Source organism: Paenibacillus sp. FSL R7-0312 (genome assembly GCF_038004445.1).
In the GTDB taxonomy this organism is placed as follows: domain Bacteria; phylum Bacillota; class Bacilli; order Paenibacillales; family Paenibacillaceae; genus Paenibacillus_AQ.
The window spans coordinates 7,204,223-7,261,893 of sequence record NZ_JBBORE010000001.1; the positions used below are offsets into that span (position 1 = coordinate 7,204,223).

General features: G+C 52.4%; 45 protein-coding genes. 13 read left to right on the forward strand and 32 right to left on the reverse strand.

Translation table 11 applies throughout. The features are described 5' to 3' along the window. Positions 1 to 95: 95 nt before the first annotated feature. From MKX70_RS31130 to iolG, 9 genes are all read right to left on the reverse strand, one after another. Positions 96 to 1,706, reverse strand: coding sequence for an extracellular solute-binding protein (locus MKX70_RS31130; RefSeq protein WP_042233801.1), 1,611 nt, complete (start codon positions 1,704 to 1,706; stop codon positions 96 to 98). A gap of 388 nt (positions 1,707 to 2,094) precedes the next feature. Then, a complete protein-coding gene (locus tag MKX70_RS31135; protein WP_340789409.1) occupies positions 2,095 to 4,347 on the reverse strand; it encodes a helix-turn-helix domain-containing protein in 2,253 nt (750 codons plus the stop codon). A 686-nt stretch (positions 4,348 to 5,033) separates the two neighbouring features. Then, positions 5,034 to 5,930, reverse strand: coding sequence for a myo-inosose-2 dehydratase (iolE, locus tag MKX70_RS31140; protein WP_340790240.1), 897 nt, complete (start codon positions 5,928 to 5,930; stop codon positions 5,034 to 5,036). A 156-nt stretch (positions 5,931 to 6,086) separates the two neighbouring features. Then, entirely contained in the window at positions 6,087 to 8,114 is a 2,028-nt protein-coding gene (gene iolD / locus MKX70_RS31145; RefSeq protein WP_445323692.1) for a 3D-(3,5/4)-trihydroxycyclohexane-1,2-dione acylhydrolase (decyclizing), read from the reverse strand. Positions 8,115 to 8,121: 7 nt separating this feature from the next. Then, the gene (locus MKX70_RS31150) at positions 8,122 to 9,582 is read right to left on the reverse strand and encodes a CoA-acylating methylmalonate-semialdehyde dehydrogenase (RefSeq protein ID WP_042241843.1); all 1,461 of its coding nucleotides are present in this window, start codon (positions 9,580 to 9,582) and stop codon (positions 8,122 to 8,124) included. 111 nt (positions 9,583 to 9,693) lie between these two features. Beyond that, on the reverse strand, positions 9,694 to 10,704 hold the full coding sequence (gene iolC, locus MKX70_RS31155; RefSeq protein WP_042233796.1) for a 5-dehydro-2-deoxygluconokinase: 1,011 nt from the start codon (positions 10,702 to 10,704) through the stop codon (positions 9,694 to 9,696). A gap of 934 nt (positions 10,705 to 11,638) precedes the next feature. Then, positions 11,639 to 12,649, reverse strand: coding sequence for a LacI family DNA-binding transcriptional regulator (locus tag MKX70_RS31160; RefSeq protein WP_042233795.1), 1,011 nt, complete (start codon positions 12,647 to 12,649; stop codon positions 11,639 to 11,641). 607 nt (positions 12,650 to 13,256) lie between these two features. Continuing rightward, positions 13,257 to 14,087 (reverse strand): 5-deoxy-glucuronate isomerase, encoded by an 831-nt coding sequence (gene iolB / locus MKX70_RS31165; RefSeq protein ID WP_042233792.1) that lies wholly within the window; start codon positions 14,085 to 14,087, stop codon positions 13,257 to 13,259. A 38-nt stretch (positions 14,088 to 14,125) separates the two neighbouring features. Further along, complete coding sequence (gene iolG, locus MKX70_RS31170; protein ID WP_042233790.1) at positions 14,126 to 15,169, reverse strand: inositol 2-dehydrogenase; 1,044 nt, start codon at positions 15,167 to 15,169, stop codon at positions 14,126 to 14,128. Positions 15,170 to 15,382: 213 nt separating this feature from the next. Between iolG and MKX70_RS31175 the strand changes: the two genes are divergently transcribed. From MKX70_RS31175 to MKX70_RS31190, 4 genes are all read left to right on the forward strand, one after another. After that, positions 15,383 to 15,817, forward strand: coding sequence for a GNAT family N-acetyltransferase (locus MKX70_RS31175; protein WP_340841494.1), 435 nt, complete (start codon positions 15,383 to 15,385; stop codon positions 15,815 to 15,817). Positions 15,818 to 15,877: 60 nt separating this feature from the next. Then, complete coding sequence (locus MKX70_RS31180; protein WP_340841495.1) at positions 15,878 to 16,687, forward strand: alpha/beta hydrolase family protein; 810 nt, start codon at positions 15,878 to 15,880, stop codon at positions 16,685 to 16,687. Between the two features lie 200 nt (positions 16,688 to 16,887). Continuing rightward, a complete protein-coding gene (locus tag MKX70_RS31185) occupies positions 16,888 to 17,343 on the forward strand; it encodes a DinB family protein (protein WP_042233782.1) in 456 nt (151 codons plus the stop codon). Positions 17,344 to 17,401: 58 nt separating this feature from the next. Further along, a complete protein-coding gene (locus tag MKX70_RS31190; protein WP_042233780.1) occupies positions 17,402 to 18,349 on the forward strand; it encodes a phosphotransferase enzyme family protein in 948 nt (315 codons plus the stop codon). A 336-nt stretch (positions 18,350 to 18,685) separates the two neighbouring features. Here the strand turns inward: MKX70_RS31190 and MKX70_RS31195 are convergent, their stop codons facing one another. Together MKX70_RS31195 and MKX70_RS31200 are read right to left on the reverse strand one after the other, a co-directional pair. Further along, on the reverse strand, positions 18,686 to 19,825 hold the full coding sequence (locus MKX70_RS31195; RefSeq protein ID WP_042233777.1) for a glycoside hydrolase family 88/105 protein: 1,140 nt from the start codon (positions 19,823 to 19,825) through the stop codon (positions 18,686 to 18,688). Between the two features lie 17 nt (positions 19,826 to 19,842). Next, positions 19,843 to 22,974 (reverse strand): alpha-mannosidase, encoded by a 3,132-nt coding sequence (locus MKX70_RS31200; RefSeq protein ID WP_340841496.1) that lies wholly within the window; start codon positions 22,972 to 22,974, stop codon positions 19,843 to 19,845. A gap of 192 nt (positions 22,975 to 23,166) precedes the next feature. Between MKX70_RS31200 and MKX70_RS31205 the strand changes: the two genes are divergently transcribed. Then, a complete protein-coding gene (locus tag MKX70_RS31205) occupies positions 23,167 to 24,078 on the forward strand; it encodes a helix-turn-helix transcriptional regulator (protein ID WP_042233773.1) in 912 nt (303 codons plus the stop codon). 336 nt (positions 24,079 to 24,414) lie between these two features. Here MKX70_RS31205 and MKX70_RS31210 read toward each other — a convergent pair whose 3' ends face one another. After that, on the reverse strand, positions 24,415 to 27,237 hold the full coding sequence (locus MKX70_RS31210) for a glycoside hydrolase family 3 C-terminal domain-containing protein (protein ID WP_340841497.1): 2,823 nt from the start codon (positions 27,235 to 27,237) through the stop codon (positions 24,415 to 24,417). Between the two features lie 180 nt (positions 27,238 to 27,417). Continuing rightward, positions 27,418 to 28,329: a helix-turn-helix domain-containing protein gene (locus tag MKX70_RS31215; protein WP_052416096.1), complete on the reverse strand. Its 912-nt coding sequence runs from the start codon at positions 28,327 to 28,329 to the stop codon at positions 27,418 to 27,420. Positions 28,330 to 28,465: 136 nt separating this feature from the next. Here MKX70_RS31215 and MKX70_RS31220 point away from each other — a divergent pair, with 136 nt between their 5' ends. Both MKX70_RS31220 and MKX70_RS31225 read left to right on the forward strand, forming a co-directional pair. Continuing rightward, entirely contained in the window at positions 28,466 to 29,683 is a 1,218-nt protein-coding gene (locus tag MKX70_RS31220; RefSeq protein ID WP_340789425.1) for a sugar efflux transporter, read from the forward strand. A 14-nt stretch (positions 29,684 to 29,697) separates the two neighbouring features. Continuing rightward, a complete protein-coding gene (locus MKX70_RS31225; RefSeq protein WP_042233766.1) occupies positions 29,698 to 30,120 on the forward strand; it encodes a response regulator in 423 nt (140 codons plus the stop codon). A gap of 75 nt (positions 30,121 to 30,195) precedes the next feature. Here the strand turns inward: MKX70_RS31225 and MKX70_RS31230 are convergent, their stop codons facing one another. The 11 genes from MKX70_RS31230 to MKX70_RS31280 all read right to left on the reverse strand — a co-directional run bounded on the left by MKX70_RS31230 (position 30,196) and on the right by MKX70_RS31280 (position 42,915). Next, entirely contained in the window at positions 30,196 to 30,894 is a 699-nt protein-coding gene (locus MKX70_RS31230; protein WP_042233764.1) for an SDR family oxidoreductase, read from the reverse strand. 30 nt (positions 30,895 to 30,924) lie between these two features. Then, the gene (locus MKX70_RS31235; protein ID WP_042140871.1) at positions 30,925 to 31,380 is read right to left on the reverse strand and encodes a VOC family protein; all 456 of its coding nucleotides are present in this window, start codon (positions 31,378 to 31,380) and stop codon (positions 30,925 to 30,927) included. Positions 31,381 to 31,914: 534 nt separating this feature from the next. Next, positions 31,915 to 34,152 (reverse strand): helix-turn-helix domain-containing protein, encoded by a 2,238-nt coding sequence (locus MKX70_RS31240; RefSeq protein WP_340841498.1) that lies wholly within the window; start codon positions 34,150 to 34,152, stop codon positions 31,915 to 31,917. 63 nt (positions 34,153 to 34,215) lie between these two features. Beyond that, on the reverse strand, positions 34,216 to 35,394 hold the full coding sequence (locus MKX70_RS31245) for an MFS transporter (protein ID WP_340841499.1): 1,179 nt from the start codon (positions 35,392 to 35,394) through the stop codon (positions 34,216 to 34,218). Continuing rightward, positions 35,387 to 35,605 (reverse strand): ROK family protein, encoded by a 219-nt coding sequence (locus tag MKX70_RS31250; RefSeq protein WP_042233757.1) that lies wholly within the window; start codon positions 35,603 to 35,605, stop codon positions 35,387 to 35,389. The genes MKX70_RS31245 and MKX70_RS31250 overlap by 8 nt, the downstream gene beginning before the upstream one ends. 108 nt (positions 35,606 to 35,713) lie before the next feature. Continuing rightward, entirely contained in the window at positions 35,714 to 37,417 is a 1,704-nt protein-coding gene (locus MKX70_RS31255; protein ID WP_340841501.1) for a hypothetical protein, read from the reverse strand. Between the two features lie 25 nt (positions 37,418 to 37,442). Then, on the reverse strand, positions 37,443 to 38,315 hold the full coding sequence (locus MKX70_RS31260; RefSeq protein WP_340841502.1) for a carbohydrate ABC transporter permease: 873 nt from the start codon (positions 38,313 to 38,315) through the stop codon (positions 37,443 to 37,445). A gap of 36 nt (positions 38,316 to 38,351) precedes the next feature. Continuing rightward, entirely contained in the window at positions 38,352 to 39,203 is an 852-nt protein-coding gene (locus tag MKX70_RS31265; RefSeq protein WP_156123458.1) for an ABC transporter permease, read from the reverse strand. Positions 39,204 to 39,354: 151 nt separating this feature from the next. Then, entirely contained in the window at positions 39,355 to 40,962 is a 1,608-nt protein-coding gene (locus MKX70_RS31270) for an extracellular solute-binding protein (protein ID WP_042233751.1), read from the reverse strand. A gap of 447 nt (positions 40,963 to 41,409) precedes the next feature. Then, complete coding sequence (locus MKX70_RS31275) at positions 41,410 to 42,237, reverse strand: metallophosphoesterase (RefSeq protein ID WP_340841503.1); 828 nt, start codon at positions 42,235 to 42,237, stop codon at positions 41,410 to 41,412. 96 nt (positions 42,238 to 42,333) lie between these two features. Beyond that, a complete protein-coding gene (locus MKX70_RS31280; RefSeq protein WP_042233747.1) occupies positions 42,334 to 42,915 on the reverse strand; it encodes a TetR/AcrR family transcriptional regulator in 582 nt (193 codons plus the stop codon). Between the two features lie 234 nt (positions 42,916 to 43,149). Between MKX70_RS31280 and MKX70_RS31285 the strand changes: the two genes are divergently transcribed. Together MKX70_RS31285 and MKX70_RS31290 are read left to right on the forward strand one after the other, a co-directional pair. Next, positions 43,150 to 44,640 carry a DHA2 family efflux MFS transporter permease subunit gene (locus MKX70_RS31285; RefSeq protein ID WP_042233745.1) on the forward strand — a complete coding sequence of 497 codons (1,491 nt, stop codon included), beginning with the start codon at positions 43,150 to 43,152 and terminating at the stop codon, positions 44,638 to 44,640. A 166-nt stretch (positions 44,641 to 44,806) separates the two neighbouring features. Further along, positions 44,807 to 45,097 (forward strand): hypothetical protein, encoded by a 291-nt coding sequence (locus MKX70_RS31290; RefSeq protein WP_039308497.1) that lies wholly within the window; start codon positions 44,807 to 44,809, stop codon positions 45,095 to 45,097. A gap of 40 nt (positions 45,098 to 45,137) precedes the next feature. Here the strand turns inward: MKX70_RS31290 and MKX70_RS31295 are convergent, their stop codons facing one another. The 4 genes from MKX70_RS31295 to MKX70_RS31310 all read right to left on the reverse strand — a co-directional run bounded on the left by MKX70_RS31295 (position 45,138) and on the right by MKX70_RS31310 (position 50,116). Continuing rightward, positions 45,138 to 45,485 (reverse strand): hypothetical protein, encoded by a 348-nt coding sequence (locus tag MKX70_RS31295; protein WP_042233742.1) that lies wholly within the window; start codon positions 45,483 to 45,485, stop codon positions 45,138 to 45,140. Further along, the gene (locus MKX70_RS31300; protein ID WP_340841504.1) at positions 45,482 to 46,636 is read right to left on the reverse strand and encodes an ABC transporter permease; all 1,155 of its coding nucleotides are present in this window, start codon (positions 46,634 to 46,636) and stop codon (positions 45,482 to 45,484) included. Before MKX70_RS31300 ends, MKX70_RS31295 begins: the two co-directional genes overlap by 4 nt. After that, on the reverse strand, positions 46,633 to 47,559 hold the full coding sequence (locus tag MKX70_RS31305; RefSeq protein ID WP_340841505.1) for an ABC transporter ATP-binding protein: 927 nt from the start codon (positions 47,557 to 47,559) through the stop codon (positions 46,633 to 46,635). The genes MKX70_RS31300 and MKX70_RS31305 overlap by 4 nt, the downstream gene beginning before the upstream one ends. Positions 47,560 to 47,737: 178 nt before the next feature. Next, positions 47,738 to 50,116: an ABC transporter ATP-binding protein/permease gene (locus MKX70_RS31310; protein ID WP_042233735.1), complete on the reverse strand. Its 2,379-nt coding sequence runs from the start codon at positions 50,114 to 50,116 to the stop codon at positions 47,738 to 47,740. Between the two features lie 230 nt (positions 50,117 to 50,346). Between MKX70_RS31310 and MKX70_RS31315 the strand changes: the two genes are divergently transcribed. Both MKX70_RS31315 and MKX70_RS31320 read left to right on the forward strand, forming a co-directional pair. Further along, on the forward strand, positions 50,347 to 51,021 hold the full coding sequence (locus MKX70_RS31315; protein ID WP_042233733.1) for a response regulator transcription factor: 675 nt from the start codon (positions 50,347 to 50,349) through the stop codon (positions 51,019 to 51,021). Beyond that, positions 51,018 to 52,061 carry a HAMP domain-containing sensor histidine kinase gene (locus tag MKX70_RS31320; protein ID WP_042233731.1) on the forward strand — a complete coding sequence of 348 codons (1,044 nt, stop codon included), beginning with the start codon at positions 51,018 to 51,020 and terminating at the stop codon, positions 52,059 to 52,061. Before MKX70_RS31315 ends, MKX70_RS31320 begins: the two co-directional genes overlap by 4 nt. Positions 52,062 to 52,382: 321 nt before the next feature. Here the strand turns inward: MKX70_RS31320 and MKX70_RS31325 are convergent, their stop codons facing one another. From MKX70_RS31325 to MKX70_RS31340, 4 genes are all read right to left on the reverse strand, one after another. Beyond that, the gene (locus MKX70_RS31325) at positions 52,383 to 53,315 is read right to left on the reverse strand and encodes an IS3 family transposase (RefSeq protein ID WP_340841506.1); all 933 of its coding nucleotides are present in this window, start codon (positions 53,313 to 53,315) and stop codon (positions 52,383 to 52,385) included. Between the two features lie 5 nt (positions 53,316 to 53,320). Continuing rightward, positions 53,321 to 53,635 carry a helix-turn-helix domain-containing protein gene (locus MKX70_RS31330; protein ID WP_052416735.1) on the reverse strand — a complete coding sequence of 105 codons (315 nt, stop codon included), beginning with the start codon at positions 53,633 to 53,635 and terminating at the stop codon, positions 53,321 to 53,323. A gap of 189 nt (positions 53,636 to 53,824) precedes the next feature. Further along, positions 53,825 to 54,505 carry a hypothetical protein gene (locus MKX70_RS31335; protein WP_042233727.1) on the reverse strand — a complete coding sequence of 227 codons (681 nt, stop codon included), beginning with the start codon at positions 54,503 to 54,505 and terminating at the stop codon, positions 53,825 to 53,827. A 250-nt stretch (positions 54,506 to 54,755) separates the two neighbouring features. Next, the gene (locus MKX70_RS31340) at positions 54,756 to 55,958 is read right to left on the reverse strand and encodes an S-layer homology domain-containing protein (RefSeq protein ID WP_340841507.1); all 1,203 of its coding nucleotides are present in this window, start codon (positions 55,956 to 55,958) and stop codon (positions 54,756 to 54,758) included. Positions 55,959 to 56,122: 164 nt separating this feature from the next. Between MKX70_RS31340 and tnpA the strand changes: the two genes are divergently transcribed. Beyond that, complete coding sequence (gene tnpA / locus MKX70_RS31345; RefSeq protein ID WP_156123092.1) at positions 56,123 to 56,521, forward strand: IS200/IS605 family transposase; 399 nt, start codon at positions 56,123 to 56,125, stop codon at positions 56,519 to 56,521. 9 nt (positions 56,522 to 56,530) lie between these two features. Continuing rightward, positions 56,531 to 57,604 carry an IS200/IS605 family element RNA-guided endonuclease TnpB gene (gene tnpB / locus MKX70_RS31350; protein WP_340841508.1) on the forward strand — a complete coding sequence of 358 codons (1,074 nt, stop codon included), beginning with the start codon at positions 56,531 to 56,533 and terminating at the stop codon, positions 57,602 to 57,604. Positions 57,605 to 57,671 lie beyond the last annotated feature (67 nt).

The window sequence follows — 57,671 nt, forward strand, 5'->3', positions numbered from 1 at the left end:
GATGTAGGACGCTTTGCTCAAGTTACTCTCCTCCTATGGAGAAAAAACCGGGCAGAGCAGCATGCCAGCTCCCCCCGGTTTTCACTTTTTTTAGTTTATTTGGCTGAAATCTCTGTTAGCGCCTGCTCCAGCTCCGCTTTCAGCTTGTCTCCGCCCAGAGACATGTAATCCTTCATTTCCTGCTCGAAGGTGGTATCGAACTCCTCCGGCTTCGCCATCGCGGTCTTCACGATAATGACGTTGAGCTTGTCGCTGAGCGTAGTGCCGTATTTCGATTCTGCTTCAATCGGCTTACCGAAGACGATAGGACCCACGGTATCCGTGTTGGCAATATCGATCGACTGCTTCAGCGCCTCCTGGTTGTTCGCAGGGAAGCCCATAATCCAAGCTTTCTCATTCATAGCCTGGTCGCCGAGGTTCTTGCCGTTGGAGATAATCGCGGTGTCCCCGGAAGTGAACAGACGGTCTTGGAATTCCTGGGATACATCAGCCTTAACGACCGGGATGCCGTCCACCATATCGTAGTTCTCGCCTTCAACACCGTTGTAGATGTCAATCAGATTGTTGCCTGTCGCCATCCAGTCAAGGTATTTCACCGCTTCCACTGCACGTTTGCTGCTCTTAGGGATCATGATGTACATGCCGTTCGAGGCATAGCGGGATTTGATATACTTATTGTCCACCTTGGCATTGGTGAGGACATCCGCCGGCAGCAGCTTGCTGCCCGGTACATTCTTGTAGAGATTATCCAGCGTACCGTCGGCATAGAACAGGCTATCCACATCCTCGGAGAAGAAGCCGACGTTGCCGTTCTGAATGTCCTTGGACACCTGGGCCTTGTCTTCATCCAGACTGAAGTCCTTGCTGACCAGCCCTTCATTGTAGAGCTTGTTGAGGAACTGTGCCGCATCCTTAAAGCCCTCATGCAGCGGCAGCTCGTAGCGCTGGCTGTAGGTCAGATCGCCGCTGATCGGCTTAATGAAGGAGTAGATCAGCGTCTCTAGCTGAGCCGAGCCAAGGGACATGCCCATCGGAATGGTTTTGCTGCCAAGACCGCCCGGGTCCTTCTCTTTAAACGCTTTCAAAGTAGTGTACAGCTCATCGGTATTCTTCGGTACCGGCAGCCCCAGCTTATCCAGCCAGTCCTGGCGGATGTATGAAGTATAGCGGCCTGTAATCGCCCGTTTACCCGGGATGGCGAACTGCTTGCCGTCGAGCTGGCCGAAGGCCATCGTCTCGTCACCAATGAATTTTGTCAGCGTCTGACCGTGCTCTTCAAGAAGGGGACCGACATCCGTCAGCCCGCCTTGCTGGGCATAACGGTAGAAGACGCTGGAATCATAAGTAAACACAATATCCGGCACATCGGAGTTACTTGCCATAAGTACATTCAGCTTCGTGACTTCCTCGGAGCGCTGCACCGGTACAAATTCGACGTCAATGTTATTGGGATCACCGAAATTTTTCTGAATCATCTGGGACATAAAGTTATTGGTAATCGTGTATTGCTTCGGACTTTTGCCGCGGTCGAAGATCTCCACCTTTAGAGTTACGCGTTCGGCTTTAGCGGGTGCTTCTGTACCTCCGGCTGCCGAATTGCTCTTGCCATCAGAGGAGCAGCCTGCAAGCAGAGTAGCCCCCATTACTGCGGTCAAGCCGATGCCGATTGCCTTCTTCAGAACTCTTTGGTTTACGTTCACTGTCATTGTTCCATCTCCCTCGCCTTAGCAGGCTATAATGGTGACTTCATGATACCCCCGAGCTTGTATAGTGCCCGATTCTTAGCGGTGTCCCTCAAGCAACATGGGCCTTTAGCGTTCAAGGCTGCTTGCTGCTTCGGGATGCCCACAGTATTCCATAACTTTTGGGGGTCTGGCAATAAACCTGTTTCGGATGAGCTACAGCGCCTGAATTCGGACATCCGGTTTATCAGACCAACGATTTTCGTACGATAAACCGCTTTCACATCGGCAAAAATATAGGCCGCATCGCTGTTCGCACCCCTTTTTCGGAGGTTAGCGGACGAGTGATGCGGCCTGGGTGTACAGAGTGTAGCTGATGTAACCATGTTGAAGCTTCGGCCCAACCTGCGGCTCAGGTTCTGGAGGCTTCGCGGCGTTTCGAGGAGCGGTAATCGCCCGGCGTGATGCCGGCAATCCGTTTGAATACCCTGCCGAATGAAATGGCATTCGCATATCCTACTTGAAGCGCGATATCCTGCAGGGAATAATCCGTCTCCGCCAGCAGCTGCTCAGCTTCCTTCATCCGCAGCTCAGTGAGGAAGTCCACAAACTTCATTTTGAATTCCGTCTTGAACAGATAGCTGGCATATTTGCCGGAGACCTGGAACCGGTCACTCAGATGCTTCAGCGACAGATCGGGATTGGCAAAATTTTCTTCGATATAATCCTTCATCTCATTGACCATGGCCCGGTAGCTTTTGGTTTCGCTGACAGAGACATAGGTGCGGAATAAATCGGTGACATATTCAAATAAAATAGCCTTCACTTCATGGATGGCCTCGGCCTCTTCCAGCTGCTTCAGCCGGACCTGCGCATTCTCCGCCGACAGCTCGTCCTGCAGCTGCTCGGACATTACCGCCACTTCCCGGCCCAGCATCTGCAGCATAGCCTGGATTAGGGAACGGATCTCTTCGTCCTTCAGGAAATCCTGTTCAAACGCTTCAAAGATCCGCTCCAGCTGCTCCCGCCACTGTCCGCTCGACATGCGGAAGTGCTTCACGAACTCCGCGATCATCTGCAGATATTTATACGTCTCCAGCAGCGGCTGGCGCGCTTCGCCGCTCTCGGCCAAAGCGATATCCCCATAGATCAGCAGCTTATGCTGCATGATATATTCGGCTGCAGCATAAGACTCCCGGATCTTGGCCGGCCCGGCTGCTGCGGAGCCAATCCCGAAGCTGAGCGAAATCCGCAGATTCTGCTCTACCCAAGAGCGGCAGTCCTCCGCGAAGATGCGGATCTTGGCCTCCATCTCCTGATCGCTGCCGGTTGCCAGGAAGAGAATCGCAGCGCGCTCGGTTCCTACCCACTCTGCCCACCCCTGCAGCTCCGAATTCCGCGCCAGTTCCTGGAACACATTCATCAGGGCAAACTTAAGCGTATTCTGGTCGCCGCGGGTATAGCGGTCCTCGAAGACCTGCTCATACTGGTTAATCTCAGCTAATACAACCATGAAGCGTGATGAGGCCTCGGCACCGGTAAGGGGCGACAGCTCCTCCAGCCGCTGGGTCACCTGCTCCAGCCGCTCGCTATGCAGCAGATCGGTGAACAGCTTGCTGCGCTGCAGAAGCAGGTTCTCCCTGCTTTTTTTATCATAATCGGTCATGTGATTGATCAGATCCTCCAGCACCCCGTCAATAAGCATCATCTCGTCAGGCCTGTCGGTAGACTGATCCATCATGCGGATCTGATGGCCTTCAATCCGGTTCATAATCACCTGGATCGGTTTATAATTGCGCCGGGTCACATAGATCAGATACAATATCGCACATACTACAGTCCCGATGGCAATCGCTACCCAGAGATAAGAAATCACAGAAACCCAATTGAACAGGTTCCCGGCCTTGATTCCGCTTGCGAACGTCCAGCCGTTTCTCTCCAGCTTCAGCGTATTCAGCAGCTTGCCGCGGGTGGCACCCTCAGTGTCGGAATGCGCTTGGTACAGCGTCTCCCCGTTACTGTCCAGAATGGTCATGTAAGAAAGCTGCTGGTTGACCATACTGTCGATAAGCTGCTCCATGGCGCTCATTTTGAGATTGATGACCAGCATGCCCCCGGAGCCGAAGGGAAGCGGCATCGCTTTGTTGGTAGTCAGCACACGGATGGGGGTACGCTGAAACAGGTCAGAATTATACTCCCTGACCGGCTGCCACCCTTCCGGTAACACTGGAGTGGAGGTCATGGCCTTAATCCAGTCCTCGTCGAAGAATCCTTCAAGCTCCTTCAAGCCCGTATCTGTTAAAACGCTTCCATGGACACGGTCATACAAATAGACGGATTGAATATACGAGGATTCTTTCATCATATTACGCAGACTCTGGGCAACTGCATAGACTGTTCCCTGCTCCGGCTCGCCTTGATTATTGAAATAGAGCTTGTAGATATCGCTTCGCTCAACCGCTTCCAGCACCGACAACTCGGCTTCCTTGATCGTCCGGTCCACACTATCCCTGAGATAGCTGGCTGAGATGCGGTCTGCTTTCTTCGTCTCCATCCGGGAGATATCGTTAATAAACACAAATGAGGCAAAGATCAGAATCGTCACCGTCAGCAAAAAAATAGGGAAATAGGACAGCACCAATCGGCGATACCAGGTACGAAACAATAGACAACCTCCTCCACAACCATCTAGATACCCGTCCGCGGTCCGGCCGCTCAATAACAAACACCGCTCTGAACGAAGCCGCGGCAAATACAGACATTCAACTGAGGGGGTCATAGACATAACTTCTGCCCGAATTCCTGCCATTATAGCATACGCGCTCCCGGTCCAGCCAACCAGATAAAGTCAATTCGCCGCAGCTATCTTCCCCGCCAGCTTCTTATGCCCTGCCTGCTTGGGTTAAGCAAGCTAGGTGTGGATATATGTGGAAACAACCCGATGGACGGACATCAGCAGAAACGATGAGTTATATTGATTGAACTTGAAAAATATACAAACAGGGAAAAGTGACATAGGAGAATTATATAACTGTTGGAGCATTAGCAGTCACGGCCATCCCAGAACGGACAACTTACAAGTACAATCTATATAGCCCAAAGGAATAGGAGCCAGCACCCGGGATGTGGAGGCGGATGTCACCAGGGACGAGCGGCGGGAGGGTCGGCGGTTACCTGAAAAATGTGATTTCTCGCCTACTCCTGCTCCTTATTCACGCCCCCAGCCCATTTTTATCATACGGGTGCCCCCCATCAACCACCATTCCATGAAAAAGCGGAGTAAGCACAGCCGCAGCCGTGCACCCCCGCATACTTTCACCCCTCAGCTATAACGACTACCACCCTTATGGCTTATAAACCGCTGAGTTCCCGGATATAACGCCGTGCCTTGATGGCATATTCCAGCGGATCGGCAAGCGCCGGGTCCTGCTCCGCTTCGACGACGAACCACCCCGTATAGGGGGAGGCAGCCAGCTCGGCAAAAATCTCCCAGAACGCAATACAGCCATCCCCCGGTACGGTGAACGCTCCCGCTTTTACCGCCTGGAGGAAGCTCAGCTTCTCCGTAGTCACCCGCTGGACCACTTCCGGCCGGATGTCCTTCAGATGCACATGCCTGATCCGCGGCAGATGCTCGCGCAGAACCTCCAGCGGGTTCTCACCGGAGAAGGCCAGATGCCCCGTATCGTACAGCAGCGACACTTCACCAGGATCGGTAAGCTCCATGAGCCGGGTGATTTCCGCAGCCGTCTGCACACCGGTCCCCATATGATGGTGATACACCAGTGTCATGTCCTTCTCAGCCGCCAGCCGCCCCAGTCCGCCCAGACCAGCCGCAAGCGCCGCCCACTCCTGGCCGGTAAATACCGGTTTGTCAGCGAACAGCGGCGTGTCCATCTGTCCCTGAATGCTCCGTCCCTGTTCGGATACTACAATGACTTTGGCGCCCATCTCATGCAGGAAATCACGGTGTATGCAAAAAGCTTCTGCCGTCTCCTCATACGGGCGTACCGTCAGGTACGCACTGAACCAGGCACTGGCAATCTTCAGACCGCGCAGCTCCAATGCCCGGCGCAGCACCTCCGGGGAGCGCGGGTATTTGTTGCCGACTTCACTGCCCTGATACCCGGCAAGCGCCATTTCGCTGATGCACTGCTCGAAGGTATTGCCCTGCCCAAGCTCAGGCATATCATCATTGGTCCAGGCGATCGGAGCAATGGCCAGCTGGATGGCATGTTCTCGGAACATCATCTTGTTCTACCCCTTCCACAATCCCAAGTATGGCAGGCTTCATCTTCATGATGTGGCTTCAGGAAGCTGACCAGCCCGCCGTTTCGGCAAGTCGCAACGGCTGCGCCCTCCTTCAAGTAGGAGGGCTTCCGTTTCAGTAAACCCTGTGCACTCTCAGTAGCTGCGGGCCTTCTTCAGCTCGCTGGATTTTTGCTGGTAAGCAGCCTGCACAGCCTTACTGCCGGATACTTCAGCTACCCCCACATTCCACCAGGCCCCATAGCCATGGGTCATCGTCTTGGGCAGCACCTTGATGTCGATCAGCGTGGAGCGTTCCGACTTCCGGGCCGCCGCCAGAGCAGCCTGAAGCTCCCCGGCTGTCGCCGCGCGGAAGGTCTGAACCCCATAACCGGCAGCGCTCGCAGCATAGTCGATACGCATTAGTTCACCGCTGAGCTGGCCGTCCGGACCCCGGTGACGGAATTCCGTTGCCATGCTGTCCATTCCCTGCTCCATCTGCAGGTTATTAATGCACCCGAAGCCTGCATTGTCCAGCAGAATGACGTTAATCTTGCGGTTCTCCTGCAGGCTGGTTACCAGCTCTGAATGCAGCATCTGGTAACTGCCGTCGCCGACCAGCGCGTAGACCTCGCGCTGCGGCTCGGCTATTTTGATACCCAGCGCACCCGAGATTTCATAGCCCATACAAGAGAATCCATATTCCATATGATAGGTATCCGGTATCTCCGAGTTCCACATCCGCTGCATGTCTCCCGGAAGACTGCCTGCGGCTCCAATGACAATTGCATCCTGCGGTATGGTGTCATTGAGGATCGCCAGCACATGCGTCTGTGTAAGCGAAGTACCCAGCACCTCAGCATATTCGGTGAGCTTCTCATCCAGATGACCAGCTATCTCCGGAATAAACGAATCTGCTGCGCGATCAGCCAGATCCTGCTTAACGCTACCTTCCGTCATGCCACCCGGCAAGCTGCCCGCATCTCCGGCATTCCCCGGATACTCCACACCGGCGAGACGTACTCTCTCCGCGCTCCAAGCCTTCTTGGCCTCCACGATCTCATCCGTATACGCTGAGCGGTACCCCCGCTCCTCCAGAGCTGCGGATAATGCGTTCAATCCTTCCGCAGCATCACAGACAACAGCCAGCGCATCCAGCTTGGCCGCGTGATAAGGCGAGGCGTTGAGCGTCAGGAATTTCACCTCGGAATGACCGAACAGGCTCTTGGAAGCTGTAGTGAAATCCGTAAACCGGGTGCCGACGCCGATCACCAGATCAGCCTCCCGGGCCAGCGCGTTGGCGCAGCCATTGCCGGTGACACCGATACCGCCGAGGTTGTATTCGAAGCTGCTGGCGACCGCGCTTTTTCCGGCCTGGGTCTCCCCGAACGGGATGGCGAATTTCTCTGCAAAAGCGCGCAGTGCCTCTCCGGCATCACTGTACCGGACACCGCCGCCGCAGATCAGCAGCGGCCGCTGCTTGCCCGCAATCAGCTCGGCAGCAGCAGCGATCTCAGCCGGATGCGGAAGCCGGGGAAGGACGCGGTGAACTCTTTTGCGGAAGAAATCAAGCGGATACTCCCAAGCCTCCCCCTGTACATCCTGCGGCAGCGCGATTGTTACCGCCCCGGTATCCGCCTGATCCGTCAGCACCCGCATTGCATTCAGCATAGCCGACATCAGCTGCTCAGGCCGGCAGACCCGGTCCCAGTATTTGCTTACTGCCTTGAAGGCGTCGTTAACCGAGATCGACAGATTATAGGTATGCTCCATCTGCTGCAGCACCGGGTCCGGCTGGCGGGTGGCAAAAGTATCCCCCGGCAGCAGCAGCACCGGAATCTGATTCGCCGTCGCCGTAGCGGCAGCCGTCAGCATATTGGCCGCCCCCGGCCCTACCGAAGCGGTACAGGCCATAATCTTCCGCCTGCGGCTCTGCTTGGCGAACGCGGTCGCCGCATGAACCATTCCCTGCTCGTTGCGTCCCTGATAGACCGTCAGTTCCCCCGGCGCTTCCTGAAGTGCCTGTCCGAGTCCGAGTACATTGCCATGTCCGAACACGGTGAATACACCGTGCACGAAGCGTTCCGGCCCGCCGCCGAAATCGACATACTGCTGATTCAGAAATTTAACCAGCGCCTGCGCTGTCGTTAATTTGATCCGTTCCACCTGATGTCCCCCCTTCATCTTCGCCCTACTGCCAACGGGCGGTGACCACTTTTTTGCGCGTATAGAATTCCACCCCGTCGCTTCCGTTCGCATGAAGATCGCCGTAGAATGAATCCTTCCAGCCCGAGAACGGGAAGAAGGCCATCGGTGCCGGTACGCCTACATTGACACCCAGCATCCCGGATTCGATATGCTCGCGGAAATAGCGGACTTTGCCGCCATCATTGGTGAAAATACACGCTCCATTCGCAAACCGCGAGCGGTTCGCAATCTCCACCGCCTCAGCGACATCCTTCACCCGGATGACCGACAGCACCGGCGCAAAGACCTCCTCCTGCCAGATCTTCATCTCCTCCGTCACTCCGTCAAACAACGTTGGCCCGATAAAATAACCCGCTTCCTGCACCGCAGCATCCTCCCGGCCATCCCTGAGCAGCTTCGCCCCTTCCGCGATCCCCTGTTCAATGTAGGCAACCGTCCGGTCTTTATGCCCCTGCCGGATCACCGGCCCAAGAAACGTATCCTCCTGCAGGCCATTCCCGATGGTCATGCTGTTGCATTCACGCAATAGGATGGAGATCAGCTCATCGGCCACTTCCTCCTGCACCGTCACCACAGAACAGGCCATACAGCGTTCCCCGGCAGAGCCGAAGGCCGCATTCACAATCTGGGAAGCCGATGCCTCCAGGTTCGCGTCCGCCAGTACGATCGAATGGTTCTTCGCTCCGGCCAGAGCCTGGACGCGTTTCAGATGGTCTGTCCCTTTTTTATAGACATACTCTGCCACCGGCTGCGATCCGACAAAAGAAATCGCCTTCACATCAGGATGCTCCAGCAGGCCGTTCACCACCTCATGCGCACCGTTCACTACATTCAGCACGCCCTTCGGAAGTCCGGCTTCCTCCAGCAGTTCAGCGAGGCGTGCCGCCAGTAGCGGTGTACGCTCCGAAGGCTTCAGCACAAAGGTGTTGCCACAGGCAATCGCCAGCGGAAACATCCAGCAGGGCACCATCATCGGAAAATTAAACGGGGTAATCCCGCCGACCACCCCGATCGGATAGCGGTACATGCCGGACTCGATCCCAGTCGCAATATCCGGCAGCTGCCGGCCCATCATCAGCGTCGGGGCGCCTGCCGCGAATTCTACACATTCAATGCCGCGCTGCACTTCGCCGTAGGCTTCTTTGAAGCTTTTACCGTTCTCCAGTGTGATGATCTTCGCCAACGGCTCCCAATTCTCAACCAGCAGCTGCTGGTATTTGAACAGAATCCGTGCCCTGCGCGGCACCGGCGTACTGGACCATCCGGCAAAAGCTGCTTTTGCCGCCGCCACCGCCCGGTCCACATCGGCTCTCGAAGACAGGGGAACTCTGCCCAGCTCCTCACCCGTCGCCGGATTAACTACCTGCTCCGTCTGCGCTGTATCCGCTTCTACCCATTGTCCGTCAATATAATTCTTCAGTATTTGTGCAGTTGGCACTGTCATTCTGTCCACTCCTTCGGCTCTATTGATGTCTGCTGGTAATGACTTCAGTCTGTTCTGCTGCTGCCTGAATGTGTAATCGCCGCCGGTTCCTTCTGTCCCCCGCATATGTGCTTATTGTGCGCCTGATGTAATCTCCTCGTTCGAGAGCAGGAAGTCTTCCAGCTCGTTGAGGGTTGGCATGGCATCGGAGCAGCTATGGCGGGAGATGACGATGGATGCCGACGCACTGCCGCGCCGCATCGCCTCACTGACACTGTGCCCGTTCATCAGACTGTGGATGAAGGCCGAGGCATAGGAATCACCTGCACCGAACGTCTTCAGCACCTTAGCCGGAAAAATACCGCTTCTATGGCTTTGCCCATCCGCGGTATAAGAGATCGATCCGCTGCCGCCATGCTTGATGACCACCAGCTCTGCCTGATGCGCGAACCAGCGTGCCGCCGTTGCCTTATCGTCCGCACCTGCGAGATTATAGAGGTTTTCCATCATATCGAATTCGTCCCGGGTCCCGATAATACAGTCACATTTCTCAGCCGCCAGGTTATAATAGACCGCCGTTTCAGCTTTCGAAGTCCAGGTATACGGCCGGTAATCGAGATCAAAAAATACAGTAAGCCCATGCTTGCGGGCAAACTCCAGCGCCAGGAATACCGCTTCACGGGAAGGGCTCTGCGCGAGAGCGGTGCCGGAGATGAGCAGCGCTTTGGAGCTGCGGATATACTCCTCCGAGATTTCCTCTGGCTTCAGCAGGAGATCGGCCACATGATCCCGGTACATGAGAATGCTGCATTCCTGCGGGCTCTTAATTTCTGTAAAAGCCAGCCCCGTCACCGCACCCGTCCGGTCAACGCTCACCTGACTGTCATCTATGCCGCCCTTCTGCAGATAGCTGCGGATGAACCGGCCCATCTGGTCATCGGCAATCTTGCCGATGAAGCCGGTACGCATACCCAGACGCGCTGCACCGATTACAATATTGGCCGGAGAGCCGCCGACATATTTGGTGAAGGTCATCGTCTCTTCCATCGGTCTCCCGGTTTCATTGGCGTTCAGATCTATACAAAGCCGGCCAATGGCGATTAAATCCAGCTGCCGGGTAGGGTCGAACTGTAAACCGTTCATAGTGATGCCTCCTTGATCGAGCTTAGGGAATACGGTCGTTGAATAACTGACCGAGTGTTGGTTGGTTAGTTGATTGTTTGTTTGGTTGTTTGTTTGGTTGGTTGTTTGGTTGGTTGTTTGTTTGGTTGTTTGTTTGGTTGTTTGTTTGGTTGTTTTTTTGTTTGTTTGGTTGTCGATTGAATAGTTGAATAATTGGCCAGTTGATCTTTCTCAGAAAGTTATTTTCTTTTCGGGGGGAGGGTAAGCGCTTAACCTAATTTTCCTCTTTAGTATAGATTAGAACAAGGCATTTGGCAATCCTCAATTTGAAAGCGATAACAACCTTGGAAATTGCACACCACTGAACCGTTATCCTCTTTTGAAAGGACAGGGTTATTTCAGTTAATGGGAGGATGCTGAGCGGAATTGAGAGAACGTTGAAGGATAGGTTGATGAGACTCTGGGGAGAAGCGCCAGGGGGAGAAGCTGGGAACGCCGGGACGACGAGAGAACACCGGGGGATTCCGGCTCTCCCAGTAAACAAGTGGAAAAATGTATCTTAATCCGCCGATTTTCGAGAGATGGACCGAAACAAGTGGATAAATAGCATCTACTGGCGGCAGTTTCTCTACTTTGGGGATTTTATGCTAATTTAAGTGTCATTTATCCAACTACTGTTTTGGCAGCGTCCATTCGTTCATCAGCAAGTGGAGAAAATCCAACTAATTCCTGATTACTCTCACTTCCAGACTATCCAGCCCCCTCTGGGCATCTTTGGCCTCCGTTTCAGCAAAAGACCCCACAAAGTGGGGTCTATCCTTGAAATATAGAATTTATATGCTTCGCGCAATAAATATTTCTTATCCTTCTCGCTGAAACGGAGGCCGTATTGTTGAAGGACGGCGCGCTGTTTCTGCTTGAGGGTCTCACGGGTGCTGCCCAGCCTATGAATTCCTTATTGCGGAACCGGGCCTGTAGAATGGCGGATTACCAGTTCCGGCATCAGCATAATCTTCCGCTTGGGGCTGGCCGGATTACTGATCGATTCATTCAGCAGAATCATCGCCTGCTCTGTCATCTCGCGCAAAGGCTGGGCGATACTGGTTAATGTGGGATGGCAGATTTCTGCCAGCACCGTATTGTCGAAGCCTACTACAGACAGGTCGCGGGGAATGGACAGGCCGGCACTGCGCGCCTCCTTGAGCACCCCGATCGCCAGCAGGTCATTGCAGGCAAAGATGGCTGTAGGGCGGATTTCTGTGGCCTGATTCAGCATCTCTGCTGCTGCTGTCCGCCCGTTCTCCAGCGTAGCCGAGGTGTGTATCATATTCGCCGGATTGTCACAAGCAATTCCCCCCGCCTTCAGCGCATCAAGGAAACCTTCCACACGCAGCTTGCTCCCCGGCAGATTGTCGGAGATTATCCCCAGCCTACGGTGGCCGAGGGACAGTAAATATTCTGTTGCCTGATAGCCGCCTTTATAATCATCCACCGTGACACTGTTGCTCTCCAAGCTGCGGATATCTGCTGAGAACAGCACGAGCGGCACATGATCGGCCACCATCCCACGAATCAGCTCAGGATTCCCGGGATGGGAAGCAATGATCAGGCCGTCCACCCGTTTGCGCAGCAGCAGCGAGATATACCGTGCGGCCTTCTCATCACTGCGGTCCGTACTGCACACGATTAAGTCACTGCCCTGTTCCTGGGCATAATCCTCGATACCACGGGCTGTCTCAGCAAAAAAAGGATTGGCAATATCGGGAATCATCAGCCCGATGGTCCCTGTCCGGCGGTTGGTCAGGGCGGAAGCTACCATGCTCGGCTGATAGTTCAGCTCCGCCATGACCCGCCCTACCTTTTCCCGCGTATTGACACTGATCCGTCCGCTCTTATTCAATACCTTGGACACGGTAGCGATGGAGACTCCCGCTTCCCGTGCCACATCATAGATCGTAGGTTTCATCGTTATTAAGCCCGCCTTTGCGTTCTTGCCTTCTTATAACTCGATTATAAGGAAGTCCTCCGGCGGTGTCTATCTAACAGGCATGCTGCCTCCTCCGCAAAATAGAGACCGCAGAAACTCAGACTTGTCTGCATTCGGCTTCCTTGTTCTGCATTCGGCTTCCTCCTTATTGAAATCCTGTCCAGATTAAAATCCTGACCAGAATACAACATTCCTTCACCAAAATCAGCTCTAATCCATAATTGTTGCATCAAAAGCAAGATTTCACCTTCACTATGCGATCATAGCAAGACTATTCTTGTATTCTCTGCAACATCTCTTCCATGCACCCGGCTGGCTATCTATGAACACAAATTGCAATAACCACTGTATTTCAGCATTTCACTATTTCACTATTCACTATTTCGCTCCCAGAGTATCACCGCTCGATCAAGCCGCCCCGGCACTTCTTCGGATGTGAACCGCTGAGCTTATCTATAATTTGCTTATCCCCGCATCAAAAGGCCCCCGCTACGCGGAAGCCCCAGATTAATCTATTAACTTGCCTCGCGGGCTCCGTTCAATTTCCCCTCCCGGACTCCGCTTAATCTTCCCTCCCGGACTCCGTTCAATCTTCCACAGCAGCCGCGCCCTGCCCCGACTTGAACAGCCATTCATGATCTGGATCATTATGGAATACCCAGGTGCGGACCGGACCCGCCATCACGTTAAGATAATACGAATCATAACCCGGCGGCGCAGAGACGGGGTGATACCCTTCCGGAACAAGCACGATGCTCCGGTCGGTTACAGCCAGAGTCTCGTCTAGGCTGCGGTCGTCATTGTAGACCCGCTGCACCACAAAGCCATGGGCGGGATTCACCCTGTGATAGTAGGTTTCCTCCAGATAGGATTCCTCCGGCAGATTATCGCGGTCATGCTTATGCGGCGGATAGCTGGACCAGTTGCCGCCGCCCGTGCGCACCTCCACCACCAGCAGACTCTCAGCTACACTCTGCTCAGGCAGGATATTAACGACCCTGCGCGACATACTGCCATACCCCCGATCCTCTGCAACCGCATCGGATGGCGTAATCAGCCGGGCCGGGTATTTGCCCGTTCCCGGAGCAAGACAGGCTGCAAGCTCCAGCTCTGTCAGTGCTGTAACCTTGTAATTCGCTCCCGCCGGAACATACACAGCGTATGGTGCCATGTCTTCAAAGACCGACATACGCCCGCCGATACCCGCGAACAGCTCGCCATCCACCCGGATATCCGCCTTGCCCGCAAGCAGTACCAGACAGACCTCGTTCCCTTCTGCCCTGCGGTCCAGTGTATCCCCGGCCTGCAATTGGTACACCTCAAATCCTACATACTTCCACCCGGCACTCTCCGGGCTGACCGCAGCCACAAGTCCATCCTGGTCTGGCGCTCCAGCCTTAATGATTAGTTCGGACATCTTCCTCATCCTCCTCTGTCTTCAAGGTTTGCATCCGCTTACAAGGCTTGCATCTCCGATAGTCCCGCTCCTGCAGCAGACAGCTTGACCGGAAGCCCGCTCACATAGGATGCTCTGGCTGCTTCGGCTATCAGCTGTGCTGCTTGACCGTCGCGGCCGCTGCAGATCAGCGGCTCCTGCAGCCGTACCGAACGGGCAAACGCGGCAATCTCATCCATGAACGCCCGATTATAGCGCTCCAGGAAGAAATGCTCCGGCTGGTCGCGGGTAACCGAAGTAGCGGTGGACACCTCCACTGTCGTCGGACGGCAATTGTCGGCAGTCGCCGAACCGAGCGTGCCGAATACCTCCACCCGCTGGTCATAGCCGTAGACAGCCTTGCGGCTGTTATCAATCACGCAGATTGCTCCGCTCTCGAAGGTCAGTGTGATGACGGCTGTGTCCACATCCCCGCAGCGGCCGAACATTGGATCAATCAGGTTCGCCCCCCGGGTGTAGACCTCAGCCACTTCCCCGTCCATCAGGTAGCGGGCCATATCGAAATCGTGAATCGTCATATCCATGAACATGCCGCCCGAAGAGCGCACATAAGACTCACCGGGAGGCTGCGGATCACGCGAGGTGATCTTCACAATATGCGGGCTGCCCAGCTCCCCGGACTCAACCAGCTGCTTCAGCTTACGGAAGCTGGGGTCCATCCGGCGGTTGAAGCCGACCTGAAGCAGCACGCCTGCTTCCTCTGCAATCTGTAATGCCCGAAGGGTCTCTTCCGATGACAGACTGATCGGCTTCTCACAGAATATATGCTTCCCGGCAAGCGCAGCCCGCTCAATCCACGAAGCGTGTGTATCCGTCGGTGTACAGATGAACACCGCTTCAATCTCGGAGTCATTCAGAATATCTTCACCCGCTGCAAAAACAGAGCCAAGCCCCCGGCTCTCCGCCCAGGCCAGCAATTCATCACTCATCATTGCTTCTGCAATGGACTTCAGCTTGAACGACGGCATCGCACGCAGATTATCCGCGTGCAGGCGCCCGATTCTTCCCGCGCCGATAATGCCAACTACAATCGGATTTACCATGTTCGCTTATCCTCCTCAGAGGGTAAGCGCTTAACCTTCCCGAGAATAGTATACTTCATGCTCCCGGATGCTTCAAGCAAATCTTTTACCCGGCTCCTCTAGGATAAGGCGAAGAGACAGGATAGCTTAAGTTTAGATGTTTTTTACAGCTTGATACTGGAATTCAATGGTACAATTAAGTTATTACATTGCTTGCTTGAAGGAGTGTTGCCAATGGAATTGCAGATCGTTAACGGGCCGGAGACAGACCACCACAAGTCTTATGTGACCAACAAGATGATTGAATTTAATCTCAAGCATTTCCCTGATGAGTTGAAGGGCAGATACCAGGAAGTGAACCTGCTATTACAAGATACGGCTGGACATATTTACGGCGGATTGGTCGGTGAGATATGTTGGAACTGGTTAGAGGTGCACTATCTTTTTGTGGAAGAGGCCTGCCGGACATTCGGATACGGTAAGAAACTGCTCTCAGCAGCTGAAACAATGGCTAAGGAGAAAAAATGTGATTTCATCAAATTAGACACCTTGAGCTTTCAGGCATTGGACTTCTACCTGAAGCAAGGCTTCGAGGTATTTGGAACGATACATAACGCTGGCGGCTACTCTCACTATTATTTGACCAAAGAAATCTCTCAAAAAAGCTAACTGGGAATACCCGATTGGAAATTGATTTTGCTCAAAAGAGCTGGTTTAAGGAGTGTTGAAATGATCGGGAGGACCATAAGAGTTCTGGAGGGCAACCCCAGATTTGTAATTAGTGTTTTTTATCCAGCCTCCGGGGGAGCCTCTGTCAGTGGTATAGACTTATACGCACCCTGCCAGGCGGAGGCCGCTGCGGTCTTAACGGAGATGGGCGTTAATCTTGACAACCTGAATATTACCAGTGTTATAACAACAAGTGAGTCGTTGACTATAAAAAAGGGAGGATACCCCGTCATCCTTATATCGCCTGGCTTCGGTGTGGAACGCGATATGTATCTTGGGATCATTGCTAAGCTAATCCCCAGAGGATTTATGGTTGTTACTATCAGTGCTCCGCATGAGTCCGTGTTCACCGTATTTCCAGACGGCGGCACGATCAAGCAAGCGGCAGCAATAGCAGAATTAGCAAGCAATGACTATGCTGGCTGGTCCCGTCTCCTGGAAAGCCGCGCCCACTTAATAACCGCCGTTCTGGAATATATGGATACGCTTAACCGCTCCGACTCAGAGCTTGCAGGCCTGTTCGATATAGGTAAGGTTGCTGCAATGGGGCATTCACTTGGGGGTGCAGCTGTTCTCGAAGTCGCCAAGCACGATAATCGGATCAAGGCTGTGATCCTTCTTGATCCCAGTTTTCACCTGATACGCCGTGATAACAGTGTGTCATCGGTTCCGGTTTTACTGCTTCGGCAAGAGACATCCCGCTTCATTCTGGTGATAACCATGCAGCTCCAATTCATGACGTTACTGCAGAAGCTGCAGCCGCATTCGTGGAGGCCGTTTTTAATAGGGGTGCTGTGCCTCGCAATGTAGCATTTCTGCCTAGCGAAGCCCTTGTTCCAATCAACTCAGAGGGTGATCCTGTAGTAACTATATTCTAGGAAGGAAGCTGCATTTTTAACTACTATATTTGCAGATGAAATCGTGCGTTTTGAGCATAACGATAGGATGCTTCGCTCGGATATGATGTTGCCGGAGATTGGGGAATTCGAACATAAAGAGGAGGAAACGAAATGAAAACGATAAAGTCCATGCTGGATCACCTGTACTGGGCGGACGGCCGGATCTTGGACGCGCTGGAGGCGAGTGACACGAAGAATAAAGAGCTGCTGAAGCTGGTACGGCACATCGCAGTCGCAGAGCGGGTATGGCTGTCCCGGTTACAGGGTCAAGGCAGCGCACAATATTCATTGTGGGAGGAAGCTGAAGACCTGACGGCAATCCGGAAGATATTTGAAGAGAATGCTGAGCAATACCGCATCTATATCGAAGGGCTGGAGGAATCCGGGCTGGACAAGATGATTGATTATGCCAACCAGAGCGGAGTTCCGTTCCGAACATCCGTCCGGGATATCCTGTTACAGGTCCTTTTACATGGGCAATATCACCGGGGACAGATTAACCGGGCGCTTCGGATGGATTCGGCAGAGCCTGCTCCAGTCGATTACATCACGTTTGCAAGGCTCTAATTTCCCCATAACACGTTGATGCTCATTACGCAGGAGGAACATATGGGGGGATTAACTTATGGAAGAACGAATATTGTTATTTTTAAACGAGACCTACCAAGTAGAGTTCTATAAGATTGAAGCAGTAACCAATGAAATGTACCGTTGTCACTCCCGAAAGGGTATCTTCTACGTCCGAATAACAAATTACAAGACCTATGAAGAACAATTAGAAGAGCTTAAGTGGACCCATTATTTATTCCACCAAGGTGTAGGTGTCGCAGAGATTGTACCCTCGAGCAAGGGTTCATTTCTTGAACCTTTAAGCCTGGACGAAGAACAGCTGTGCGTTGTATTTAAGGCTGCACCCGGAATCCATCTGCCGCGGACAGAGTGGAATGAAGCTGTATTTAGAGTGCTTGGACAACAAATCGGCAGGATGCACCGGGTCAGTAAAGGATATATGAATGCTGAAGCTACTGTAACTATTCGTCATTGGTATGAAAGTAAAGAATACGATTTCCTCAAATATATTCCTGTAGAAGAGAAGTCCATACGGGAGATTGCAGCCGGCGTGGTAGCCCAAATTAAAGAGCTGCCGCAGGATCAAACCAATTACGGCTTAATCCACGGTGACCTGTGGCTGGAAAATATCCTTGTAGACCGCGACTCTGCACTAACCATGATTGACTTTCAAGATTGTGAACAGCATTTCTATATATACGATTTAGTTGTGCCGATCTATTCTGCACTGGAGTACTCCTTCATGGGCGGCGGAAATCTGAGGGATTACGAGCGATCCATTACTAAGGCGCTGCTCGAAGGATATCAGGAGGAGTATAACCTCTCTTCTGAGATGCTTACGAAATTCCCGTTATTTCTGAAGCTTAAAGAATGTTTCGAATATAATCAGATGCATAGGTACTGGAACTTCAAAGAGCTAAGCGAGGCTGAGGTTCGAATCCTGAACTTATATAGAAACAAGATCGAAACCAGATGGGGCACAGGCGCTTTGGATGAACAGTGAATGCGAAACGAGGTAATAGTATGAAGATCAGAGCGTTAACTACAGGTGAACAGCCCCCAAGAGAATTGCTTTTGTCGGCGGACCCTTCCCCGAAGCTTGTTGATGAATATACCGAAAGAGGGCATTGCTTCGTCGCTGAGGCGGATAGCCGTGTAATCGGGGTGTATGAAGCGCTATTTGAGAATGGGATCCAAGTTGTCGATAGGATACGCCTGTCTCAAGATCTATAGCTTGTACAAAAAAGTGGCAGCCGAAGACGATTCTCCCGTCCTTAGCTGCCGCTTATACAGACTCATTTCTCTTGCGCTCCGCCTGTTCTACAAATCCGCCTTCGCCTCAGCAGTAAGGCAGAGCCTCGCCCAGTGCAACCAGCGCCATCGCCTGGCCATAGGCCATAGGGGCAATAACAATCGCTTTGTAATCCTCCTTAGCAGCACCGATTGGAGTACCGCTCGATACGCCAAGCACGGTGCCTTCGCCATCAATCTGATCCAGCACAGCCTGGATCGCTCTCAGCGCCGGTTCCGCATAAGCTCCCGGCAGCATTCCGGTGCGTACACCGTTCAGAATACCGGCGGCAATGGCGGCCGAGCCGGACGTCTCGGTATAACTGTCCGGATCATCCAGCAGCGTATGCCACAGTCCACCCTCGCTCTGGCAAGCCAGTAAGGCGTCTGCCTGGGCCTGCAGGATCTGCTGGAGATACGTGAAGATCCCCTCTGCCAGATACGGGCGCATCAGCTCCAGATATTCCGGCAGGCCGAGTGTGAACCAGCTATTGCCGCGGCACCAGAAGGCTTCGCTGAAATTATGCCGCTGCTCACAATGCCAGCCATGGAAGAACAGGCCGGTTTTTTTGTCATACAGATATTTAATGTGCAGCAGCAATTGATGCAGCGAGGCTTCCCGCCACTGCGGGTTATCATGCTTCACTCCCATTTTGGCCGTGAACAGAATCGCCATGAACAGCGTATCGATCCAAAGCTCATTCTCATGGAGTGAGACTTCATGCTTCTCCGCACCTGTGGTGACATGCTGATACCCTTGCTCCAGTGTCCGGGGCAGGCCATGCATCAGCCAATCCATCCATTCAAGACTCAGCTCCCCGGCCTCCTCCAGTTCCATCAGTGATAAGAGCGGAGCGGTTGTATTGATGTTCCGGCTGGGCAGGCCTTTCCCCAGTTGACGGGCCATCCACGGCTTGGTGTAAGCCTCATAACGGCCGTCCCCGAAATGCCGGTCAAGCTTTTGCAGACCATACAGCCCTACCCCCTGCGGCCAATCCCATTCCTCCATCCCGAAGTCACGGGCAAAATAACGATGCCGTCCCGCTCCTTCCACCTGCTTCTGCAATTCCGTTTCGTTGTCCGGCCGGCTCAGCCTCATCAGCTTATCTGTAACCAGGTCCAGCTTACGGAGCAGCTCCACTCTATTAATAGTGCTTCCATACACCTTCAGGTTCTGTCCTGCTTCCATGCCGCTATGCTCCCCTCTCATGCTTGCGCCCCGCGCAGCTTCATTCTGAATGTCCGGATCTCATAAGGCTTAATCTGGAAGGACAGCTCCGCTTCCTGCCAGGCTCCGAACGGCTCCTCCATCAGATTGCATTCCTGCCAGGAGGCAATGGAATATGCGCTCTCCACCGTGATCTGCGTCCGGGAACCGGCATATTCATGCAGCCGCAGCACCACATCGTTGCCGTCTTCCGAGCGCTTGATGGCATCCACCATTACATGTGCGCCTCCGATATTAAGCAGCGGCGCTCCCGCCAGCTCTCCTGCAACGGTGCGCAGCGGATTATTCAGCTCCCACGCCTCCTGGACTACCCCGCCTTCCACAAAATCGCCAGTATGCGGATAAAGGGCATACGTAAAGGCATGATGCCCCTGATCCTGCTCAGGATCGGGATGAACCGCCGATTTCAGCAGCGTCAGCCGCAGTACGCTATCCTTGATGTCATAGCCATATTTGCAGTCATTGAGCAGCGCTATGCCATACCCCTTCTCGCTGATATCCGCCCACTGATGGCCTACCGTTTCAAAGCGGGCAACATCCCAGCTCGTATTCCAGTGAGTCGGGCGCTTTACATTGCCGAACTGAATATCATAGGTAGCTTCCAGCGCATGAATATCCACCGGGAAGGCCACCTTCAGCAGTTGGTTATGTCCGTGCCAGTCCAGCTCTGTGCGGAAATCAATCCGGGCGGTATCCCGGTAGAAGAGGATGTCCTGGGTTACCGCTGTGCGGTGATAGGTCCAGCTCATGCGCAGCACAGCCCGCAGCGGACCGTTCTCGGTCAGCTCACAGCCGGTCAGCTGTGAGATCTCCGTCATCTTTTCCTGGTAAAAAATATCAATATCCCACGCCTCAAAGTCCAGCGGCTTATCTTCGAACACCTGAAGCACATTGCCCCGCTGCCCTGGAGCCAGCAGCTCACGGCCGCTCCGCCGGTCAAGCATCGAAGTGAACTGGCCCTGCTCATTCCACACCACCTCCAGGAGCGGTGTTGTCAGCGTGTTGCCGGATACGGCTGCAAGCGGCTGAACCTGTTCCTCCCGGGATGCCTCCTCTGCATGTCCGGGTACGACCTGCAGGACTGCCGTGCCTAGTGCAGGCACCGACGGAACATACACCAGCACTCCGCCGTCTGCCGTTTGCTGCTGCATCAGCCGGTTCCCGTCCGCGTCATGAACCTGTACGCTGTCTGCGGCCTCTGCGGGAATCAGTGCATACCGCGGACGGTTCCAGTTGGAGCTGTTCAGCAGGGTGACCCGGCTGCCAGTCTCTCCTTCAGCCGCGCCGTTAATCAGCGCCAATGAACGTGTCTCTCCTTCCGCATATTCAAGGTCGCTGTCCTCGTAGACCTCCTGGATGGACGAGCCGGGGATGATGTCATGGAACTGATTGCGCAGCAGAATCTCCCAGATTCCCGCCAGTTCAGCCGCAGGATATACCGATTGCAGATTCCCCCGACTTACCCCGGTCAGCGTATACAGCCACTCCGCATCACGCAGCAGCAGCTCCAGGCGGCGGTTGTACTTCTTGTTGCGGGCTTGCGAGGTATACGTTCCCCTGTGGCATTCGAAATACAACTCGCCATTCCAGGTATGCACGAATGCCTCTGCATTCCCGATCCGTTCATGCAGTCCGGTGAAATAGTCCCCGGCACTGCCCGTCTCAATCTTCGGAATGCCCGGAAGCTTGTTGAAGCGCCGGCGAAGCTCCAGCATCTCCCGTGTAGGTCCTCCGCCCCCATCGCCCCAGCCGTAGGCAAACATCAGGTGATCATTGATCTCCTTGTCCTGATAGGAATTCCAGATCCCGCGCAGCAGCGCCGCCGTCATCCGGCCGTTATACGTATATTCAGCCCCGTCCTTCTCTGAGGTGGTGATGAAATGCGTGAGCACCTCCGAGCCGTCCATCCCCCGCCACCAGAAGGTGTCATGCGGCATCCGGTTGAACTGGTTCCAGCTGATTTTGGTGGTCATGAAGGTATCAATGCCCGATTTGCGGAGAATCTGCGGCAGCGCCCAGCTATACCCGAATACATCCGGCAGCCAGAGGTATTTGCTCTCGACTCCGAATTGTTCACGGAGATAGTGTTTGCCCGTCATGATCTGGCGGACCAGCGACTCACCGGACGGGATGTTACAATCGGCCTCCAGCCACATTGCACCTTCCGCCTCCCAGCGTCCCTCCTTCACCTTCTCCGAGATCCGCCCGAACAGCTCAGGATAATCCTGCTCCAGGTAGGCGTATAGCTGCGGCTGTGTCTGCAGGAACTGGTACTCCGGGAATTCCTCCATCAGCCGCAGAACGGTGGAGAAGGAGCGGGCAGTCTTCTCACGGGTATGTTTGAGCCGCCATAGCCAAGCAACATCAATATGGGTATGGCCTACAGCCGTAAGCGTTACGTCAAAAGTCTGCGGCATAACCTCTACCGCCTGATTCAGACTGGAGCCTGCCTCGTACAGCGAGGTGATATGCTCCGGCGAGCCGGGCTCCGACCAGTCGATCAGGCGGAAGGCGTCGTTCAGCGCTTTTTTGAGCCACTGCTTCTCCGGCTGGTCTCTGCCCAGGTAACGGAAGGCATCCAGCGCGGCCTTCGACATATAGAACAGATCGTCAATTCTCTCGTCCAGGTAGCCGATGAAGGCTTCGCTGATCCGGTGATCCTGAATCTTGGGACGCCCGCCGCCTTCAAGCCCCGACCACAGCCGGAAGACCAGCTCTACCGTCTGCCCGCCCCATTCATCACCGAAGATCACCTCTCTATGGTTATTATCTACGCCCTGGTAAGGCGATCCGTTCACGAACAGCAGCGATTCAAAGCCGGAGTTATTGAAGTCCCCGGTCTTCCCGAAGTCAAATCTGCCGGCGATTCTGAAGCCTGCCTGACTCTGGGGCATTACGATCACTGTACGCAGCCAGACATAACGGTCCCGCCCGCGCCAATGCTCCTGAAGTCTGATTATGCCATCAAAGGAGACGGCCTCCGGGTATACGCCGTTAGCCCCTTCCTCATCCTCCGCGAACGCAAACTCTGTAAGCTCAAGAACCCTAAGGTATCTGTATTTGTCCACCTCGGCCTGGCGCTTGATCAGCTTTTCTTCTGTGAATAACATCTCATCACTCCTTGTATCCGCTTTCATATCATCACTATAGCAAACCCTCCGCCTCAAAAACTACCTTACTTTTGCTGTATTTCGCCCTGTACATTGCATATCTTGCTTTTTCGGGCCTATAATATACAGGTAATTGGTAAGTAGTACGCAGTTACATCTTTTGGGATAACGGCAACGGTGAGGAGAGAGGTTATGCTTGAAAGCGACCTGTTGTATGAGCAAGGATATAGCGTCCGTATGAATACTCCGGCTGATCCGCTGTTTTATTATTTTGACTACGATCAGCGGTCCCACGACATTAATATGGAGTTTCAGCATGATCATGCTTTTTATGAGATCCACATACTGCTCGATTCCAGCGCCACGCATATTATTGAGGGTAATGTTCATGCCCTGCAGCAATATGATATTGTTCTGCTCGCCCCGTACCGGCTGCATATGACCCAGTATCCCGCAGGGCCGCCGCATAAGCGGCTGATCATCAACTTCAACATGCCCGGGAATATCCCCGGACTTGAGGCCGCTTACCATACCATGCTGCAACCGTTCGCCGGGGAGGTTCCGATCTACCGGTTCACAGGCGTTCCGCGCAGTGCCGTGTTCGAGCCGCTGAATGCCATTTTCACCTTGTCTCACAACGACTCGCCGCTGAATCCGGTGCTGATACACAGCCTGTTCCAGCAATTTCTGTGCAGCCTATCCCAGCAGTGCGGCCAGAATGCTTATGTGCTGGAGGAGATCGGAAACGCGATGATGCAAAAAATCTATTCGATCACTGCCCGTATCCACAGCCATTACAGCAGCGAGCTGTCCCTGGATTCTATCTCCAAGGAATTCTATATCAGCCCTTATTACCTGTCCCATCAGTTCAAAACCGTTACCGGCTTCACTCTGACGGAATACATTCAGATGACCCGCGTCCGCAAAGCCCAGCAATTGCTGCTGCATACCCGTCAGAAGATCTCTGACATTGCCGGACAATGCGGATTCAACAGCTTCTCACAGTTCAACCGCATCTTCAATAAGCTCAGCGGCATGTCACCCTCCGCATTCCGTAAGCAGCAGAGTTTGTCCGGCGGGGCTTCGTCCACGCTGTCGTATTGATTCAGGCGGATCATGCAACAAGCAAGTGGATCAACTTAAGCACTTGGGTGGACGCTGCGCGAACGGACCGATGTTCCAATCGCTGTGGTCTCCAGATTTTTTTCATTCCCCTTAGCGGTGAAAATCCGGAGACCAAGGCGAACGCATTCGCTTTTCCACATTCGTTCCGTCCTCTCCGCTGTTTGAGCGGGATACGAAACCCCTTGTTGAAACACAAAAAAAATCGCCTTTTTGGTAAATGGAGGTACCACCCAACCATTTCAAAAAGAGCGATTTCTTTGTACATTCAATAGTCCATAGACCAATTTTCCTTACCAATTCTACTTGTGGGACCTTCTACACTGTAAACTGAATACGGCTGAGCAGAACCTCACCCTTAAATACAAGGTACACATCGGCCGTTCCGGCATCCACGCCTGCGATGGCGCACTGGCTATGCCACTGCTGAACCCCGCCTGCCGGAATCTCCAGCGTTGCTGCCAGCTTGCCGGACGAACCGCCGGTTCTGACCTCAATGCTGCCGCCATTCACGGAAGACACGAGCACTTCGACGCCAGCCGCGCCTTTGGCAAACTGTACATTATGGAAGGCAATCCAGGCCCCGTCCTTCACCGGACGTACCGAAGCTCCGCCTGCCTTGCATTCATCCAGGAACACCGCTTCATAATCATCGTAGTTCTCGGCTTTGACGGCTGTGTACAGGTTACGCGCCGGTACCGTGTCGCCGTGTACTCTAATCTTGGCCGACAGCTTAATATCGCCGGAGGAACGGCCCACAAGAATGTTGTATTCTCCGTCTTCTACACAGTATTGTTCACGGCTTACATCCCAGAAGGCGAGATCAGACACCGGCAGAGCAAAGGCTACGGTCTGCGATTGTCCTGCGGCCAGATGGATTTTGTCAAAACCCTTCAACTGCTTAAGCGGGCGTCTGATCCGGGTTGACAGGGACTGCACATACACCTGAACCACTTCAGCGCCGTCTACGCTTCCACTGTTCTCCAGCTCTACCGTCAGGCTGATCATGCCGTCCTCCTGCACTTCTTTTGCTGCCAACGACAGCTTGTTGTAAGCCACCTGCGCATAGCCCAGACCATGGCCGAACGGATACAGCGGCTCCCCGTCGAAGTACATGTAGGTTCTTTTGCCTTGGATGATGTCGTAGTCCATGAATTCCGGAAGCTGATCCACGGAGCGGTACCAGGTCATATTCAGTCTGCCGGACGGGCTATAATCACCGAACAGGACCTCTGCCACCGCGTTGCCGAGCTCTTGTCCGCTGTGGGAGGTGTACAGCACTGCCGGGATATGCTCATCGATCCAGGTGGAAGAGATCGGATAGCTGCCGACAATCACCACTACCGTATTCGGATTGGCGGCATAGACCGCCTTAACCAGGTTCTCCTGTTCTAGGGGCAGCACGATATCCGGCCGGTCGATCTCTTCCTTCCCGTTCAGCAGCGGGTGGTTGCCGACGAATACAACTGCGACCTCAGCAGCCCGGGCCGCTTCTACCGCAGCTTCTATGCCGTTCACTACAACTTTCTTATGGAATAGAGCTGCTGCGGCAGACGTCTCTTCTTCAGCAGCGCGGATGGTTCCGTCCTCGGCGCCAATAATCAGCGGCTTATTATTCCAGGTCCGCAGGGATACTGCACCCTCTGCTTCGGGCACCAGATTCAGCGATTCCTTCACATACCAGCCGTAGATTTCATCAGCGGAAGCTGTCAGTGTGCCGGCATCCGTCAGGGTGACATATTGTCCCCGGCTTGTGGCCTCCAGGGTATTCGCGGTCCAGCCCCAAGCCGTATGGCGGAACAATTCTCCGCGCTCCGGCTTGTCATGCAGCACAGCCAATCGTCCATCTTCGCCGGTAATGCCCACCGTCCGGCCGCTGGCCGCTGAGGTTAAGAGAATCCGGTCACTGCCGCTCTCGAAGGAGACCTGCTTGCCTGCCAGCTTCTTGGTCACTCCCTGCAGAGGTGTCACCCCATAAGGCAGTGTGCCGGAATACCAGTCTCTGAAGGCTTCGTCCCCAAGCGGGCCGATGACAGCTACCTTGGACAGCGCGGATGCACTCAGCGGGAGGGCTGCATGGTCATTCTTCAGCAGGACAATAGATTCCTTGGCCGCTTCAAGAGACAAGTCGCTATGCGCTTTACTGAGAATAACGGAATCATCAATTGCCGCATAAGGATTACCTTCCTCCGGATCAAATTCACCCAGACGGAAGCGGATGCGGAAGGTGTTCGCCAGCGCGCGGTCCAGATCTTCCTCGGTCAGCAGGCCTTCACGGAGCGCCTCATGGATGACTTTAATGGTCTCCTCCGTCTCTTCGGTTACACTGTCAATCCCGTTCTTGATCGACTCGGCCATCGACTGGGCGAATGAATCGTAATATTTATGATCCTTCACAATCCCGAACAGGTCCCCGGCATCGCTTACAATGAACCCATCCATTTCCCATTCGCCCTTCACAATCTCCATCACGGCCGGGTGCAGGATAACCGGCACGCCATTCACGGAGTTGTAGGCGGTCATCATGGATTGTGCTCCGCCTTCCTTGAAGGCCGGCTTGAACGCTTCCAGATAATATTCACGCATGTTCCGCGGATCAATGCTGGATGAAGCCACACCGCGGTCGATTTCATTGTTGTTGCCGAGGAAGTGCTTAAGGGTTGCTACCGCTTTCAAATACACCGGATGATCGCCCTGGATGCCTTTTACAAGTGCGGTGCTCAGCTGGCCCGTCAGCTCAGGATCTTCCCCGTAGGCTTCCTCTGTTCTGCCCCAGCGCGGGTCCCGCTCCATGTCCACGGTCGGTGCCCATAGAGTCAGGCCGTTAACGGTTGGATTCTTCCGGTAGAACGCCCGGGCCTCATCGCCGATCGCTGAACCGATCCGCTGCAGCAGCTCCGGGTTCCAGGTGCAGGCCAGTCCGCTTGGCTGCGGGAATGAGGTTGCTTTGCCCAGCCACGAAATCCCGTGAGCCCCTTCCGTACCATGCTTGTAACCGCCTACACCAAGACGGTCAATAGCCGCCTGGTATTGCGGCATCAGACTTACCTTCTCCTCCAGCGTCAGCCGGGAGAGCAGATCCTGAACACGTTCATTCAGCTGTACTTCAATTTGTCTAAACGGATATGTAGCTGTTTCCATGAATATTCGCTCCTTCAATCTTAATGATAACGGTTTCATCACATCCAAAGCCAGGCGTTCACAGTCCTCCGCACAGCCCGGTTGTTCTATCCTTCCTCATCATAAAAGATTAGCGCTTACAGCAACACCTGAACAATTGACATAAAAATCAGTTCATAATTAGAGAATCGTCAGCTGAAATCAGGAGCTGCCGGGCTGCGGGGAATCTCCGTGCGGATAATGAAACTTCAGCGCATCAGCCGACAATCCGGTAAATTTAAGGTCTCCGCTCGTAATTACATAATCCCCTTCCGGCTTGTTCTCCAGCGGCCGCTTGCGGATCTCTTTGGGGGAGATGCCGTACCTGGCCTTGAATACTTTGTGGAAATAGGAATAGGTCGCGAAGCCGCAGGCATTCGCAATATTCTCCAGACTGAAGTCGGTATAGCGGATACGCTCCAGGGCGTTCGACAGCCGGATTTCCTGCGTGTATTGAATAATGGTATACCCTGACAGCTCTTTGAAAAGATGCACCGCACGCGACACGCTGAGCCCGGCATGATCCGCAACATCCTCTACCCGCAGCGGACTGAGCGCATGCTCGTTAATATAGCGGTGCATTCTCATCACCATTTCATTGGACCGCTTCGGCGCATCCTCAACATTGGCGGCTTCCACCGACAAGCGGTCAAGCGACAGGCAGAGCGCGCAGAGCAGATGGCGGATCAGCTCCGGGCTGTCCTGGACGATCCGGTGCTGCTCTATGCTGAGCTGCTGCCAGAGGGACAGCATGCCGGCATCCAGATGGATCCGCTGATGCAGCAGACGGGGCTGCGATTCCCACCACTGCTGAATCCACGAGCCTTCACAGAGCAGATAATAATCGCCGCTCTCGATCCTCCCGTCCATTTCCTCCACCACCAGATGATAAGGCTCTCCGGGCTGGTAGATGAGCAAATCCCCGGGTTGAATTCTTGTCATTCTCCCGTTGACTAGCGCCTTGCAGCTGCCCACCACCTGCAGCCGGAAGAGGAAAAACGGCGGGGGAGTAAAGGAGGTTTTGAAGGGCAGCGTATGAAAAGAATACGCGCAGGCATGCAGTCTCACGTCCACAATCGTCACCATCCCAGCCAAATAGTATATTTTTATGATCAGATAAAACATTCAATATTCGCAAATAATTAACTATACTATAACCAAATCAAAGATAAGTCCGCAAGCTTATACCGAAAGGAACTGCACTGCCTCCATGTTAAAAAGAACCTATGCCCTGCTTCTGATTCCAACCTATCCGATATTCTTGCTCTGCATGCTGCTGCAGGGAATGGCCATCTCAATCAGCGCCCCGTTCCTGGCTGTCTACTTCACGGAAGAGCTTGGCGTATCCGCCGGAACCTTTGGAATCTTCACTGCCGTGACGCTCATCAGCGGTGTCGCTCTAAGTATGCTGATTGCCAAACGCTCGGATACCGGCCTGAGCCGCCGCAAGCTTATGGTCATCTGCATGACGTTTAATGCCATCGCTTTTGCCGGATATATATTTATCCATGACTTCTACCCGCTGCTGATCTATATGACTGTGTTCACCGCAGCCGGCGCTCCGGCGATGCCGCAATTATTCGCTAGTAGCAGGGAAGCTGTGAACGCCAGCGCATCCGCTGACCATGCCTTTGCCAATTCTACCTTACGCTCTATGTTCTCACTCGGATTCATTAGCGGTCCGCTGGCAGGAGCCGTTCTGCTGGACCATTTCGGATATCAGGGTGTGTTCCTGTCTACCACCATAATTTTCTTACTGAATGCGCTGCTTGTGTTTAGTTTCGTACGTTCATCCGCAACCGCAGCCGTCAGACAGGCCCGCACAAGTGTACACAAGCCGGTACGGCTGCACCGGAATACCCGGGTGCTGGTACCTTTTCTCGTCCTGACTTTGCTCTATGCCGGACACTGGGCCAATAACCTGAACATTTCACTATTCATCATCAATACGCTTGGAGGCAATACGCAGAATGTCGCTTCGGTTGCGAGTATATGCGCATTGCTGGAAATTCCGTTCATGTTCATGCTTGGCTTGTTATCCGCCAAATATTCTAACAAGACGCTGATGGGCTGGGGAATCGTGCTCGGTGCAGTCTATTACCTGCTGGTGCTTGGGGCTGGAGAGCTGTGGCAGCTCATTGCCGGACAGGTGCTGCTGGCTTTCTTCGTAGCCGTAATCTCCGCGATTGGAATCAGCTATATCCAGGACCTGCTGCCGGACCTCCCGGGCTACGCATCAACGCTGTATACCAATGCTACAACGATCGGCAGACTGACCGGAAGCCTGGCAGGCGGAGCCGCCGCACAGTGGGTAGGCTACCGGCATTCTTACTGGCTGTGCCTGATCCTTATTGTAGGTTCACTGGGACTGCTGTTATGGCCGCAGCGTTCCCCGGAAGAGAAAATCACCCATCAAATGGCATCCTGACAGGAGGCATTCCTATGCAAATACTACTCATTGACGATAACCCTCATGTACGTGATCGCCTAAAGCACATGCTGGAGCAGCTCTTCCCCGAAGCGGCGGATATTCTGGAATCCGGCTGCGAGCCTTCTGCCCTGCGGCTTATTCAGAAGCATAGACCTGAACTCATTATTACAGATGCCAGGCTGCTGCTGCTGAGCGAAGCCATGCCGCTGGACCAGTGGTATGATCAGCAGACAAACGGCAGAATCATCGTCACCAGCAGCCATGAATTTGTCCTGAAGGCCTTCTGCCAGGGCGGCATCGATTCTCTGCTGAAGCCCATTGAACTTGGGGAGCTGGAAGACATGCTGCTGCTTGGATCAGCAGGGATGAGCAACGGTTATAATCATCCCTATCTCGAACAAGCGGAGCTCCAGCGCTCAGACCAGATGATATGACCTATAATTACGGCAGCACGCAAAAAGAGACCGGCGGTGAACGATCCGCTGATCTCTTTTTCAATATATATAAGTCTAAATCTCCATATCCTTACCCGTGTAATCCACGAACCTGAAGTGCCCCTCCGGCGCGGTGCGCTGCTCAAGCAGACTGATAATACCTTCGGCACTGGTGCGCGGGCTCGTTGGCGCTTTCGCCCCGCCCATATCGGTGGGCATCCAGCCGGGATGCACGCTTAGTACATGTACACCACGCTCTTTCAGGGTAACATGCAGCTTCTGCGAGAACATATTAAGTGCTGTCTTGGAGATGGTGTACGGGTAGCTGCCCGGGTAAGCATTCGTAATGCTGCCTGCCTCGGACGAGATGTTGATGATCGAAGCCTCCGGCTCTGTAAGCAGCGGCAGGAAGTGCTTGACCACCCGCATCGGCCCATACAGATTAATATCCAGCGCAAGCTGCATCTCAGCAATGTCCAGCTCTTCAAGCGGGGTGTCTGAGGCATTCAGCACGGCAGCATTGTTAACAATGGAGCCCAGCGCGCGCCCCTCTTCCTTCAGGCTGGCAGCAAGCGCTGCGATCCCCTCTTCGTCCGTAACATCGAGCGCAGCCACCGTCAGCTTGTCTCCATAATCTGCGCTAAGCCCGGACAATGCGTCTTGCCCCCGGCGGGGGTCACGCACACCGGCAATGACTGAATGTCCGTGTTCCAGCGCTATCTTAACGAGATCCAATCCCAGTCCCCGTCCGGCCCCGGTAATCAGTATATTCATATGATCATTCCTCCTCTATGACACTCTTACTTATTTATCGTTCTCCAGCAGCTCCAGGATCACCTTCAACTCTTTGAACGTATCCATATAAGCATAACGTCCTCCGGTGTACTCCCCCTTCTGTTGAAGCGGGAAGCCCTTGCCTTCGAGCAGCATAATCTTCTCCTTCATTCCCTCTACTGCAAAAGCAATGTGGTGAAGCCCTTCTCCGTGCTCATTCAGATAGTCGCGCCATGTGCTAGGCTGATGATCCGGTTCAATCAGTTCCAGCTGCAGGGAGCCCATATCGAAAAAAGCAAGCTTCGCCCGAGCCTCCGTCGCCCCGCCATTATAGTTAGTCTGAGCAATATCTGCCGTATCTGTAATGCCGATCTCCGGTTTCTCGATGCCAAAGAAGTCCGCATACGCCGCGCTTACCTTCTCGATATCATTCACCAGAATTCCAATCTGCGTAATGAAGTGATTCCCAAGCAATCCTGACATCAGGCTATACCTCCTTCTATTCTGACCAGACTACCATACCCAAACGATGAAAGGGCTGTCAAGCCTGGCACAGAGATGCTTCCCGGTAAAAAACAACAGATTTTGCTCTTCAGAGCAGCGAATCCTCGCACTTCAAGTGTCTGTGCCGCAAGAATCACCGACTTAACCCTCTGGATGTGCCGGAGACCCGGTGACTGCCGACTAAAGTAATGAGCCGCTCTGAATTCCTGCACAGAATACAACATTCTGCCCGTCAAATCCGCCGTAAGCGGGAATTATTGTACGAAATGCAGCAATTCTCCCCATCCAAGCTGATTAATGAAACATTCTTGTATTTCCTACAACAATCTGCTCAAATACTCCGGCATCTACGGGCTAGAGTTGCAAATTTATACAACAATTCTCCAGTCGTCAACTTGAGTGGGCCTCATTATCAGCAAATTATATAAGGCACACGACTTCTCCCATCACCTATGGATTGGCAATCGGCTGGTTATCGCCTTAAATACGATGCACCGGGCCCCCTTTTCTGTTGTCTTAATCTTCCGCTCCCGGCTTCATCCGGTGCTTGCGGTAGTCACCCGGCGTAACCCCGACGACCCGCTTGAAGACCCGGCCGAACGTGATCGAACTGGTATAGCCCAGCTTCAAGGCGATGTCCTGCAGATTATCGCTGGTTGTGGCGAGCAGATATTCCGCGCGCTGCATCCGCAGCTGGGTCAGGAAATCGACGAATTTCATATCGAATTCCTCTTTGAACAAATGGCTGGCATATTTGCCCGAGATCTGGAACCGGTCGCTTAGATGCTTGAGCGAAAGATCAGGATTATCAAAGTTCTCTTCTATATATACCTTCATCTCGCTGATCATCGCCCGGTAGCTCTTCGATTCATTGACCGAGACATAGATCCGGTAAATTTCCGCCAGCCACTTCAGCATTACTGTATGAACCTGCTCCAGCGTGGCCTGCGCCTCGATCTCACTGTAATACCCCTGTAGACTCGGCCCGCCAAAAATCCGCCGCAGGCTGTCCGACAGCTGCCCCAGCTCCCGGTCAAGCATCTGGATCAGCATATGCAGCAGCATACGAATCTCTTCATCCCTGATCTGATCACCGCTGAACCAGACGAACAGCTCATCTACCCGCTTCCGCCAATTCTCATCGGCGATCCGGAATTCACGGACAAATTCGCTCAGCATCTGCAGGTATTTATAGGAATGCAACGTGGAGCGGTCAGGCAGGCTGTCGCTCAGCACCACCATATCTTTACCGAGTGACAGCTTATGCTGCAGTGCCGTTTCCGCCGCCTTGCAGGAATCCGAAATGGCCTCCAGGCCGGTAACCACCGGGCCTACTCCAATCGCCAGCGACAACCCCAGGTTGTCACTCACCCAGCGGAGATAACGTTCCGCGAGTTTACGCAAAGTAATTTTGTCATCCTTCAGACTGTCAGCACTCCCGACGATGAGTCCAATCCGGTTGCCGCTCACCCATTCGGCCCAGCCCTGCAAGCCTTCTTCCGCCGCCAGCTCCTGGAACAGATTCATCAGCGTCAGCTTGAGCATATTCTGCTCCTTCGCCGGATATTTGCGGCGGAACCCGTCATATTGGTTCATCTCTGCGGCAATAAACGCATAAGCTTCAGCCTCTTCCGTGAACGGCTTGAACCGCTCCAGCTTCCCGTCCGGGGAATCGCCCCGTTCACCTTCCATCAGATCCAGGAACAGCTGGCGGCGCTGCACCAGCAGGTTCTCGTCATATTGCTCCTGATAGCTTACCGTCTGATTAATCAGCGTCTCCAGCGCCTGATCAATCAGCACAAGCTCGCTGCGCGACTTGCTGTCCAGACTCTCCTCGCGGAACTGCAGCGCCTGAATCCGGTTCATCATGGCCTGGATCGGCCGGTAGTTTTTGCGGGTGATATATAGAATATAAAGCGTGCCCAGCACGACGGTCAGGATGCCGATAATAATCCAGACATACGACACGACCGACATCCAGGCGAATAACTCGCCCGCACGAATGCCGCTCTCAAAGGTCCAGCCTGTATTATCCGAATAGATGCGGGTAAGCACGCTGCCTTCCTGCATATTATTGTCCCCATGCGCCGTATAGATCAGCTGTCCCTGTCCGTCCACCACACGCATGAAGGACACCTGGCTGTTCGTCATGCTGTCAATCATCTGTTCCAGCCGGTACATGCTTAAGTTGACGACGATCATCCCCTCGGCCCCGAAGGGAAGCGGCAGCTTCTTCGGCATACTAATCACCCGCACCGGCTGGTCAGAGCTGAATATCCGCAGCGTACGCACATCACTCCAGTTCCGCTCACCGCTCTCCGTCAGCGCCTGGTTCAGATATTCCCGGTCTGCGAACACTTCCCTGTCCACCAGCCCGCTGAGTGTCAGCACTTTATCATCCCACTTACGGTAAATATAGATCGAGTCAATCAGCTGATTGCGGTAGAGGACAGCACTCATATCTTTTACAGTATTATAGAGCCGGGTCCGGTCGCCTTCATCGCTCAGCCCGTTCAGGAAATCGCCGTAATCATGATTGGTCTCCATCTCCTGGAGCACGGATAATTCCACATCACTCAGCGCATTTTGCAGGGAATCTACTACGTAGCCGGTAGAGATGCGGTTGGCTTTGTCCGTCTCACTGCGTGAAAGCTCGCCCACAATCAGGAACGACAGGAAAATCAGGATCGACACGGTCAGCAAAAAGATAGGGAAATAGGAGAACATCATTCTGCTCGACCAGTTTCGTTTCATATGTACTCCCGCCCTTCTTGAAATGGAATCCGAAACCTTTTGCCTGCGGGATGAAAGAAAAGCTCACACAGATGACTTGGCCATTCGGTTTATCCAATATAGCATGCCCGCGCCGATAAGTGCACTAACCGTGCAGGCCAGATACATCATCTGTGCACCGCCTGAATAGAACAAATAACCGTTTAACAGGTTCCCTACAATCCCGCCCAATCCGGAAAAAACCATGTTGAACAAGCTTTGGCCGGTAGCCTGCATTCTTTTGCCGGAAGCCTCTGCCACATATTCCACCGCAGCCACATAGAACAGCCCGAAGGACAACCCGTGCAGCACCTGAATCCCCACCATGACCGCCGGCACCGGGAACAGCCATTGAATTCCCCAGCGCAGCGCATAAAAGAAGGCAGCCAGCAGCAGCGTCCGTTCATGTCCGATCCGCTTCAGGATTCTGTCAGCCAGCAGCATCGAAGGTATATTCGTAAGTGAAGCCAGCAGCAGCGCTGTCCCGACCAGGGAGTAGCTGCCCCCGGCCTCCTGAAACGCCAGGACGAAGAAGGAATTATAAGCCGTAAGCGTCTGGTTTACGAAAAAGCAGGCCAGTAGAAACAACACAAACAGCCTATTTCCCAGCAGCTCCTTCATGCCTTGCGACAGTGATATAGCCGCTGCTGTCCGCTCCGTACTGCGTGACAGTGTTAGTACAGTTGCCGCCCCGCCCAGGCTCAAGAACAGAAACGGCATCCAGAGCTGAGTAATTTCAAAATGCGAAAGATAGAATCCTCCGGCATAACCGCCTATTGCCGTGCCAAGACTGCCCAGGCTGCGAATCGTTCCGTAGGAGGTGCGTCCTTTGCGGGCCGCAGTAACAGCATAGGAGTCCGCTACAGGACTTTGGGTAGCCTGAAAGACTATAGAGAGTATATAGGCCATTATAATTACCGCAGTGTACTTGAAGCCGTATAAGCAAGACAAAACAGCCGGTACAGAAATACTCAGCAACAGCACGAGCTTCGTCTGGCGGTATCTGTCTACCATAAGGCCCCATACCGGCTGAACTGTGATGGACAGCAGCGTTCCGATCGACATGAGCACCCCCACGACATTGGCCCCGATGCCCTGATGTACAAACAGGGGCGTTAGATAGGGATTAAAAAGTCCGCCTGCAAGACCCGATAGCAAATATAATAAGCGCAGCTTCAGCAGCTCGGTCCTGGCTTCCAGAGGTATGATTGCCGTATTATCCATGTTGCATTCTTCCTTTACCACAAGATGGCCGCAGCAGATGCGCTAATTCACCAGACAGCCAAGCCATAAACGGTCCGGGGGCTTCATACGCCGCCGTACTTCTCCGCTCCAGCAGCAGAATTTCTCCACTGCCGCCGGTGACGCAGAACATTGTTTTGGTGCTGCCGACATCAATACCGGCGTAAATCCGGGTTACTCTCGCCTCTGCCATTTCTGTATGCCACCTTCCATATTCAGGCTCTCCGCTTTCTGCGGATGCCCCATTGTAGACAAAGATAGACCTCGCCGTTTGCTTGAGGTCTATCTTCACAGGCCTTATCTATTCTGAAGCCGGGTCCAACCGCAGCGTAAAGGTCATCTCCTGCACGCCGTCTTCGGGACAGTGCAGATAGATAATCTCCAGCTTCTCTCCCGGCTCATCCAGTTGTATGGACGGGGCCGATGCAGCCGCTACTACACTACAGCCAAGAGCCGGCAATATCCAGCGCTCTGGCGTTATCCGGGCAGCATCCAGCCCCGGTCCGGTAATTTCAAACAACACTTCAACCGGGACGTCTGTATCTAGCCGAACAGCCGCAGTCAGCAGATCCTTCTCTGCCGTAGCCTCAAAGATCATGCCGCGCAGATGGCTGTTCCAGCTCTTGCCCGGCTCCCTGCGGATGAGGCGCAGATCATAACGGGCACCGCCGGTATCCATCCAGTGAATGGTCGCCGGATGCATTTGGCCGTTCGTATTGCGGCTCCCCGACATCGCCCCGATCATCCGCTTCTCCCCGATCCAGGCCGCAGCGGTGCAGAGATTGCGGTTCTCTCCCGGCTTGTCCCGCTCACACAGCTCGCGGAACTGCTTCTCCACTCTGCGGCTCCCGCCAAAGCTTACGAACTGCGGCATTAGTTCAGCCGGAATGTCAACGCCAGCCAGCGCAATCAGCGGATCATGTGTTGTCTCGCAGTTCGGTGCAGCCAGATGCTCGTAGCCTGCCCCCAGCGCAAGATAGAGGAACACACCGATGGAGCTGTGTCCGGTCATCTCCATCTCATAAGCCCGGGAGAACGGTCCCGACAGATTCTCCAGTACCGGATTATAGAACAAGGCAATGTTGTTCCACATTCCCCGCTCCAGTGTCTGCCCGGTTTCCCTGAAAGCGGCAGAACATCCATAGGTTCTCCATAAGCCCAGCACCGTAAGGTCAACGCCGTAATAGGTCGTTGTATTGAACTCGGCTATTGAGCCGAATTCGGCATAGGCCGCGAGGAATGCAGCGGCTTCTTGGTCAGCATGGCGGGTCCAGTCCTCCCGGGCGAACCTGTGCCCGTAATAATGGACGATAAAGATGTGCATCAGCTCAATATTGGAGTTCATCGGCACGGCATCGGAGAGACGCCGGTCGATGGAAGCCGAGACTGCCAGCTGCATGGATTCGTCCATGCGTGAGACAAGCTCCGCAGGGAGTACATCACCGAACTCGCCCAGAATCACCGCAAACGTGCTGGCGATGAACTCACGCCAGTTCGGGTCATAGCTCTTCCATACCGGAGGCAGAACCTCATCCACTGCAGACTGCAGATATCTCCTAACCGCCAGCTCATCAAAATCCGGCAGAACCTGACTTATTTCCCGGGAAAGTGCGGTGCCGAGCCGCTTGCCGATTTTGTCAGTAGTTTCACTGAGAAAGTATGCAAAACCCGGTGCGAATTCCTTCCAATTGTAGTTCCCGGCCGGTGGCAGCGCAGCCTGGGGCGACACGCGGAAGGTGCCGTGATAAATCTCATCCGGGCAGTCAAACTGCAGGTCCATGACCTTATTCAGCAGCCCCACTGCCCGTTCATGATCACCCTCACCGCTGCGGATCAGCAGTCCCAGTGCATAGTGCGCACTGCTGCGTGTATTATGCCGGTCACTTTGCTCCTCATCAATCAGCAGCTCCATCTCTGCGTCATAGAATGAATCCATCAGCGCCATCGCCTGCTCTACCAGATGGCGCTGTCTTTCCGTAAGCCTGTCGATCATCACCTGCGTCACTGTATTCCCCTCCTATTCGTCTTCCTCAGCCTTTAACCGCACCTGCCATCATGCCGCTGATGAAATAACGCTGCAGGAATGGATATACGATCAGAATCGGCACTGTGGAGAAGACTACGCTTGCCGCCTTCAAGCTCTCCGGCATCAGCTGTGCCATACCCAGACCCTCCTGCTGCATCAGCTCGCTGACCTGATTGTTCTGGATCATCTGATACAGCTTCAGCTGCAGCGGATAGAGATCCGGACGGTTGATATACATCAGCGCATCCTGGAATCCGTTCCAGCGGCCTACGGCATAGAATAAGCTTAATGTGGCCAGTGACGGCAGTGACAACGGAAGTATAACGCGGAACAAGGTGCCCAGATGCGTCGTCCCGTCAATCTCCGCTGCCTCTTCCAGGCTCTTCGGAATACTGTTGAAGAAGGATATCAGGATAATCATATAGAAGGGGCTGATTAAACCGGGCAGCACCAGCGCCCAGACGGTATCCAGCAGGTGGAGGTTCCGGATCAGGATATAATCCGGAATAATGCCTCCGCTGAAGAACATCGTAACGACGATAATCAGCATGAACCATTTTCGTCCGCGCAGCTCCTTCTTGGACAAAGAGTAAGCAACGGCTATTGTCATGGCCATCGACAGCACGGTAGCCAGAATAGTCAGCATAATCGTGAAGCCCAGTGAACGGATCATCGACATATCGGAGAAGACCTTGGTATAGGCCTCAAAAGTGAATTCCCGCGGAAAAAAGGTCACCAGGCCCGACATGATCGGACGGCTGGAGCTGAGCGAGATCGCAATAATATGAACAAAGGGCAGCAGACATACAAGAATAGCGGCAATAATGATCAAGATATTAAGGATATCAAATATCCGGTTTGATGCGCGTTCGCTCATCGTTGTTCCCCCTCGTCTCTATTTGCTTTGGACTGACTAGAGTATGCTCTCATCCGCCAGCTTCTTGGATGCATAGTTCGCACCGAGCAGGAAGATCAGACCTACCAGCGCCTGGAATAAGCCGACTGCAGTTGCCAGAGAGATTTGTCCGGATTCTATGCCGACACGGTATACGAAGGTACTGAGCACCTCGGAGTAATCGCGGACGGCTACATTGCCGACGATAAACGGCCGGTCAAAGCCGATGGAGATCATATTGCCCAGGTTGATAATGAGCAGGGTAGCAATCGTTGTTTTGATGCCCGGCAGAGAAATATGGAAGATTTTCTTGAAGCGGCCTGCTCCGTCCACCTCTGCGGCTTCGAACAGCTCTTTGTTGATGCCGGTTAATGCCGCCAGGTATAGAATGGTTCCCCAGCCTGCACTTTGCCACACTCCGACCAGCAAATACGTGATCAGCCAGTAATGCTTGTTGGAGAGAAACGGAATAGCGTCCAGCCCCATACCTGTCAGCAGGTTGTTGATGAAGCCTGACTCTGTGCCGAATACCTGCAGCACGATGCCGCCGATAATGACCCAAGAGATGAAATGAGGGACATACAGAATGGTCTGGGCGAATTTCTTGAACCAGATGATCCGCAGCTCATAGAGCATAATTGCCAGAATCAGCGGTGCTGGAAAAGAAATAATCAGATCCAGCAGATTGAGCAGTAGCGTGTTGCGCAGTGCTTTGAAAAAATCGTTACTCTGAAAGACCTCGCGGAAAATATCCAGCCCGACCCATTCACTGCCGGCGATACCTTCAAAGAAGTTAAATTCTTTGAACGCTATCTGCACCCCGTACATCGGCCCGTATTTAAAAATCAGAAAGTAAATGACCGGCAGCATAAGCAAAGCGTATATCTGCCAGTTTCTGCGTAAGTAAGTCGTGTTCTTCACTGCCTCCACTCCCCTCTCCTGCCCTTTGTCTGCGGCAGCGGCTGGAGGCCTTGACCGGCCTCCATAGCGCATACCCTTCTCTTTCTTATGCTCCGTCCGTTTATTTGGACGTCATTTCCTTATAAGCTGCCGTACGTTCATCGAGAATCGCCTGACCGCCGCTCGCCATATAATCTTTGATCATCGAATCATAAGTGCTCTCGAACTGTTCTGGCTTAATCATGGTCATCTTCACGATAATTTCCTGGAACTTGTCGGCCAGCGCCGTTCCGTATTTCGCTTCAGCCTCAATCGGATGGCCGAACCGTACCGGCTGAATGGTGTCAACATTAGAGATTTCAACAGATTTCTTCATGTCCGCCTGGAACTTCTCCGGAGTCTGGGCAATGTAAGCCGCTTCATTCTTGGCATCATCACCGGCAAATTTGCCATTAACAATTACCGCAATATCTCCAAAGTTATACAGACGGTCCGTAATTTCAGAGGTCGCATCCGGTTTAACAACCGGAACTCCGTTCACAAGGGTGTAGTTCTCATTCTCCACACCGAACTGGATATCGAACAGGTTCGTGTCCGAAGCCATCCAGTCGAGATATTTCAGCGCCGCTACAGCATTGCTGCTTGATTTCGGGATCATGACATACATTGCATTGGGTGCATAGGCCGGTTTGGCATGTTCACCCGCCGCATTCGTGAAGGTATCTACCGGCGTGATCGAGGCACCCGGCACATGGGTCTGCAGATTCTCATAGAAGTCGTTCCAGGTGAAGTACGGCTCACCGGCATCCTCTGTATAGAAGCCTACCAGACCATTCTGCAGACTCTGCCACAGCTGCTTTTTATCTTTATCCAGACCGAAGTCCTTGCTCATCAGCCCTTCATTATAGAGCTTATTCATGAATTTCAGCGCATCCTCGAAGCCCGGCAGCAGCGCCGGGTAATCGCTTGAGCCCAGCTGCTGGGTCAGCGTATACCGCTGCTCATCAGTAAGCGGCTTGATGAACGACCAGATCAGCGGTTCATACTGCGCAGCTGCGAGACTTACTCCGAACGGAATCACCTTACCGCCGGTGTTGCCCGGATCTTGCTCCTTAAACGCCTTGAGTGTGGTGTAGAGCTCTTCCGTAGTCGTCGGTGCCGGCAGTCCCAGCTTATCCAGCCAATCCTGGCGGACATATCCGGCGTATTTACCAAGCACAAGCCTTCTTCCCGGAAGCGCAAATTGCTTGCCGTTGTATTGTCCGTAAGCCAACGTGTCCTCGCCGAGGAACTTTTTCAGGTTCGGGGCATATTCGTCAATAAGCTCTGTAAGATCCGTAAGCCCGCCCTGCTCGGCATACCGGTTGAATGTTCCCGAATCATAGGTGAACACGATGTCAGGCACTTCACTTTTGCTGGCCATCAGCACATTCAGCTTCTGAATTTCTTCTGAACGGGGAACAGGAACGAACTCTACATCAATATTGTTCAGCTTACCGAACCGTTCCTGCACAAGTCTGGTCAGGTAACTGTCAGAGATCGTATAACCGGAAGGCGTATTTCCGCGGTCGAACACCTCTACCTTTAATGTAGCAGGCTCAGGAGAACCGGAACCGGCATTGCCGCTCGCCGTATCCTCCTTCGAAGAACACGCGGATAACAGCATTGTGGAGGCCATCAGCACCGCTATTGCCGGGCTTGCCCATTTCTTAGACCCTCTTGTTGTCATTCTCTCATCACCTTTCCCCTTATCAATGTCAGAAAACTTATCTTCAGTTGCCGATTAACTTGTTGCAAGCACCTTTGATGTCACCTAGTATTACATGAGTTAAGATAAGTGCACAATAAACCATTTTCCACCCTAAAACACACGTCATATATGTAAGAAAAGCTTATAAACAAACAATTATCGTCCAAACAAACTGCTTTCAACTCCCCTATCTGCCATATACAATAGCAAATTCTGCTTATTTTGGCCTTAGTGTATGTCAGCTATGCCTTCCAGGCAGCAAGTAGAAACGGCTTTGCCGTCCTTATACAGGACGGTACCGTTTCAGCGAGAAATAGAACGATAATTTATAGCGTGAAATATATAAATTCTTATATTTGCAAAAAAAGAATGCTCCCGCAGGAACACTCTCTTCTCTACTAAATATAACCTGGAGCCGGAACAGACTCAGTGTGCAATATACGCGTCGACTTTATATCCGGAGCCGCTGCTGGTTAATTTGGCATTATAGTAACCCATGTTTCCATCCGGCTTGCATTTATAGTCTCCCGAGCAGCCGCATACGAAGAATTTCGTCCGTGGGTATCCCGGATTAATATTGCTAAGCTTCCGGTAGAATTTATGTCCATGATGTGTGAAGATAGCCAGGACCTTATCTCTAGCTTTTACCGGAATCGCCGAGAAGAATCTGGATGTCTCCGCAGCGCTGAGCACATGGCTGGAATCAACCGTAATTCCCTGCACTCTTAGCGGCCAGTGGAAATCAATAATATAGAAATACCAGTCATCCAGATTGCGCAGCAGGGTGATACTCGCCGGAGTGAATTGTCCCAGAGCACAATCAAGCCATACATATTTCACCTTACCTTGTGTCCCTGGGAAATTCATCTGTCCGGTAACCGCCCCCAAGTATTGCGTAAATAGGGACCGGGTGCTTGCCTCCCAATTTCCTATAGAGGCCTTATACGGGATGCTTCCGAGCGTGCTTGTTACTGTATTCTTGAATTCTTTGTAATACGCGTTCGCATTATTCCCGTGATCCGCTCCTGCCTGTGCATTATCTCCGCCAAAGATGATAAAGCGTTTATTGCCGCTGCCCACTGCTTTGGGCAAGAGACTTTTAAAAATACTCAAGCTGTTTCCGTATCCCACATGGCTGTCGCCAAACACCGCAAATTCGACGGCCTGGGCCTTCACTCTGCGCTTTACCCGGGGTACAGCTTGCTGCCCTGCCGGAATTACCCGTTTCCGCTTTGGACGTGCCTGCCTATTCACCTGGAACCACCTCATATCAACAGATTCGCGATGCACAGTAATATCTACTATTTATATGCGGGATGAATTGGCGGTTCTTGGACCTATGGACTTTCCTTAGCTCGAACGCAGCGAAGTGATCTGTTTGGCCAGATACTGCGGCGAATACGGCATATCCTCCCGGAGCCAGGCGATGATCGTACCGATGAGGGCTGCAGAGCCGTACCATACGGCAATGTCCTTCTGAACCGTTACTTCAGAAGCATTGCGGGTAGCCAATCTTCTCTCCACCCGGGTGGAAATGATATCCGCCATCAGCCTGAACAGACGATCGGTGAATATCGTACTCTTCCTCGACGTTAGCACAATTTTATAAAATTTCGCGTTCTCCGCAATATGCGTCAGCAGGCGCTCCAGCATCGGCCATTGTTCTCCTTCAGTTGCTTCAGCATTCCCCATATAACCGCTTACCACTTGAAGCACGTCCTCGGCCATATCATCCGCCATCTTCTCCATCATATCGGGGATATCCCGGTAATGCAGATAGAAGGTCACCCGGTTAATTTTGGCCCGCTCCGCGATGCGGTTGACCGTAATTTTCTCAATGCTCATTTCTTCCATCAGATCAATTACAGCCTCTCTAAGCAATTGCCGTGTACGCAGGACACGCGGGTCCACATGCGGGGGAGTTTTCGTCATTTTAATCACTCCATTCTTCAACGTTCAAATCGCAGACTACACTTTTCAATAAAATGTCGTTTATCGCCTATATAAACTACAGTTATAGCTTAATCGTAAACTAATATACAGTTTTTCAGAAATCGTTGCTTGATTACATGAAAATTTCATCTATAATCTACTTTATACATTGTAAACTATACAACACACTGTAAATTTAGTCCATGATTCGGCGATTGGAAAGGATGGAGAATAGTGAGTAACAAGACAGACATTCAAGACAGTTCCATCAAAAAGGGACCTATTCTTTTCGTAATGATTCTCGGCGCCTTTCTGGCCACACTGAATCAGACGATAATGAGCGTTGCCACACCGGAGTTAATGCATGACTTCAACATCACGGCCGCAACGGCCCAGTGGCTGACCACCGGCTATATGCTGGTTAACGGTGTGCTGATTCCAATCACTGCTTATCTGATGCAGCGTTTCACTACACGCGAGCTGTTCCAGGCATCTATGTTTATCTTCTTCGCAGGAACGGTCGTTTCAGCTATGGCGACAAGCTTCCCGATTCTGCTAACCGGACGTATGATTCAGGCAGCCGGTGCCGGTATTATTATGCCGCTGCTGACCAATGTCATCTTAACCCTGTTCCCGCGTGAGAAGAGAGGCGCCGCCATGGGTATGGTCGGACTCGCCATTATCTTCGCCCCGGCGATCGGCCCTACACTGGCCGGTTACATTATGGAACACTATTCTTGGGAGACTATGTTCTACGGCATGCTTCCGCTTACGGTTATCGTTATTGTCTGCGGATTTGTTTATCTGAGAAATGTAGCAGAGCGTTCTTATCCAAAAGTCGACTTAACCAGCGTGGCCCTGTCCACCATCGGATTCGGAACCTTGCTGTACGGCTTCAGCCGGGCGGCCAGCGCTGGCTGGTCGAGCGCAGAAGTGCTGTTGTCGCTGGCTGCAGGTGTTATCTCCCTCGGCTTGTTCGTATGGAGACAGCTGGCTTCGGATAGCCCGCTGCTGGATCTGCAGGCCTTCAAATATAATATGTTCTCCCTGACCACTGTCATCAGTGTCATGGTTACGATTGTGATGTATGCAGATATGATGCTGCTGCCGCTCTACCTGCAGAACGCACGCGGATTCACAGCGATGGAATCCGGCCTGCTGCTGCTTCCCGGTGCAGTCATTATGGGCCTGCTCATGCCGGTTACCGGCAAGCTGTTTGACCGCTTCGGTGCGAAGTGGCTGGCCATTATCGGCCTGCTGATCACGATCCTCGCTACCCTGAGCTTCGTGAATCTGACCGACTCGACAAGCTATGCCTATCTGATGCTCATGTCCACCGGACGGCGGATCGGAATGGCGCTCTTGCTCATGCCGATTCAGACCCTCGGGCTGAACCAGCTGCCATCCAAGCTTAATTCGCATGGTACAGCCATCTCGAATACTGTAAGACAAGTGGCTGGCGCTGTGGGTACTTCCCTGCTGGTTACCGTAATGACCAGCCGTACTACTACCCACATGAAGGATATGATGGTCAGTGGCGTGCAAGACACTAAGGAGCATATGATTACAGCAGCTACCATCCAGGGTATCAATGATGCGTATCTGGTCATCGTGGGTATCGGCATCATCGGCCTGCTGCTCTCCTTCTTCATCAAGAAGGTAGGCCAGGCATCGGAGAAAGAACCCGAAATGAAGCTGAAGACGGTTGTTGCCAAGGAAGTCTAGGTTATGCAAAAGAGGTTATCCCAAAAGCCATGAAATAGCTGCCTGGGATAGCCCCTTTTTTGTTGACGGCACAACCGTTACTGCCGGGTTCCTCGCATAAACCAAACGCTTGTAGTACAATAATATCTTGGCTGTACATTATAGAAGAAGAGTATGAGGTGCCCGGATGGCTATTAGCTTCACGAAATCTATGCTTAACCGCTTAAATCAGGAAATCACAGAGATGGAATCGGGTATAGCGGAGCTCCAGAAGAAGACCCACAAGACCCGGCTCAAAATTAACCAGATCGAAAAAGACTGTAAATTAAGCACTTCCCCCAGCGCACTTAGCAGCAAAATGAGCCGGATCACTAAATTACAGGCAGAACTCAAAAAAATCTCCCAGCAGCATTTAGAGCTGTCCAAGGAGATTAACAAAAAGAAGTCCACGCGCGCCCAGCTTCCGCCTGCGGAGTAATCCGCTGTTGCCGGCTATGTCCGTGAAGCCATGCCAGATATTATTTTTGCGGGCTAAAGCGGACACGCAGCCAGATTAACAAATAGATTACGCATAAGAAGCCCCAATAGTAATTAGCAAATATACTCTGTCCTAAGGCTACGGATAGCAGGATATGATATACACAGGTAAAGACAAAGAAAGCAATTAATAACCGTGTTATCGCTCTGTAGGATGACGGCTGCTGAATGGCACTTCTTGAAATGATGTAGGCAAAGACAATGGCTAGCGCCAAAGATAATACGATCCTCAGATTGTAATTCGTGAATACATCCTGCAATGTAATAACAGCCGCCAGCACAAGAAAGTACGCCGTCATAGTGACGCTATTACTGGTTTTGGTTTTCATTTTACCCCTCCTGAGTGCATAATTTTACGACTAAACAAATACCCTCCCACTAAGAAATAGCCCGCAGATAACAACACAAGCACAATAATTTCTGGAAGAATCTCGCTGAAACTGGCGTTGTTAATCAGAATCTTGTTCATCGCGCTTACAGCATCAAGTGTCGGTATGAGTGTCAGCAGCTCAATCTCTTTGCCCATAACCGCGAATAGCTTAACCGGCGGAACTTTGAAAAAAATCCCGGCCAGGAACATCATAGGCGTCACCACCACATTGCCGATGATGAAGGCCTCCAATGAAGTTCGGCAAAATGCCGCGATGATCAGCCCGATGCCGATGGCTGAGAAGGTTGCGATCAGGCTGACCAGGTAAGCCAGCGCATAGGAGCCGGAGGATGAGAAGCCCAGCAATAGGCTGGAAGCAAAAACAAGGGGCAGCATAATCGCTGCGAGCACCATCTGTGACAGGCTGACGCCTGCGCAAAATTCAAACGCTCTGACCTTGGACAGCATAATCCGCTGAATCGTCCGGTTCTCCAGCTCCCTCGTCACCACCATCGAGCTTAGAATCAACAGGAAAAAGACCGAAAATACCATCAGCCCCGGAGCCATATTCTCAAATTCCGATTGGACCTTCACTTCACCGGTTTCCTCATATACAATCTGCACCGGACTCTCCGCCGTGCCGTTCGCCCACACAAAATTATGAATATAGTTCTCCACGAAGCTGCTGATGAAGCTGTACGTCAGATTGGACGGATTGCCGAGCAGCTTCACCTGTACCTGTGAGGACTGGCCGGAACGCCCGTTGCTGAGGAGCGACTCACTGAAGCCGGGCGGAATGTACAAATGCGCATCATATCTACCTTTTTTAACCCCATCCAGTAACTCCTGCTTGTTATAATCCGCCTGAATGGTCTTAAACATCGTATTTCCGTTCGGATACTCGCTGCTTACGATTTGCTGCACCAGGCTGCCGCCGAGCCCCCCCTGATCTTCATCCGATATCGCCAGCGAATAAGTATAGAATCCCTGTCCGAAAGCCAGCCCGAAGATGACGATAAAGACAATGGGTGAAAGAATGGTTAGCAGGACCGCCTTGTAATCCCGAAACTGCTCCACTAAGCTTTTTTTGAACACCGCCCACACTCTCATTCCCGCAAGCACCTTCCCGTCAGCTTAATGAATACATCTTCCAGCGTACTTTGCCTTAGAGTGAAAGTTAACGGATTACCGTATATGGAGGTCAGCCGGCTAAGAATACGCGGAACTGCTGCAGTCAGGCGATCCCCTCTAATGCAGATGCTTGTATCATTGAACTGTACAGTATATTCCGGTGAATCCAGCTGCGCTGTCCTCTGCACAGGCTCTTGATAATTGATCTCCAGCGTCTCCTCAGGAGCAATCTTCTGCTGAAGCATAGCGGGCGTGTCACAGACCAGTACTCTTCCCCGGTCCATCACAGCTACTCTGGAAGACAGGCGCTGTGCCTCATCCATATTATGCGTAGTAAGCAGCACAGCACTGGAACGTGACAGCGATGTGATGAAATCTCTAACCAGCACCCTGCTCTGCGGATCAAGCCCGGCTTCGGGTTCATCCAGGATGATCAGCTCGGGATCATGAAGGACCGACAGAATGATATGCAGCCTTCTCTGCATGCCCCCGGATAAATTCTTCGCCAGCACCCTACGCTTATCCGCGAGCCCGACGCTTTCCAGCAGCATAGCTGTACGTTGTTTGATCCATTGCCTATCCATTCTATTCAAATCCCCTACAAAATGAAGCTGTTCTTCGCAGGTTAACAGCGGCCACAGCTGCAATTCCTGACTGCAGACTCCCACCCGCTTGTTCAAAGAGCGGTTGCTCCGGGACGGGATACCGCCAATTTGGATATCCCCTTTGTCCGGTTCCAATGTACCGGCGATTAATTGAATGACCGTTGTTTTGCCGGCACCATTTGGGCCCAGCAGACTGAAAATTTCACCCCGCCTCACCGTGAAGGACAAGTGGTCAACTGCCTTAAAGCTGCCAAAGCTTTTATCCACTTCCTTTAATTCTAATAGTATATCATTCACTCTTCTCACACTCTCCTGAACAGTTCTGATACGGGCCTCATACCAAAAGAAACTCTCATTTCTGTTATTTTATCCCACAATACTCTATTCGTCTGTGATCAATGACAAAAAAATCCAAAGGGATGTACGCCCTTTGGATTTCTTGAAATTTTGTCCGGATTGTCAGGACTACGGTCTATTATTCACTGCGCAGTGCAGCAACCGGGTCCTTCTTCGCTGCCATCTTGGCCGGAATCGCACCGCCGAGCATGGTCAGCAGGACGCTGATCACGCCTAGAATGAGCGCATGCAGCGGGTTAAGCTGAGCCACATTCTTCAGCTCCGTCAGGTTATACAGAATCGCGTTAACCGGAATGGTCAGCAGGTAGGTAATGCCGATCCCCAGAATCCCCGAGCAAGCCCCGATAATGAAGGTCTCGGCATTGAAGACCCGTGTAATATCCTTCTTGCGGGCACCCAGCGCACGCAGTACGCCGATCTCCTTCGTCCGTTCCATAACAGAAATGTAAGTGATGATCGCGATCATAATCAGTGAGACCACGAGGGAAATCGCTGCAAAAGCAATCAGTACCATCGTGATTCCGTCCATAATCCCGCCGGAAATGTTGGTGACAATAGCCGCCAGATCGGTATACTGCACCTGATCCTCCGTTGCCTTCCCTTCATTCCATTTGTCCAGATAGGCTGTAACGGATTCTTTGGCACTGAAATCAATCGGGTACAGCGAGACTGCGCTTGGAATTTCAGTTGCCCCCAGAGCGGCAAGTGCATCGTCTTTAGTCAAGGAAGCCATACTGCCTGCTGCTGCCATACCAGCGTTCATGAGGGGAGAACCGCCCATTGCACCACTCGAAGCCATGCCGGCTACCCCTTCTGACAAGGCCTGCCCTGTCAATACATTGGTATCTGCGGCTTCCTGTGCAAGTACAATCTCAGATTTCTGTGCATCGGCAATGAACGTAGCGGCCAGCTCATCGGAATAGACAATGCCGGGAGACAGCGTAGAAATGCTGGAACCTTCCTGCCCGCGCAGAACACCAACAATGTTCAGCGTCACGGCATTAGGACTATTGTAGAGACCGGTCAGATCAGCAGCTGTCCCATTGACAACAAACTGCTCGCCATTTTTCTTATAATAATCATTGTTCATTATCAGCTTCAATTGAGTTCCTACAAGATCGCTCAGATTGATGCTCTCCGCTTTATAATCCAGCCCCAGAGCATCCACTGCAGCATCGGTCAGACGGTTGTATTGATCCACGATGAGCACAAGATCCGTCTTCTCTGTAGGGAATGATCCTTCCAGCAGATCGTAATATTGCTCCAGATAGCTTCCCGAAGCGCTGCCCTGTTTGCTTGGATACGGGGCTACAGTAATATTGCTTTTATCCAGAGTGGTTGCCTTGTCCCCATCCATAACCAGCCAGTTCATATTCACGGTGCGGGTATAAGAAACGCCGTCAATCAGCTTCGGATCAATTCCATCCAGATACTCCATATACTCCTTGGTCAGCACATTCGTATGCATGGCTGAATTCACGGTCGGGTCATACGGATAGAGCTTTTTATCAACAGGATAAGAGGTAAGTTCCGTTGACTCTTGACCCGGAGGGCCAGCATTCTGCAAATTTATCGCCGTCTGGTTGATCGAGACCGGGAAGTTGGAGAGTGCGCCGGTTTCATATGAGCTGATCTGTTTATCAAAGCCGTTGGACAAGGACAGGATCAGCGCGATGCCAATAATTCCGATACTTGAGGCAAAAGCGGTCAACCCCGTACGCCATTTCTTGGTGGCGATATTTTTACCGGATAATTTCAGTGCTGTGAAAAAGCTCATACTCGTTTGCTTCAGCTTATACGCACTTGAGGTCTTCTGCGTGGCCAGCGGATTGCTGTCGGAGATCGCATGACCGTCCGAGAAGCGGATGACGCGGTCTGCATAGCTCTCTGCCAGTTCCGGATTATGGGTAACCATGATCACCAGCTTATCCTCCGCAATGGTCTTGATCAGCTCCATGATCTGCTCACTGGTCTCTGAATCCAAGGCACCTGTAGGCTCATCCGCAAGGATAATGTCCGGATTGTTCGCCAGCGCACGGGCAATCGCTACACGCTGCATCTGTCCGCCCGACAGCTGATTCGGCTTTTTGTGCACATGATCCTTAAGTCCAACCTTCTCCAGTACTTCAAGCGCCTTGCGGTGCTTCTCAGCTGAAGCTATCCCGCTGAGCGTCATCCCCATCTCCACGTTGTCTGTAATGCTCAGATGTGAGATCAGATTATAGCTTTGAAAAATAAAGCCGACACTATTATTGCGGTACGCATCCCACTCGCTGTCTTTGAAGCGCTCTGTCGATTGGCCGTTGATGATCAGTTCTCCGCTGTCATACTGATCCAGCCCGCCGACGATATTCAGCAGCGTGGTCTTACCCGAGCCGCTTTGGCCCAGAATCGCGACGAATTCACTTTCCCTGAAATTGAGATTTACTTTATCCAGTGCAACCTGTGTAAATTCGCCGGTCTTGTAGCTCTTGGTGATGTTTTTTAATTGCAGCATTGTCCGATCTCCCTTTCCATCCCTGTAATCATTAGTCTCTCTGAAATCTTCTAGTCTTACTGTACCCCAGTATAGCCGCCCAATATAAACTAAACCTAAACTCCCAGTTGAGCTTGACTTGATCTTGATGAGGTATACTAGAACAAGTACTTTGGCTTCGGGGGGGCCCAAAACCATATATAAACAAGCTATACGTTGAATAACATGGAACCGTTCCAGGAGGAGACCTTATGTTTAATATTCTTGTGGTTGAGGATGATGCCAAGTTACGCCAGCTCTTCTGTACCGTACTCACCAGAAATGGATACCAGGCTTTGCCGGCCGTGAATGGCGAGGATGCGCTGGACGTGCTGGATAAGGAATATATTGATCTGATTATCTGCGATATAATGATGCCCCGGATGGATGGCTTCGAGCTGACACGGACGCTTAGGGACAATGATCAGCAGCTTCCCATTCTTATGGTGACGGCGCGGGAGAATTTTGCCGATAAGCAGCAGGGCTTCCTCGTCGGGATCGATGATTATATGGTCAAGCCGATCAATGTGAATGAGATGATCCTGCGTGTCGGGGCGCTGCTGCGCCGGGCCAAAATCATCAGCGAGCGCAAAATTGAATGGGGAGAAACCGTGCTGGACTACGATACGTTAACTGTAATTCAGGGGCCTGAGAGTATCCTGCTTCCACAGAAGGAATTCTATCTCCTCTATAAAATGATCTCTTATCCGAATAAAATCTTCACCAAGCAGCAGCTGATGGATGAAATATGGGGGATGGACTCCGAATCGGATGAGCACACGGTGGTGGTTCATATTAACCGCCTGCGTGAGCGTTTCAGGGATAGCGCTGATTTTGAAATCGTCACCGTCCGGGGGCTTGGCTATAAGGCGGTGAAACGGGGATGAGGAGCGGCAAAAACAGTGGCCTGTGGTGGTATTTTGTATCCATGGTATTCATCATCATTCTGTCGTTTGTCTTCATTATGGCTGTGCTGGCCTTCCTGTATTTCCGGGTAGAAAATAACACCTGGGAGCACGGAAACCCCTTCCCGCCTATTCTGACTATGATGTTATTCAGTCTGGTCATCGGGACCACTATCAGCATTATGGTAGGCCGCAAAATATTGTCCCCGATTACGGACTTCAGCAAAGCGGCCAAGGAGATCGCCGGCGGCAACTTCGATATCTATTTGAATGAGTCGCACCGCGTCAATGAGATCAGTGAGGTGGCACATCACTTCAATCTCATGGTACAGGAGCTGCGCAGCATTGAGACCCTGCGCAATGATTTCGTAGTCAATGTGTCTCATGAATTCAAGACCCCTATTGCGGCTATCGAAGGCTACGCCATGCTCCTGCAGGAAGAGAACCTGAGCAAAGAGGAGCATGACGAATACACCGGGATGATTATTGAGAGTTCACGGCAGCTGTCCAATCTGTCCGGCAACATTCTCAAAATATCCAAGCTCGAAAATCAGGAAATGCTTACCGAGCTGGCTGAATACCCTCTGGATGAGCAGCTCCGCCAGGCGTTGTTGCTGCTGGAGTCCCTCTGGTCTGCCAAACAGCTTAATCTTAATCTCGACCTGGAGGAGCAGCGCTATTATGGAAATGAAGAGCTGATGATGCAGGTGTGGCTCAATGTACTTGGCAATGCAATCAAATTCACGCCGGAAGGCGGGGAAATCTCGGTCTCCATCCAGGCGGACAGCTCCTGGATCTCCGTGATCATCTCCGACACCGGGATCGGCATGACTCCGAAGGTGCGTAAGCATATCTTCGAGAAATTCTATCAGGGCGACCCCGCCCGCGCGGCCGGAGGCAACGGCCTCGGCCTGCCGCTGACCGCGCGCATCATCAGCTTAAGCAAGGGAACCATTGAGGTGCGCAGCGAGCCGGGGCAAGGCTCGGCGTTTACGATCAAGCTGCCGGTTGCGGGGGCGTGAGCGGGGCGGAGCGGGAGCCGGGGCGGAGCGGGAGCCGGGGCGGAGGACTCTTAGATCCTCGTGCCGCTGATCGCCTGATTTCGGCGGATTCAAGGGCACTTCTGCCCCTCATTTCCACCTGACGCCTGATTTCGGCGGATTCAAGGGCACTTCTGCCCCTCATTTCCACCTGACGCCTGATTTCGGCGGATTCAGGGGCACTTCTGCCCCTCATTCCCGCTTGCCGCCAGTTTCCGGCGGATTCAGGGGCACTTCTGCCGGTGTGACCCCCTTATCCCGGAGTCCTGCGTATAAAATCAGTACTTGTCGTAGACATGCTCTTTATTTCGCTTTTTCTCTCGGCCAGAAGAAGCTGGAGCGGTCTTCTAGAGTCAGGACCCACTCCGCAAAGGTAGCTGGCGGCATGTTACGAAGGCTCGTATGCATTCTGCGATTGTTGTAAAAGTCCATGTACCGGTCCACCGCTTCATAGGCCTCTTCGAACGTGTCGAATGCCTCTTTGCGGAACAAATCCCGATCGATATTACTGTGGAACGATTCAATAAAAGCATTTAAATCCGGCGTTCGAGGCGGAATGCGTTCATGGGTCATTTTCCAGCTTTCACACATGTCGCCAAACAGGTGGCTGACGAACTGTGGTCCGTTGTCGGTGCGAATCACCGGACGTGCGCTGTCAGGGGCGCAGTGTTGCTCCATGGCGCGTCCCAGCGTCTGGCAGGCATGCTTCGCCTCACACGACGATCCCCGGTGGTAGCCGACGATGACACGGGTAAACACATCGATAATGCTCAGGACAAAGAAGTGCCTGTCACGGCCCACCACGTAACCATACTTAATGTCCATCTGCCAGAGTTGGCCCGCTCCGGTAATGAACCGGTTCTCCGGCAGCTTCCGGGGATGCTTAAAGCGCTTCTGACGCTGGGGCTGCAGGATATCCAGCGCCTGACACAGCCGGTAGCTTTTCTTGTGATTGAGCTTCAACCGGTGCTGATTCCACAAGCACTTGGCCAGCAGTTTGTACCCGTACACGTGCTCTTCTCCAGCGATTAATTCCAGCAGCCATTCCTGGATTTCCTCGTCGCTAATCTTCTCGCCAGACTCGGTCAAGGAGTAGCCTGGCTGGGGCCTTCCACGCCCCCCTTGAACGGCTGTTGGGGACAGTGACCTGCGTTTCTTACGGTCGTAGTACGTGGACTCCGCTAGCCCTATGAGACGCAGCACTAAGGCCGCTGTATTCCCCTGCTTAATGAACATGTCGGCTACCTCGATTTTTTCGGATAAGCAGGGGTTGGCTTTTTTAGCAGTTCACGGAGAATCTCAATCTCTAACTCCTTTTCGCCGAGCATCTTGACGGCCTTCTCGTATTTCTGCTCCACTTCCAGCAGGCGCTTCAGTTCCTCCACCTGCTCCTGGGGATACGGATGATCTTGTTCCCCATGGGCCCCTCGGTAGTCTCTCACCCACTGATTCACCGTCGCTGGGGTCACCCCATATTTCCGGGCAACCACCGCTGCCTTTATGCCAGACAACACCTCTTGCGCTGCCTTCTCTCTTGTTCCTGTTAGGTGTCCCATTGTGCTCCTCCTCCTCTTGTATTCAGTCTACATTTTTGTGGGGGAGGACTCCAACTTCTTTAGGGGGCTGTGGAGCTTCTGCCCCTCATTTCCGCTTGCCGCCTGATTTCGGCGGATTCAGGGGCACTTCTGCCCCTCGTTCCCGCTTGCCGCCTGATTTCGGCGGATTCAGGTACTCATACTGATCTTCTACCATACCTCTAAATCCATAAAAGAATGAATAAGCTCATACCGGCAAACTCGATTACTTCCCTGCTCTAACACAGGTTTGAATTTACCTTTTTCGCATAAAGCATTTATATATTTTCTCGCTGTACGCCGATTTATCCCAAGCTGCTTCACCACCTCCACGGGCCGGAGGAACCCGTTCTTACGGCTGGCGATCCGCAGAATATCCAACTCCATCCTCGTATATTGACGCCCACCCTCATCCGTATTTTTCAACAAACATGGAGTAAGTAAGGCTTTCAGAAGAGAGATTGTCAGCTCCGGAGCAGACTCCAAATCATCGTAAGGGATCGCAACCACACGGTACCCGGCAATTTGCAGATACGTTTCCCGGTTTAGCTCCTGGCGGTAGCGGGTCCGGTCTGTATTCTGAACATGCGGCCCGTACCCTTTCACCTCAATAGCCACCTTAACCTGACCCGGCTTCCATACAAAGTCAACAAAATAAGGCCTTCCCCGCCAATCCGCAACCTCATACTCCGGGTGAAGATCGTCCATATTCCCGAAAATCGGCCACCACACCCGCTCCACAAACATTTGCTCACCATGCCGGTGTCCCCGTTCCAGCCGGTCCAGACGTTCCCCGGTTCTCCGTTTCTTGTGATACTCCAGCCATTGGTGATGCTCTTCAGCGAACCCCATTCCTCTATTCCTCCTCTGCAAAATCCCCCGCCCCCCCGCAAAGAGGAGCCTTTTTGTCTTCTTTGATTGCCCGGTTGCCTTGCGTAGACTCCAGAACCTATAGTTTCTGGCGGAGTAATGCACACAAAAAATCCCGCACCCAAAAAGCCATGGGTACGGGATGTGCTTCATCCGTTTTATAGATTATAGTTCTTGCTGCTTCCCGGCGTCAATGAACTCGTCGGCCTCCGGTAACAGCCGGAATCGCCGATCAGTTATCGTCAGGGTTGATGGCCCGCTGGAGCGTAGATAATTTCATATGTGTTACTTTTAGCGTCTCCTCATCGAAGCCAAACGCCATGACATATCCTCTATCGGTATTGACCTTATCGCCAGGAAACAGGCGCGGGATCAACACCCCGTCCATATTCTCAAAGGTGTAGCTTAGAATAACTCCATATGTGCTGCTTACTTCTGCATATGTACCATACGCCATCAGCACATCCTCCAGCGTACTTACTCCGGGGCGGATATGCTGCAGGGTAGCGGTCAAAGCAGGTTCCCCTGCGTCTTCATCTGCTTTTACCGACCATGAATCCATCTTGCCTGATGAATCATAGTGGACGGATACATCCTTATACATCTCATTGTTAAACACATCTTGTCCGGTGGAGGCTCCATAGTATTGTTCAACCAGAGACCTCGGGCTGTTCCATTCCATAATGAGTTTCCCGTCCGGATCACCTATCCCGAAATCCCCTTCAGTAACAGGTACCGCTGTGAAATCCTTTAATCCCGTACCCTTGTCCGGTAATGGAGGCAGTAACCCTGGGTCTGACAGCTCCTGCGGCCGGGGTTTCAATATATTTCCCTTCAGCTTTAACATCCTGATCCACTCCAACGCCTCTGCCCGGGTTAAAGTCGCATTCCCCTTGAATCCCTCCACAGTAGGCTCTTTCGGAAGCGGAAGCAGCTGATTTCCAAGCAGAAAAATGATGGAATCCCTATCATTATAGTTCTTGCCCAGAGCAGAAGCTATAAACTGCGCTGCCGTCTGTCTGGTTATAGGCGCAGCTTGTGCCTGTGGGTCCTGGAGACCCGGGATGGGGTGCTTCCAATTTTTGGCCATCCGATAAGGTCCAGCGGTCCACTCTTCCCCAAAGATCGTTGCCTTCGGATAGCCGAAGGAGAGATAGTACACCTTCAGAAATTCAGCTTCCGTAATCGGCTGGTCCGGCCGGAAAGTCAAGTCTGAATAACCGGTTATATACTGATTCCCCAGCGCCCAGCGTACCCACCGCTCCGACCAATGACCTTGAATATCCGGGAAAATAGGAGAGGTGACTCCCGTGTCATTGTCATCCGCTGTTTCCTCATAGCTCACTGAATCCGCTCTAACCGGATAATCCGGTGTGACGGCACCCGCAATCGTACCCGCAATCAGTCCGGCAACCACCAGTTTGATTGTCCTCAATCTTATCTATCCTTTCGTGAATATATTTTAACAGTTAGCTGTCAGAATTCCCCCACTTCTCTAAGTGGCGGGATGAATGTCAGCGGTCTTTCTCATAGACAAATACAACCTAAAATATTACAATAAAACTATTCAGTAGTATTATGAAATGGGTTGTGATATCCGTGGAATTAGACACAAATAATCATTCAGTATTCTCTCTTCATTATCATCTTGTTCTAGTCGTGAAGTACCGCAGAAAAGTAATAGACGATGACATTTCGAATCGGTTACAAGAGATATTTGAGTCTATTCAGCCTAATTACAATATCACCCTGCAGGAATGGAAGCATGACAAGGATCATGTTCACATTCTAATGAAAGCTCACCCCAATAGCGATATTTCTAAATTTCTGAACGCTTATAAGAGTGCATCCTCCCGTCTAATTAAGAAAGAATTTCCTGTAATTCGTCAACAGCTGTGGAAGGAATATTTCTGGTCCAGAAGTTATTGTCTACTGACGACTGGCGGTGCGCCGATTGAAGTCATCCGGAAGTACATCGAATCTCAAGGTCAGAAATGAGGTGGACAGGTGTTAAAGGCTTATAAGTATCGAATCCATCCCACCTATAAGCAAGAGCAGTACTTCACTAAAGTATTCGGCGCAGTTCACTTCATCTACAATCGAATGCTTGCAGATAAGATTGAACATTACAAGCAAACGGAAACGATGCTCCAAACGACACCTGCGCCCTACAAAAAGGATTTTGGCTGGCTGAAAGAAGTGGATAGTCTAGCCTTAGCCAATGCCCAGCTTCACTTGGACAAGGCATATCAGAATTTCTTCCGTGAACCGAACGCGGGATTTCCAAAATTCAAGAGCAAGAAGAGGAATAGCCATAGCTTCACAACCAATAACCAGAAGGGAACCATTTCCATTACAGATGGAAGGATCAAAATTCCTAAACTAAAAACGAAAATCAAAATCAAGCTGCACCGTCCATTCGAGGGACGTATTCAATCATGCACCATTTCCAAAACACCCACGGGAAAATATTACGCTTCCGTATTGGTGGAAACGGATATCATCCCATTGCCCCCACTCGAGACGAAGATCGGTGTGGATCTGGGGTTGAAAGACTTTGCGATTCCTTCACATGGCGAAATCATACCGAATCCGAAGTACTTGCGGAAGTCTGAACAACGATTAGCCAAGCTGCAAAAGGACTTGTCACGAAAGAAGAAAGGGAGCCGTAACCGGTATAAAGCAAGGCTGAAGGTCGCCAGACTGCATGAAAAAATAGCGAATCAACGGAAAGACTTTTTGCACAAAACGTCCACCCAAATGATAAACGAAAACCAAGTGATCGTGATGGAGGACTTGCGTGTAAAGAACATGATGCAGAATCATAAGTTAGCCAAAGCCATATCCGAAGTGTCTTGGAGCCTGTTCAGAGACATGCTGACCTACAAAGCGAAATGGTACGGCAGAGAATTAATCATTGCCCCCAAACACTTTGCAAGCAGTCAATTGTGTTCCTGCTGTGGCTACAAAAATGCAGAAGTAAAGAACCTAGCCGTACGGGAGTGGTCCTGTCCTGCCTGTCATACAGAGCATGACAGAGACCGGAATGCGGCACTGAATCTTCTACAACTAGCCATGTAAATGGCCATTAGCGGGTTAGGAACTAGCCTATAAGCTTGGGTAAACTTGGAGCAGTAGCTCTATTGAC

Coding starts and splice junctions, on each gene's coding strand:
- MKX70_RS31130 (WP_042233801.1), bottom strand. CDS start 1,706: ATGACAGTGAACGTAAACCAAAGAGTTCTGAAGAAGGCAATCGGCATC.
- iolE (WP_340790240.1), bottom strand. CDS start 5,930: ATGTTCCGAGAACATGCCATCCAGCTGGCCATTGCTCCGATCGCCTGG.
- iolD (WP_445323692.1), bottom strand. CDS start 8,114: ATGAAGGGGGGACATCAGGTGGAACGGATCAAATTAACGACAGCGCAG.
- MKX70_RS31150 (WP_042241843.1), bottom strand. CDS start 9,582: ATGACAGTGCCAACTGCACAAATACTGAAGAATTATATTGACGGACAA.
- iolC (WP_042233796.1), bottom strand. CDS start 10,704: ATGAACGGTTTACAGTTCGACCCTACCCGGCAGCTGGATTTAATCGCC.
- MKX70_RS31160 (WP_042233795.1), bottom strand. CDS start 12,649: ATGAAACCTACGATCTATGATGTGGCACGGGAAGCGGGAGTCTCCATC.
- iolB (WP_042233792.1), bottom strand. CDS start 14,087: ATGTCCGAACTAATCATTAAGGCTGGAGCGCCAGACCAGGATGGACTT.
- iolG (WP_042233790.1), bottom strand. CDS start 15,169: ATGGTAAATCCGATTGTAGTTGGCATTATCGGCGCGGGAAGAATCGGG.
- MKX70_RS31175 (WP_340841494.1), top strand. CDS start 15,383: ATGGAATTGCAGATCGTTAACGGGCCGGAGACAGACCACCACAAGTCT.
- MKX70_RS31180 (WP_340841495.1), top strand. CDS start 15,878: ATGATCGGGAGGACCATAAGAGTTCTGGAGGGCAACCCCAGATTTGTA.
- MKX70_RS31185 (WP_042233782.1), top strand. CDS start 16,888: ATGAAAACGATAAAGTCCATGCTGGATCACCTGTACTGGGCGGACGGC.
- MKX70_RS31190 (WP_042233780.1), top strand. CDS start 17,402: ATGGAAGAACGAATATTGTTATTTTTAAACGAGACCTACCAAGTAGAG.
- MKX70_RS31195 (WP_042233777.1), bottom strand. CDS start 19,825: ATGGAAGCAGGACAGAACCTGAAGGTGTATGGAAGCACTATTAATAGA.
- MKX70_RS31200 (WP_340841496.1), bottom strand. CDS start 22,974: ATGTTATTCACAGAAGAAAAGCTGATCAAGCGCCAGGCCGAGGTGGAC.
- MKX70_RS31205 (WP_042233773.1), top strand. CDS start 23,167: ATGCTTGAAAGCGACCTGTTGTATGAGCAAGGATATAGCGTCCGTATG.
- MKX70_RS31210 (WP_340841497.1), bottom strand. CDS start 27,237: ATGGAAACAGCTACATATCCGTTTAGACAAATTGAAGTACAGCTGAAT.
- MKX70_RS31220 (WP_340789425.1), top strand. CDS start 28,466: ATGTTAAAAAGAACCTATGCCCTGCTTCTGATTCCAACCTATCCGATA.
- MKX70_RS31225 (WP_042233766.1), top strand. CDS start 29,698: ATGCAAATACTACTCATTGACGATAACCCTCATGTACGTGATCGCCTA.
- MKX70_RS31230 (WP_042233764.1), bottom strand. CDS start 30,894: ATGAATATACTGATTACCGGGGCCGGACGGGGACTGGGATTGGATCTC.
- MKX70_RS31240 (WP_340841498.1), bottom strand. CDS start 34,152: ATGAAACGAAACTGGTCGAGCAGAATGATGTTCTCCTATTTCCCTATC.
- MKX70_RS31245 (WP_340841499.1), bottom strand. CDS start 35,394: ATGGATAATACGGCAATCATACCTCTGGAAGCCAGGACCGAGCTGCTG.
- MKX70_RS31250 (WP_042233757.1), bottom strand. CDS start 35,605: ATGGCAGAGGCGAGAGTAACCCGGATTTACGCCGGTATTGATGTCGGC.
- MKX70_RS31260 (WP_340841502.1), bottom strand. CDS start 38,315: ATGAGCGAACGCGCATCAAACCGGATATTTGATATCCTTAATATCTTG.
- MKX70_RS31265 (WP_156123458.1), bottom strand. CDS start 39,203: ATGCTGCCGGTCATTTACTTTCTGATTTTTAAATACGGGCCGATGTAC.
- MKX70_RS31270 (WP_042233751.1), bottom strand. CDS start 40,962: ATGACAACAAGAGGGTCTAAGAAATGGGCAAGCCCGGCAATAGCGGTG.
- MKX70_RS31280 (WP_042233747.1), bottom strand. CDS start 42,915: ATGACGAAAACTCCCCCGCATGTGGACCCGCGTGTCCTGCGTACACGG.
- MKX70_RS31290 (WP_039308497.1), top strand. CDS start 44,807: ATGGCTATTAGCTTCACGAAATCTATGCTTAACCGCTTAAATCAGGAA.
- MKX70_RS31295 (WP_042233742.1), bottom strand. CDS start 45,485: ATGAAAACCAAAACCAGTAATAGCGTCACTATGACGGCGTACTTTCTT.
- MKX70_RS31300 (WP_340841504.1), bottom strand. CDS start 46,636: ATGAGAGTGTGGGCGGTGTTCAAAAAAAGCTTAGTGGAGCAGTTTCGG.
- MKX70_RS31310 (WP_042233735.1), bottom strand. CDS start 50,116: ATGCTGCAATTAAAAAACATCACCAAGAGCTACAAGACCGGCGAATTT.
- MKX70_RS31315 (WP_042233733.1), top strand. CDS start 50,347: ATGTTTAATATTCTTGTGGTTGAGGATGATGCCAAGTTACGCCAGCTC.
- MKX70_RS31320 (WP_042233731.1), top strand. CDS start 51,018: ATGAGGAGCGGCAAAAACAGTGGCCTGTGGTGGTATTTTGTATCCATG.
- MKX70_RS31325 (WP_340841506.1), bottom strand. CDS start 53,315: ATGTTCATTAAGCAGGGGAATACAGCGGCCTTAGTGCTGCGTCTCATA.
- MKX70_RS31330 (WP_052416735.1), bottom strand. CDS start 53,635: ATGGGACACCTAACAGGAACAAGAGAGAAGGCAGCGCAAGAGGTGTTG.
- MKX70_RS31335 (WP_042233727.1), bottom strand. CDS start 54,505: ATGGGGTTCGCTGAAGAGCATCACCAATGGCTGGAGTATCACAAGAAA.